The organism is Arthrobacter sp. SAFR-044 (assembly GCF_059414985.1).
Window position 1 is genome coordinate 1 of record NZ_JBPFDN010000001.1, and the last position, 56690, is coordinate 56690.

Genomic DNA, 56690 nt, shown 5'->3' on the forward strand with positions numbered 1-56690 from the left:
GGCCGGATGTGGAAGCGAGGACTAACGACTCGTGAAGCTGACCGGTACTAATAGGCCAACAACTTACACCACACAGAAACATACAAAATTCTGCTTGCGTCCACTATGTGGTTCCCAACCAACAACCCCCAACACGGGTTGATTGGCACACGGAACCAACACAATTGAATACAACACCACAAAGCTGTCCCCAGGGGCAGCGAGTTGTAACCACAGTTTTCCCAACCCTGCGGGGTGCGGGTGAAAGGGTTACGGCGGTCATAGCGTGGGGGAAACGCCCGGTCCCATTCCGAACCCGGAAGCTAAGACCCACAGCGCCGATGGTACTGCACCCGGGAGGGTGTGGGAGAGTAGGTCACCGCCGGAACAATCATTGAGGTCGAGGCCCCAACCACACGGTTGGGGCCTCCCACATTTAACAAACAAAACACCACACTCCGCAGCGAGCGGAACCCCGTCCCAGGGAAACCCTCAGGCCAGTGCCCCAACGCGCCATCACATCCTGCCCGGATTCCTCGGACCCGCCATCACTTCCCGCCCCGTACCGGACAGCATGTGATGCAGTTCGGGGAGAAGGGGCAGGATGTGATAGCGGGTAGGGGGAGAAGGGGCAGGACATGATGCCGCGTCGCGGAGAGGTTCGTAACGAGGATGATGGATTGTTGAACAATCCTGATTTTTAGGGCATTCTTGAAGGACACCAATCCGAGACGGAGATCACAATGCCCACCATCGACCTGAACAGCGACGTCGGCGAGTCCTTTGGGAACTGGTCCTTCGGCGATGACGCCGCCATTTTCGAGAGTGTATCCAGTGCCAACGTAGCCTGCGGCTTCCACGCCGGCGATCCCGTGGGCATCATGGCCACCTGCCAGGCCGCAGTGAAGGCCGGCGTCACTGTGGGTGCACACCCCGGGTACCGGGACCTGGCCGGATTTGGCCGCCGCTTCGTGGACATGACCCCGGAAGAGTTGACCGCTGACGTCGTCTACCAGATCGGCGCCGTCCAGGCAGTGGCCCTCGCTGCCGGAACTGCCGTCCGCTACGTCAAGCCCCACGGCGCCCTCTACAACACCATCGTGAACCACCCCAAGCAGGCCGGTGCAGTGGTCGCAGCGATCCTTGCCGTGGACCCCACGCTGCCCCTCATGGTGCTCCCGAACTCGGAGATCCAGCGCCAGGCCGAAGCTGGCGGACTGCGGACCGTGGCCGAGGCATTCGCTGACCGCGCCTACAACCCCGACGGCACCCTGGTGTCCCGCCGTGAACCCGGCGCCGTGCTGCACGAGGTGGCGGACGTCGTCGAGCATGTCCTGCGCCTGGCCACTGACGGGGTGGTCCGTGCCATTGACGGCTCCCTTGTCCCTGTCAAGGCAGAGAGCATTTGCCTGCACGGTGACACCCCCGGGTCCGTGGCCATGGCCGCTGCCGTCCGCGCCGCACTGGTGGACGCCGGCATCCGGATCCAGAGCTTCGCCTAGCCATGACCGCGCAACAGCATGAAGCCCGTACAGCATCACATGCGGTCCTGACCGGGATCCGCCCCGCCGGTGACAGGGCCATCCTGGTGGAGCTGCCGTCCCTGGACGCTGTCCTCAGCCTCCAGGCGCAGCTCACCGCCCATCCGCAGCCGGGCCAGGTCGACGTCATCGCCGCCGCCGGAACAGTGCTCATCACGGCGGACTCGCCCCAGGCAGCGCAGGCACTGGCCGCGTACGTCCGCAGCCTGGACCTGGATGCCCCCGCCGAAACCGAGAGCACGCTGGTCACTATTGACGTGGTGTACGACGGCGAGGACCTGGATGAGGTGGCAGCCCTCACCGGGCTGGACCGCGCCGGAGTGGTGGCAGCCCACACAGGCCAGCTGTGGACTGCTGCCTTCGCCGGCTTCGCTCCGGGCTTCGCCTACCTCACCGGCCAGGATTCCAGCCTGGAGGTCCCCCGCCGCCGCTCGCCGCGAACGGCTGTCCCCGCCGGAGCTGTTGCCCTGGGCGGCGCCTACTCGGCCGTCTACCCCCGGCAGTCGCCGGGCGGCTGGCAGCTGATCGGCCGGACCGGTGCGACCATGTGGGACCTGGACCGGCAAAGCCCCGCGCTGATCCGTCCCGGTGACACCGTCCGGTTCAATGCCGTCCGTGCCCAGGCCACGGTGACCGGCCACCAGCAGTCCAGTGCCGGCGAGACTCCAAACGAAGAGCCGGCCACCGAAGGGCTCGCCGTCCGCAAGCCCGGACTGCAGTCCACCATCCAGGACCTGGGCCGCCCGGGCTACGCATCGCTCGGCGTCAGCAGCGCCGGCGCCATGGACCGCGGAGCACTCCGCCGCGCCAACCGACTGGTAGGCAACGGCGAAGGCGACGCCGGCATTGAACTCCTCTTCGGCGGCCTCGAACTTGTTGCCCTCAGCGACCAGGTCCTGGCCGTCACCGGAGCAGCCGTTCCGCTCGAGATCACGCCCCCGGAAGGGCAGCGGGCTGGGGATGAGCAGGCCGCCATCGAAGCAGAACAGCGGACGACGGCGGTACGCCACCCTGCGTGCGACGCCCCCTTCGCCCTCCTGGCGGGGGAGCGGCTGACCGTGGGCACTCCCACCGCGGGCCTGAGATCCTATGTGGGTGTCCGCGGCGGACTCGGCGGACCCGAATCCCTGGGCAGCCGTTCCACGGACACCATGTCCGGCATCGGCCCCGAACCACTCCAAGCCGGCACCATCCTGCCCGTGCGGAATCCCAAACCCGGGAGCATCGTGGGGCACCCCGAGGTCTCGCCCCTCCCGGACCGGAACGAAGCCACCGTGCTGCGCGTGGTCCCCGGACCCCGGCAGGACTGGTTCAGCGAGGAAACCCTGCAGGACTTCCTCAATCAGGAGTGGACCGTCACACCCCAGTCGAACCGGATCGGACTCAGGCTGAACGGCCACGCGCTCACCCGAAACCGGGACGGCGAACTGGCCAGCGAGGGAACCGTCCGCGGCGCCGTGCAGGTACCTCCTGAAGGCCAGCCCGTCCTGTTCCTCTCCGACCATCCGGTGACCGGCGGATATCCGGTGGTTGCCGTCGTCGTCCACGCAGACCTGGACAAAGCCGCCCAACTTCCCCCGGGCACCACCGTGCGGTTCGCCGCCGCCACGCTCCCGGCAGAACTGCCCGAAACACCTAAGGAAAGCCCCCATGCGTAAAGTCCTCATTGCCAACCGAGGCGAGATTGCCGTCCGGATCGCCCGGGCCTGCGACGATGCAGGCCTGGAGAGCGTGGCCGTCTACGCGGATCCGGACTCGGACGCACTGCACGTCCAAGCCGCCACGGAGGCGTACGCGCTGCCCGGCTCCAGGCCCCAGGACACCTACCTGGACATCGAGAAAATCCTTGCCATCGCGGTGAAAAGCGGCGCCGACGCCGTCCACCCCGGCTACGGCTTCCTGTCCGAAAACGCAGGCTTCGCCCAGGCAGTCATCGATGCCGGGCTGACCTGGATCGGCCCCTCCCCGGAAACCATCCGGCTCCTGGGCGACAAGGTCAGCGCCCGCGAGGTGGCCGTCCGCGCCGGCGCTCCGCTGGCCCCGGGCAGCGACGGCCCGGTGGCCAGCGCCGCCGAGGTCCGGGCATTCGCCGAGCAGGTGGGACTCCCCGTCGCCATCAAAGCCGCCTTTGGCGGCGGCGGCCGCGGCCTGAAGGTGGTCCGGAACCAGGCCGATATCGAGGAGAGCTTCGACTCGGCGGTGCGCGAATCCCTGGCCGCCTTCGGCCGCAGCGAGTGCTATGTGGAGAAATTCCTTGACCGGCCCCGCCACGTCGAGGCCCAGGTCATCGCCGACACGCACGGCAACGTGGTGGTGGTGGGCACCCGCGACTGCTCGCTGCAGCGCCGCCACCAGAAACTCGTGGAGGAGGCTCCCGCGCCTTTCCTCACCCCCGACCAGCGGGCAGCTATCCATGCCTCGGCCAAGGCCATCTGCCGCGAGGCCGGCTACGTTGGCGCCGGTACGGTGGAGTACCTGCTGGACGGCAGCGGCTTCCTGAGCTTCCTGGAGGTGAACACCCGGCTGCAGGTGGAGCACCCCATCACGGAGGAGACCTCGGGCGTGGACCTGGTGGCCGCCCAGCTGGCCATCGCGGCGGGGGAGGAGCTGCCCATCCTGGAGGACCCGGAACCGCGCGGCCATGCGTTTGAGTTCCGGATCAACGCCGAGGACCCGGGCCGCGGCTTCCTGCCGTCCCCGGGCGCCGTCACGCAGTTCGATGTTCCCACCGGGCCCGGGATCCGCGTGGATACCGGTGTCCGCGCCGGTTCCGTGGTGCCGGGGCAGTTCGACTCCCTGCTCGCCAAGCTGGTGGTCACCGGCGCGGACCGGCAGCAGGCCCTTCGCCGCGCCCGCCGCGCTCTGCGCGAGCTCCGCATCGGCGGCCTGGCCACCGTGCTGCCGTTCCACCGGGCCGTGGTGGAGGCCCCCGCCTTCACCCGGGCCGACGGACTGGACATCTACACCACCTGGATCGAGAGCGAGTTCGCCACAGCCTTGGAGGCGGACCCGGCCTTCAGCCCCGCCGCCCCGGAGGAGCCCCGCCGGACTATCGGCATCGAGGTGGACGGCAAGCGGATGGAGCTGGGGCTGCCCAAGGCCCTGCTGGATTCACTGCTCGACGGCGGCGGCCGCCGGGGTGCAGCTGGCCGGGACGGTGCGGACGGTCCGCAGCAGACGGCAGGGGAAGAGGCGGAAAAGAACGACGGCGACCTGCTGGCCACCATGGCCGGTACCGTGGTCAAGTGGCTGGCCCAGCCCGGGTCCAGCGTCGAGGAGGGTGAGACGGTCCTGGTGCTCGAAGCCATGAAGATGGAGACCGCCGTCGCCGCCCACCGCGCCGGCACCTTGGGTGAGCAGTTCGCAGCGGCAGGGGACCCCGTCGCGCCCGGCCAGGTGCTCACCAGCATCGGGTGAGCGGGACGCCGGCGCGCCGGCACAGACCCGGGCCGATATCGTGGTGCCATGACGTTTGACGAGGTGCTGGCTGATCTCCAGGCCCAGGCCAGGACCACAAAGCACGCCGAAACGGGACTCTGGGTGGCCGCGCAGCTGCGCAGCCGCATCGAGGCCGGCAAGCTCAAGCCCGGCTCCAAGCTCGCGGAGGAAGCCCTCCGCGAGGCCCTTGGCGTGTCCCGCAACACCCTCCGGGAGGCGTTCACGGCGCTTCACGCCGAGCACATCGTTACCCGGATCCCCAACCGGGGTGTGTTCGTCGCCCACCCCACGGCCGATGACATCCGCGAGATCTACCGCGTCCGCCGCTTCCTGGAACCCGCGGCGGTGCTGTGGTCCGGAGAGACCTCGATGGAGCCCCTGGCGGCCATCATCAAGGCAGCGAGGGCCGCCGCCGTGGAGGGGGACATTCCCGGGATGGCGGGCGCCAACCAGGACTTCCACCGTGCCCTCGTTGACCGCGCCGGCAGTGAGCGGCTCAACCGCCTCATGGACCAGGTCCTGGCCGAGATGCGCCTGGTGTTCCACTCCATGGCCGCCAACCCTGCCTTCCATGAGCCGTACGTGGAGGACAACGCAAAAATAGTGGACCTCATGGAAGCCGGGAACCGGGCCGCGGCAGCGGACTTCCTCTCCGCCTACCTGGACCGCGCCGAAGCACAGCTGCTCGCCGCCGTCGAACGCTGACCGAGGCCCTTCCCGGGGAGGGGTTGCAGGATTGTTGAACAAAACGGTATGCTGTGGATCACACCGTTGTTCTGCAGCTCACTACATCCTGCAGCTCTGACGTAACCGGGGCTCCCGCCCCTCGGCGCCGCCCAACCATTCAACCGGGGCACGGACGCGCCGGCCCCCACTTTTCGCAGACCCGTCACGGGTCCCCTGGGAAGGGATAATCATGCTTGTACTCATCGGGGTGCTGCTGGTGATCGTTGGCTTCGCCATCCGCCTGAACCCCCTGATCGTCGTCACCGTCGCCGGCATCGTCACCGCGCTGCTGGGCGGGATGAACCCCGCACAGATCCTCGACTCGTTCGGCACCGGCTTCGCCAGCAGCCGTTCGGTCACCATCTTCGTGGCGGTGCTGCCGGTGGTGGGCATCATCGAGTACTTCGGGCTGCAGGAGCAGGCCAAGGTCCTCATCGGCCGCCTGGCCAAACTGACGGCCGGCCGCGTCCTGATCGGCTACCTTGCCGTCCGCCAGATCACCGCCGCCGTGGGCTTGAACAGCATCGGCGGCCATGCGCAGACTGTCCGCCCGCTGGTGTTCCCCATGGCCGAGGGTGCCGCGCTGCGCCGCTACGGGCACGTGCCGGAAAAGATCAGCGAGAAGATCAAGGGCCACTCCGCCGGTGCCGACAATGTTGGCGTGTTCTTCGGTGAAGACGTGTTCGTGGCCGTCGGCTCCATCCTGCTGATCACCACCTTCGTGGACACCACCTACCACCTGCACCTGGAACCGCTCCAGCTGGCCCTCTGGGCCATCCCCACCGCCATCGCCGCCTTCCTCATCCACGGCTTCCGGCTCCTGCGCCTGGACAAGCAGCTGGACAAGGAATACCGCGAGTACGAGCTCACCGCCCAGAAGGAAACCGCAGGAGAAGCCAAATGATCAACGTTGAAGCCGTCTACTGGCTGATCGGCCTGCTGTTCGTTGCCTGGGCATCACTGATTGCTGCCGATACCAACCATCCCCGCCGCTGGGGCAGCTCCGCTTTCTGGGGCCTGCTGGGCCTGTGCTTCTTCTACAGCACCTGGGTCCAGGCCGGCACCGCACCCGGGTGGATCCTGGGCGTCGCGGTCCTGGTCCTGGTGGTCTTGGCGTCCACCGGCCTGCTGGGGCACGGAAAGCACCGCACCTCCACCGGCCCCGAGCGCGAGGCCTTCGCGAAGCGCTTCGGCAACAAGCTCTTCATCCCGGCACTGACGCTGCCGCTGGTCACCGTCATCCTGGTCCTTGCAGCGCCCGTGCTGAACATCGGCGGCACCCCGCTGCTGGACCCCAAGAACACCACGCTGGTAGCCCTGGCCATCGGCGCCGTGGCCGCCGTCGTCGTCGCACTCCTCATCCTCAAGCCGAAGAACCCGGCGACGCCCATTTTCGAAAGCCGCCGCATCCTCGAGTCCATCGGCTGGGCCGCGCTGCTGCCGCAGATGCTCACCACGCTGGGCATCCTCTTCACCAAGGCAGGCGTGGGCACCGCCGTGGGCAACCTGGCCTCCGGTCTGCTGCCCAAGGGCTCGCTGATCGCCGGCGTGCTGGTCTACTGCATCGGCATGTTCCTCTTCACCGTGCTGATGGGCAACGGCTTCGCCGCCTTCCCGATCATGACCGCGGCGATCGGCTGGCCGGTGCTGGTGCAGACGTTCCACGGCGACCCCGCCATCGTCTTCGCCATCGGCATGCTGGCAGGTTTCTGCGGCACGCTCTGCACCCCCATGGCCGCCAACTTCAACCTGGTGCCGTCCGCGCTGCTGGAAATGAAGAACAAGTACGGCGTCATCACGGCGCAGGTGGGCACGGCCATCCCGCTGCTGGCCGTCAACATCGCGCTGATGTACTTCCTGGCCTTCCACTAAACCCCTTCGCAAAGGAGCACCATGGACAACGATCTTCGCGCACAGGCGGCACCGGATTACGCGGCCGTGGTGCTGGGTAACCTCGCCGAGCCCTTCCCGCACTCGGCGCACCACACCCAGGTTTCCGCCGAGGACCGGCCCACGCCGGAGCAAATCCACCCCGCGTTCTACACCTCCTTCGACTGGCACTCCTGCGTGCACATGCACTGGCTGGGAGCCAGCCTGCTGGGCGGCACCCCCCGGTCGCCTTCTGCCGGGGCTGCTCCGGAAGGAGCGTCCGACGTCGGCACGGCGGCCTGGGTGGACAGCTCCACCGAAGCGTCGCTCCGGGCAGCGCTGGGCGCTAACCTGACGCCGGCCAAGCTGACAGTGGAGCGGGACTACCTGGTAGCCAACCCGTCCTGGGAGCGGCCCTACGGCTGGGCCTGGCTGATGCGGCTGGCCGCCACGTGCTCTGCGTCCTCTGACTCGCAGCTCCGTGAATGGGGCACTGCCCTGGAGCCGCTGGTGGATGCCGTGGCGGAACTCAGTGTGGCGTGGATGGCCAAGGCCCAGTACCCGGTGCGGCACGGGCTGCACACGAACGCCGCGTTCGGCGTGGGCTACATGCTGGATGCCTTCCGGTCGCTCGGCCGGGCGGATGCTGCCGCGGCGTGCGAGGAAGCGGCCCGCACCTGGTTCGCGAATGACCGCGGCTGGCCGGGCGACTGGGAGCTCAGCGGCCAGGACTTCCTCTCCGCCGGCCTGAGCGAGGCGGACCTGATGCGCCGCGTCCTGTCCGCCGATGAGTTCGCCGCCTGGTTCGCGGCGTTCCTCCCCGGCCTTTCCTCGGAGTCGCGGATCCTGCAGCCTGTCAGCGTGACGGACGAGACCGACGGCTACCTGGTGCACCTCCACGGGCTGAACCTGACCCGCGCCGGACAGGTGGCCAGGATCATCGCCACCCTCCGCGAATCCTCCACGTCCGGGGCGTCCGCCGCGGCGGCTGTGCTCAACGAGGCCTTGGATCCGCTGTTGAAGGCCGGGCTTCGCGGGCTGGAGAGCGGCGACTTCATGTCCACGCACTGGCTGGCCAGCTTCGCCTGGGATGCGCTGGGCTCCGTGGCGGCGCTGGACTGAGCTGGCTGGGCGGCAGCCGTTCGCATCACGGAACGCGCAGGATGATCGGGGGAGTTGTCACAGGTCCGCCGCACTGTTCGGAACCGCCCACCCTGGTCCACACCAGGTCAGTCTCCTGCTCTGCAAGCACGGCGCGGTCGGTACTGAGGGCCCGCAGTGTCACGTGCTGCGGGAGCGGCGCCGACGAGACCGTGAAAGCCCACGTGTCAGGAGCCGTCCTGGTGCCGAGGAACGGGGCAGGGGTATGGGCGGAACCGGGAAGAGTTTCCGCGGGAGCCGCGGCACCCGGCACCACGGTTTTTATGGGCGCCGGCGGTCCGTAGTCCGGCTGCCTTTCTGAACACCCCAGGTCGCTGCACAGTTGGACCTCGTCCACGGCGGAATTCTCCCCGGCAAGCGTGACGGTAATGATGCTGGCGTATCCCACGGCCGGGCAGACTGTGCTGCATCCCGCTGCTGGCACCGCCGCCACCAGCAGCACCGCGATGTTCAGGATTCCCCACCCCCGCTTCATGCCTTGAGTGTAGGCTCCTGCGGACAGTCACACTTCGTGCCGCAGGCTCCCGTGGTGCCACCGGCCGCACCCCCGCGGTAGTCTTGGCCCACCACGCGTGGAGCGTGACCTGGGAGCAGCGGGCAGGGTTGTAATGAGCTGGCCACCGCCCGCGAGCCCGAGGAAAGCCGATGCCCCAGCACATCACGACCTGCCCGTCAGACCAAGCCGCAGCAGGGCAAGCCACCACGCCCAAGCCTCGGAGGAAGCGGACCAGGCATCCCCGGATCGCCGCGGGGGACAGAGTGCGCTTCGCCGAGGGAACCGTCTCCGGCACCGGGGTGGTGGACGCCGTGACGTCCGACTACTCCGTTATCTGGGTGTGGACCGACGAAGGCCAGGGCCGGCGGATGTTCCTGCAGGGGTACGGAAGCATCGTGTCCGCCGTCTAAACCGGCCAGTACTGCTGAACGGACGCCGCTGCCCGACGCAACGCCCCGCCGTCGAGCATCAATGACGTTTCCTCCAGGCCGAAATCCGTCCACTGGCACACCAGCCGGAGTTCCCCGGCAGGCGGGAGCGGCCAGAGCCAGAGCGTGCCGGTGCCGGAGAACTCGTCGTCGCCGCCGCTGCCTCCGCCGTTGTTGAGAACCAGGACGGGAGGCTCGGGCTGATGATCACGTTCCATGAAGACATGGGGACCCATTGCTCCGGAACTGGCTTTGGCGCCGTCCGGAAATTCGACGCCGAACATCAGGCCGGTCTGCTTCCCGCTGCCGCGGCGGATCCCCATGCCCGGCTGGAAGAACAGGTGCTGCAGGTCGGCCCAGTCCTCGTCGGACTGATCTGCGCGGCGGAAAAGCCAGGACAAACTGAATGCGCAGCCGGTGGAAAAGACGTCGGCGCTCTTGACCGCCACCACCATTTCAGGGGTCCGGCTCACGAACTCGCCCAGGTGGACAACGGCGGGCAGTTCATACAAGGGGGCGCCCGCCCACGGGGGCGGCACGAACCGTGCCGACCGCGACCGCAGCGGCAGGGGAGGGGTGGGGAAGTCCTTGAAGAAGGTCATGGTGGTCCTTGAAATCCGCTGGCTGCGACCGACCAGCGGAACGGCGGCAGCGCCGCCCTGGATCCCCCAATCCGTCCTTACCCCGCCAGTCTAGCGTCGGCCGATACGCTGCCACCCGCCGTCGGGCGCTAAAGTCGTGCCATGACCACTGCTGCTCTACGGCCTGTCTACTTCCTGTCGGACAGTACCGGCATCACCGCGGAAACCTTGGGGAATACGCTGCTGACGCAGTTCCCGGTGGACAATTTTGACCGCGTGACCATCCCCTTCATCACCACGGCGGAACAGGCCCGGTCCGTAGTGCGGACCATCGACGGCCTGGCTGCTACCGGGCCCCAGCCGCTGGTCTTTTCCACCGCCGTCAGCAGCGAAATCAGGCAGATCCTGGCCGGCTGCAAGGGCGTCATCGTGGACCTGATCGGAACGCATGTGGGGGTCCTGGAACAGGCGCTCGGGGCACCGGCCAGCGGCGAACCGGGCAGGGCGCACGGGTTGGGGAACGCCGCCCGCTACCAGTCCCGGATGGCCGCGGTGGAGTACGCGATGGAGCACGACGACGGCCAGAGCCTGCGTGCGCTGGAGAAGGCCCAGGTGATCCTGGTGGCCCCGTCCCGGTGCGGCAAGACGCCCACCACCATGTACCTGGCCCTGCAGCACGGGATCTTCGCCGCAAACTTTCCGCTGGTGGATGAAGACTTCCAGCGTGACGGGCTGCCCAAGCCGCTGCGGCCTTTCGTGTCGAAGTGTTTCGGCCTCTCCTCCAACCCGTTAAGGCTCAGCCAGATCCGCACCGAGCGGCGGCCCAGCTCGGCGTATGCGTCGCTGCGGCAGTGCGGTTTTGAGCTGCGCAGTGCCGAGCAACTGTACGTTTCGCACCGGATTCCATACCTTAACTCGGCCACCGTGTCCGTGGAGGAAATGGCAGCCACCATCCTGCAGCGGATGAACCTCAAGCACTAGCAAAAAAATTCACAAACGTGGTGTGGCGCACATCATGTGGAAACTGTGCGGCAGACCTGAAACTGTGGACAGGATCTTTTCTTCCGGCCGGCACTACCGTGTCCGGGCGGCCACGCCTACGCCACCCCACTGCAAAGGAGCAGCAATCATGACGACAGACGTTCTGTGGTTCTCTGAACTTGGACTCAAGGACCTGGACAAGGTGGGCGGCAAGAACGCCTCCCTGGGCGAGATGGTGCAGAACCTGACTTCTGCCGGCGTCCAGGTTCCGGACGGGTTCGCCACCACGGCGGACGCATACCGCAGGTTCCTGTCCGATTCAGGCCTGGACCAGAAGATTGCCGACCGGTTGGTGGGGCTGGACACCGATGACGTGACGGCCCTGGCCGCGGCCGGCCAGGAAATCCGCTCCCTGGTGCGCGACACGCCTTTCCTGCCGGACTTCGAGGCGCAGGTCCGCGAGGCGTACCAGCAGCTGGTGGACAAGCACGCCGGCTCCGCCGACCTGTCCTGGGCTGTCCGGTCCAGCGCCACGGCCGAGGACCTTCCCGACGCCTCGTTCGCCGGGCAGCAGGAAACCTTCCTGAACGTCCGCGGGATCGAGAACATCCTGCAGGCCATCAAGGACGTCTTCGCCTCGCTCTACAACGACCGTGCCATCGCCTACCGCGTGCACCACAAGTTCGAGCACGCCGAGGTGGCACTCTCCGCCGGCATCCAGCGCATGGTGCGCTCCGACGTCGGCGCTTCCGGCGTCATGTTCACCATGGACACCGAGTCCGGCTTCCAGGACGCCGTGTTCGTCACCTCCTCCTACGGGCTGGGCGAAGCCGTGGTGCAGGGTGCCGTGAACCCGGATGAGTTCTACGTGTACAAGCCCGCCCTGGCCGCCGGCCGTCCCGCAATCCTCAAGCGCGGCCTGGGCGAGAAGGCCCTGCAGATGACCTACACCGACAGCAGCGAGATCGGCCGCACCATCGATTTCGTGCCGGTGGAGGAGTCCCTGCGCTCGCGCTTCAGCCTGACGGACGACGACGTGGAGCAGCTTGCGCGGCACGCCGTCGCCATTGAGAAGCACTACGGCCGCCCCATGGACATTGAGTGGGGCAAGGACGGGACCGACGGCGGCCTGTACATCCTGCAGGCGCGCCCGGAAACCGTGCAGTCCCGCCGCGCCCCCGGCAGCATGAGCCGGTTCCGCCTGAACGGCACCGGCCCCGTCCTGGTCGAAGGCCGCGCCATCGGCCAGCGCATCGGCGCAGGCAAGGTCCGGATCCTCACCGCCATCGACCAGATGGCTTCCTTCCAGACCGGCGACGTCCTGGTGGCCGACATGACCGATCCCGACTGGGAACCGATCATGAAGCGAGCCTCCGCGATCGTCACCAACCGCGGCGGACGCACCTGCCACGCCGCGATCATCGCCCGCGAACTGGGGATCCCCGCCGTCGTCGGCACCGGCAACGCAACTGACGCCCTGTCCGACGGCCAGGAAGTCACCGTGTCCTGCGCCGACGGCGAGACCGGCGCCATCTACGAGGGCCTGCTGGACTTCAGCGTCGAGGAAACCGGCATCACCCAGATGCCCGAGGCCCCGGTAAAGGTCATGATGAACGTGGGCACGCCGGAACAGGCGTTCACGTTCGCGCAGCTGCCCAACCACGGCGTGGGCCTGGCCCGGCTGGAGTTCATCATCAACCGGCAGATCGGCATCCACCCCAAGGCCCTGCTGAACCTTGACAGCCAGCCGGAGGACGTGGCCGCCCAGATCCGGGAGCGGATCAGCGCCTACGACAGCCCCCGCGACTACTACATCAAGCGGCTGGCCGAGGGCGTGGCCACCATCGCCGCGGCGTTCGCGCCGGAACCGGTGATCGTGCGCATGTCCGACTTCAAGTCCAACGAGTACGCCAACCTGATCGGCGGTCCGGCCTACGAGCCGCACGAAGAGAACCCGATGATCGGCTTCCGCGGAGCGTCCCGCTACCTGGAACCGTCCTTCCGGGACTGCTTCGATCTCGAGTGCGAGGCGCTGTCCTTCGTCCGCAACGAGATGGGCCTGACCCACGTCAAGCTGATGATCCCGTTCGTGCGCACGCTTGACGAGGCGCAGGGCGTCATCGAGCTGCTCGCCGAGAACGGCCTGCGCCGCGGCGAAAACGGCCTTGAGGTCATCATGATGTGCGAGCTGCCGTCCAACGCGCTGCTGGCCGACGAGTTCCTGGAGTACTTCGACGGCTTCTCCATCGGCTCCAACGACATGACCCAGCTGACCCTGGGCCTGGACCGCGACTCGGCCATCGTGGCCAACAGCTTCGACGAGCGGGACGCTGCCGTGAAGAAGCTGCTCAGCATGGCCATCAAGGCCTGCCGGGCCCGCGAAAAGTACGTCGGCATCTGCGGCCAGGGCCCCAGCGACCACGCGGACTTCGCCGAGTGGCTGGTGCAGGAAGGCGTCAACTCCGTTTCGCTGAACCCGGACACCGTGGTGGACACCTGGATCCGGCTCGCCGGGGCGGCGGAGCCGGCCTCGGACGTTTCCGCGGCCGCCGGCGTTTAGCCGGTAGCCCCCTTACCCCTGGGCCGGCTCGGGCAGCAGCCCGAGCTGGCCCAGGAGTTCCATCTGGTCGAAGTACGCGTGGTGTTCCGTGATCACGCCTGCCTCCACTCTGGCAACGTCGCAGCTTCGCACCCTGACCTGCCTGCCGGCGGGCGGCAGCGTACCGCCGGCAGGGAGCCTCAGCTGCCCGGTGTTCGTGCCAACAACAAAGCCTTCCACGACGGCCACGGCACCAGCCTCATGCGTGGCCAGCCGTTCGTACGTGACGTCCGGCATGGCTTCCCAGAAGTGGAAGAAATAGTCCGCGATTGCCTCCCTGCCGCTGATCCCGGCCTGGTCCGGAGTCCGGATTACGGCGTCGACGGCGTAGCAGTTCTCCAGCGTTTCCTTGTCCTTTGCGTCCATGGCCGCCATCAGCCGGTCCATGACGTCGCGTGCCTGTCCCATTACAGCCTCCATTGATGCTTCGGCGCCCGGCACGGCGCCGGCGTCATGAAGGAAAAGTACGACGGCGGCGGGCAGCCCGGCGATCCCCTCACCGGGCGTTTCGGGGGAAGCCGGAAACCCCCAAATTGGGGGATTGCCGCACCGCCGGCCGGGACGATACTGGAGGTATGTGGGAGGAACGCGCGGAGCGTGCCCGGCGGGACGTCGCCGCAATGGCCGCCGGCGGGATGGACCTGGCCGACCTCTACACCTCGGCACTCGCCGTCGTGCAGCGGGAGGTGCCGTTCGAGCAGGGATGCTGGGCCGCCGTCGACCCCGACTCCATGGTGATGACGTCCATCATCAACTGGCAGCCGTGGCCGGTCAGCGGGCACCAGTTTGAGGAGTACTTCCTGCGCTTTGCCCAGTCCGAATACACGGGCCGGGAGCCGAACACTTTCGTGGAACTGCTGCGGCGTCCCCGCCCCATCGCCAGGATTTCTGACGCGCTGCACCGGGACGTGGTCAGCAGCGTCCGGATCAACGACCTGCTCAAGCCCCTGGGCCTGGAACATGAGCTGCGGGCCGCGTTCCGGGTGGACGAGGCGTGCTGGGGGGTGGGCAGTATCTTCCGGGAGGGCGGCCGCGACTTCACCGACCGGGAGGTGGAATTCCTGGCTGCGGTGTCCGCCACCCTGGCTGCGGCGACCAGGGCGGCTGTCCGCGTGGTGCACCCAACGGGACCCGCCGGCGTCGGGCCTGTCATTGTCCTTGCCGGGCTGCACGGCGACCTGCGGGCAGCGACGCCCGCCGCCGCCTCCTGGCTGGCCGCGGTGGAGGACGTAGCACCCGGCCGCTTCAGCCAGATCCTCTATTCCGTCGTGGCACAGGCGCATGCCGCGGTGTCCGGAACTGCCCGGGCGAGGATGCGGGACGCCGGGAACAACTGGGTAGTGCTGCAGGCCAGCCGGCTGATCACCGGCGATGACCCGGAGCAGATGGTGGTCACCGTGGAACCTGCCACCACCCATGAACTCGCGGGCCTGCTGCTGATGGCGTACGGCGTTACGGCCCGGGAGCGGGACGTCTGCCTGGAGGTGCTGTCCGGTGGTTCGACAGCGGAGATTGCCGGGCGCCTGTTCATCTCCCCGCATACGGTGCACGACCACCTGAAGTCGGTCTTCGAGAAGGTGGGCGTTGGGAGCCGGGGGGAGCTGGTGGCGCGGCTGGTGGCCTGAATCGCGGGAGGTTCCGATGCATGCCCTGACGACATCGGTGCGAACCCACCCGCTGCCGTGGTTCTTCGGCGTGACCTTCCTCCTGTCCTGGGGCGCCATCGTGACGGCCGTGTGGGTGGTCACCGGGGGCCTCTCGCCCACACCGGAACAGTTCCAGCGCACCATCCCCGCCACCGTGCCGGCCATGCTGCTGGGACCCGCGGTGGCGAGCCTGGTCCTGACCGGGTTCGTGTCGGGCAGGGAAGGGTACCGGGAGCTCTGGGCACGTCTGCTCACTTGGCGGGTCGACCGGCGCTGGTACCTCTTCGCCCTGCTGGTCGCTCCCGTGACGCTGGCCGCCCCCGTGCTGGTGCTCTGGATATCCTCCCTGGATTATGCGCCTCGGATCGCCACGGAACCGGACAGGGCCGGGACACTCGTCACCGGCGTTGTGCTGGGGCTGGTGGTCGGGCTTCTCGAGGAGATCGGCTGGACCGGGTTCGCCGTTCCCAGGGCCAGGCAGCATTACAGCGTTCTCTGGACCGGCGTCCTGGTGGGGGTGGTGTGGGGCGCCTGGCACTTCTTCGTAAACTACTGGGGCGGCGGCGGGACGAACGGGGGCGTGCCCCTGGCAATCTTCATGTCGCTGTGGGTTGCCGCTGTCTTGGCCGGCCAGCTTACGGCCTACCGGGTGCTCATGGTTTGGGTCTATGACCATACGGGGAGCCTGCTCGTGGCGGCGTTGATGCACGCCAGCCTGTCGGCATTCCAGTTCATCCTCAACCCGCTGGCACCGGGAGTTCCCCAGCAGGTCTACCCGTGGGGGCAGGCGGCCATCATGTGGCTGCTGGTTGCCGCCGCGGCACTGACCAGCCGGGGTGAAATGACAGGTCCGCGGCGGTTCCGGCCGATCCACGTCCGGTCCCGGCACCGGCCACCGCGAAGGCGGAGGTAGCCTACAACGACTTGCGGGCGGTCGCCGCGAGATGCTGCGCGGGATCGAACCGGTCGAAGGATGAGGAGCCAATCACGAAGATGCCGCGCTGGGGGATCCAGAAGTCACCCAGCCGGGTCTGTGTCTGCAGGGCCTGCGGAGCGCCCAGGTCTTCGCCGCCGAGGGTTGCGGTGCTGCGGGAGATGAACCACATGCGCCGGGGTTTGGCCCGGAACCCCTGTTTGTTGGGTACCCGGCCCGTGAGCCCGAGGCGTCCCGCACTGAGCATGGGGCCGGCGGCGGAACCCATGGTTTTCAGGAACGCCTTGTTGGACAGGAGCCTGTTGGGCAGCGCCGTCATCACTGCGCTCATGGCGGCAGTAATGGGCGTTGATTCGAGTTCCACATTCCAGGTGAGGTCTACGTCCTGGCCAACGGCCACGGTGAAGGATGTGTCGCCGGTCCAATCGACGCTGACGTCGCACTGGAAAGCCTCCTCGAGGTCCGCACTGAAATAGCGGGCGCAGGAGACGTCGGGTGCAGCGCTCGCATAGATGGTCCAGGAGCCGGAGGGGCGGCGGAGCCACACCGAGGTGTAGCCCGGCCCCACGCTGGTCACCGGGAAACGCCGCATGGCCAGGACGTGGCCCGTGCTGAAGGTCAGGCCCATCACGCCGTATCCGGAGAACCGCTCGTCGTCTCCGGGGGTGAGCGTGGCGTGGTGTTCCGCCTCGAGGGCCTGCGTCCGGATGGTCTTCATGGCTTCCCGCCTCCGCATGAATGGTGGGCTGAGTTTACGCCCGGCCCCGCACAGCTACAACGGCCTGGAGTGCTCGCTTGGTCTTACGTGCAGGCTTCCTTTGCCGTGCGGCAGGCCTACTTCATCGCGCCCGTGAGCATGCCTCCCACATAGTACTTCTGGAGCAGGACGTAGATAACGATGCAGGGAACGATGGTCACCGCGACGCCGGCCTGCAGCGCCCCCCAGTCCAACGTCCCAAAGGTGCCGCTGGAGAGCACGTTCAAGGCAACGGGAAGGGTGTACTTGGACTGGTCCGTCATCAGGATCAGCGCTGCGAAGAACTCGTTCCACGAGGCGAAGAAAGTGAACAGCGCCGTGCTGATGACGCCCGGGATGGCCACCGGAAGCAGCACCCGGACCATCGCCCGCAGCACCCCGCACCCATCCACCAGAGCGGCTTCCTCGATGCTCGACGGCAGGGCGGCAAAAGAGTTCCGCATCAGGAAGATGCCAAAGGGCAGGTTGAAGGTGGTGTACACGAGCATCAGGCCCACGAGGTTGTTGGTCAGGCCGATCTGGTGCAGCACCAGGTACAGCGGAGTGATGACCGCCTGGAAGGGAATCATGAAAGTGGCAAGCGTGGCAAAGAACAGCAGGTTGCTGCCCCGGAACCGGAGCCTGGCGAACCCGTAGCCGGCGAGTGTGCTCAGCACGATGGTCAGGAGGGTGGCACCAATGGAGACCAGGACGCTGTTGCCCAGCTGCTGGATGAAGCCCGCGCCGCCGTTCTCGTTGGTGAAAAGCTTGGCGAAGTTCCCCCACGAGAAAGTACCGGGGAACAGCGTCGGCGGCGCGGCAGCGGCCTCGGCGGGGGACTTGATGGACTGGGAGACCACCACCCAGAACGGATAGAGGAACAGTGCCGCGAGGCTGATGTTGATGATCCACCAGGCTGCGCGGGGCACCGGGCGGAGACTGGACTGCAGTGAAGTCATGGAGGGGTCCGTTTCCGATGTGGTGGACTAGTTGTGATCCGAGTTGCGAAGGATGAGCATCTGGACGGCGCTGACGAGGGCGAGCACGATCATCAGCAGAGCCGAAAGCGCGGCGCCGTAGCCGAGCTGGAAACCCTGGAAGGAAACCCGGTAGATGTGGTACACCGCGGTAATGGTCTGGTTTGCCGGACCGCCGCTGGTCATAATGTAGAACTGGTCGAAGGCAAGCAGGGAGCCGGCCACTGAGAAGACGAGCACCAGGGCGAGGGTGGGCCGCAGCAGCGGCAGGATGATGTACCGGAACACCTGCGTCCGGCTGGCACCGTCGATCCTGGCCGCCTCTTCGAGTTCAACGGGAATGGACTGCAGCCCCGAGTTCAGCAGCAGCATCTGCATGCCGGCAACCTTCCAGACCACCATCGCGCACACGATGCCCAATGCGGTGGCGAAGGTACCAAACCAGTTGTCCGAGTGGGAGGCCAGGCCGCCGCGGGTGAGCAGGTCCAGCATGGGCCCGATGTTGGGCTGGGCCATGAAGAGCCACAGGTAGCCGGCGGCGGCGAAGCCGACCACTACCGGCAGGAAGTAGATGGACTGGAAGACCCTGGATGCTTTTCCGGGGCGCCGGATCAGCAGTGCCAGCGCGATTCCGATCACCAGCAGCAGGGGAGTCATGATCAGCGTATAGAGCAGGGTGAACCCGGCCGCCCGCAGGAAGTCCTGGTCCTGGAATGCGGCCGCGTAGTTGCCGAGTCCGATGAAGCTGATCTTTCCAAGCAAAGGCCAGCGGTTCAGGGACATCCACAGCATCAGGACCACGGGTAGGAAGAAGAAGACGGTGAGGAGGATCAGCGCGGGGCTGACCACCGCGGCGCCGAGCCTGCTGCGCGAGGTGGAAAGGGTCCGGCGGCGCCGTTGGGGGCGCGGGGGCACCGACGGGCGTCCGGATTTTCCGGGCCGCGCCGTCATGAGGGTGTTGTGTGCCAAGGTAGTTCTCCTTTAGGACAAGACGGGTGCTGCCGCGGCCCGCGGCAGCACCCGTGGAATGTCAGGGTCCGGTCTGGATGATCTGCTGGGCAGCCTGCTGCGCCTTCTGCTGCGCGGCCTGGACGTCGCCGCCGAAAACGGCCTCGTTGATCATGGTGGCCCATGGCCCGTTGTTGTCGTTGAACAACTTGTTTTCCACGACGCTGTACGGGGTCTTTCCGGTCTCCAGGGCCTTGCTGAAGATCTCGTTGCGGGGATCCGCCGAGGCATACACGCTCTTCACGAGGTCGGTCCGGACCGGAACGATGGAGTTCTTGGCCAGCAGGGTCTGGGCCTCGTCGCCGGTGGCCCACTTCACGAAGTCCCATGCTGCAGGCTTGTTCTTCGACCCTGTGGTGACCGCGATGTTGTCACCGCCCGCGAAGGAAGCGGACCCCCCGTTCTCGCCAGGGATGGGGGCGATGCCGTAGTCGATCTTCTTGTCCGTGTTCAGGGTCTGCGTGAAAAAGGCGCCGAGCACCACCATGCCCACTTTTCCGGCCTGGAACAGGGCTGGCTGGGCTGTGCCGGAATCGGTCTTCGCCGCCTCAGGCATCACGCCGGCGTCGTGCATCTGCTTGTAGAACGTCAACGCCTTGGTTACCTCTGGGGAATCCAGCTTGGCAGTCTTGCCGTCGGCGGAGAGCACGTCGCCGCCGCTGGCCCAAACGCTGGGCGTGAACTCGAAGATGTTGCAGCCGCCGCATTGTCCGGCCATGGTAAAGCCATAGGTGTCGGGGCCCAGCGCGCGGATCTTCTTTGCTGCGTTGAGGATCTCCTCGTAATTCGCCGGCGGCTTGGCCGGATCCAGGCCTGCCTTTTGGAAGAGTTCCTTGTTGTAGAACAGCACGGACGCTTCCGCCGTGAAGGGCAGGGCATAGGTCTTGTCCTCCCAGGTGGAGAGGCGCGCGTGGGAGGGGCTGAGCTTGTCCTTGTATGGCAGCTTGGATGCCTCGTCCGTGATGTCCTGCAGGACGCCGGTGGAGGCGAAGTAGGGAAGGTAGACCAGGTCGATCGATGCCACATCCGGTCCCGACCCGCCGGCGCTGGCGGTGCCGAATTTCTGTACGAAATTCCCGCTGGGAACGATGGTCACCTGGACCTGCGCCTTGTGTGACTTGTTGTACGCATCCGCAAGGATGTCCATGAACCCTTTCTGCGAATCGCGTGCCCAGAGCGTGATGGTACCGCTGGCCTCCTCGCCGGAGGAGGCCTGCAGCGAGTCTGAGCTGGAGGATCCGCCGCAGCCTGTGGCTGTGAGGGTGAGGGATGCCGCCAGCGCCAGTGCTGCGGCGAGTTTTGTCCGTTTCATTTGCCGTTCCTCTTCATAGGGATGGGGTGGAGGTGCAACTAGGCGACGGGGATCCAGACCCGCATGGCGGCAGGGCCGCGGTTGGCCCAGCGGAAATACGGAATGGCAGTCAGCGGAACGGGACTCTGCTCCGTGGTACCAGCTCCGCTGCTGTAGAGCGGCCGCTGCCCGGCTTGGCGGGCTATACCTGCGGCCTTGAGGGCGGTGCGCACCCCCGGGATGCCCTCCGCCGGGACGATTTCCACCGGAGCGGACGTGTCGATGGCGAGGTCTTCGAGTACCACGCCATCTGGCTGGTCATGCTGCTCCAGGCAGTAGACCACCGGCCCGCGCACCAGGGCGACGGTTCCGCGCACGGCGTCCACGTGGGGGTGAGCGCTAACAATACGGACCGGCATGGGCAGGGTGAGCAGAACTGTGGTGCTGCCTTCCCAGTTCCGGCGCAAACGGACGTAGCCTGACGCGTCCGGCACTGCTTCCACCGCTGTGCCGTCGATGGCCACCTGCGGGTCCTCGCACCAAGCAGGGACGCGTACAGAAAGTGTCCACTCGCCGGCAGGGGCCGTAACCTCAATGCTGGCTTTTTCGTCCCACGGGTATTCAGTTGAGGTGGCAACCGTTACTTCTCCGCCGAAGGGTTCGCCTGACGCCCGCACCTCGCCGTCGTGCAGCAGTTGAAGCTGCAACCCGGATTCATCCTGCGTGGCCACGTAGTGGTGCAGGGATGCCACCAGGCGCGCCAGGTTCGGCGGGCAGCAGGCGCATGCGTACCAGGACAGGCGTTCCGACGGCGCGTCCTCGGTGGATCCGTCATGGCCTGTACGCAGCTGCAGGGGATTGGAATAGAAGAAGCTGTTGCCCTCAACGGAGGTCGAAGCGGCGATCCCGTTGTAGAGTGCACGCTCCATCTCATCGGCGTATTTGCCGTTGCCGGTAGCGAGCAGGAGCCGCCAGCTGAAGTGCAGGCTCGCGATGGAGGCGCACGTCTCGGCATAGGCGCGGTCCGGCGGCAGCTCAAAGGCGTCGCCGAATGCCTCGTCCCGGTGGCGCGATCCCAGGGCACCTGTCAGGTAGGCCTTTTGGGTGAATATGTTCTCCCAGAGCGACTCGGCGGCCTCCAGCAGGGACGCATCGCCGCTTTCGAGGTAGGCATCGGCTACTCCCGTGGAGAGGTAGACCTGGCGCACCGCGTGCCCTGTTGCCTCGTGGGCGGCCTTGCGGATGGGAAGGTGGTCCTGGAAATACTGGCGGCCGAACCGGTCGTCGGGAAGGATGCCGTGGCCGCGCAGGTCCAGCTGGCGGACTGCGGTATCGAGGTAGCGCTTGTCTCCGGTCACCCGGTAGAGCTCCACCAGCGCCGTTTCCACTTCCGGGTGTCCGTCAATCTTTTCGACGCCGCCCGGGCCGAAGGTCTCCACGATGCAGTCAGCCACCCGGCGGGCGACCTCCACAACGGTTCCGTTTCCGGTGGTGCGGGCCACTGCCACAGCGGCTTGCAGCAGGTGGCCGGCCGTGTACAGTTCATGGCTCCATTGCAGCTTGTCCCAGCGCTGGCCGGGCTCAACACCTTGGACCCACGTGTTCAGGTAGCCGTCCGGCTCCTGCACTTTGGCGAGCAGTGCACCCATCGATTCCAGGTACTCTTCCCAGCGCGGGTCCGCCTGGCGGCCGGCCTCCCACCCCACCGCTTCCAGCGTCTTGTACAGGTCTGTGTCCTGGAACCAGAAACCACGGAACGACGCGTCGCTCTCTCCCGCCAGTCGCCGGAAGTTGTCCAGCGCGCCGCTGGATTCCACATTCGCTATGCAGTGGGGAATGGTGGCAGTCCGGTTTAGCTCCTGCCAACTGCCCAGGTGTCCCTCCGGGCGCAGCCGCGCCGAGTGGAAGGCCAGCGGGCGAACCGCATAATGTCCGGACGCCGTCGCCCCGACTGGCCCCGCTGCCGTCCCGTTGCCGGCTCCCCGGCCTGCAGCCGGTGCCGGAATATCGTGAACAGATGTCATCAATGACCTCTTTCATAATCTGAATCGAAGGGTGATGCGACAGAATCGCGAAAGCCAACTAGGAAAATCAGGAAATCGTCTTCCGAGCCCCGACTCTAAGTGACCTGCGTCTCACCTGTCAATGGTTTCTGGTAGGCTTTACAAGGGTTACGGGCAGTTCGTGCAGTCGGGGGAGCTTGTATTCCGCGTCAGGAGAGGGAGGCATGTCGGAAAATAGTTTCCGCAATTCCGGCATAGCGGCAGTAGCCGCGCTCGCGGGAGTTTCGACCGGGACGGTGTCAAAGGCCCTGAACGGCACGGGCCAGCTGCGGGAATCGACCCGGCTGCGAGTCCGGGCTGCCGCTGAAGAGGTTGGCTGGCTGCCCAACGGCGCGGCACGGAGCATCCGCAGCGGCAGGACCTACACCGTGGGGGTGATCACCACGGACAGCTACGGACGTTTCAGCATCCCGATTCTTCGTGGCGTCGAGGATGCACTTGGCTTCGGAGAGATGCTCTGCTTCCTTTGCGACAGCAGGGACGACCCCATCCGGGAGCAGCACTACGTTCGGACACTCCTGGCACGGCAGGTTGACGGGATCATTGCCGTCGGGCGCAAAGTGGATCCACGGACGCCGCTCGGGGAGAACCTGCCAGTGCCCGTCATCTATGCCTTCGCCCCATCCACCGACCCGCAGGACTGCTCAGTCACCGCGGACGAGCGTGGTGGCGCACGCCGGGCCGTTGACCACCTGGTGAAGACCGGCAGGCGCCGGATCGCCCACATCACCGGCCTGGAAAACCATGCGTCCGCTGCACTGCGCGCGGAAGGATTCCTTGCCGCCATGGCCGAGCAGGGACTGGAGCCAGTGGGGGATGTCTGGTACGGAAGCTGGAGTGAGGAATGGGGACACAACGGGGTACGCGCGCTGCTGGCCAACCATCCGGACGTAGACGCCATCTTCTGCGGCAGCGACCAGATTGCGCGGGGCGCCGCCTATGAACTCGAGCGGCATGGCCGGTCGATCCCCGGCGATGTAGCGCTGATAGGCGTTGACAACTGGTCCCCGTTCACCGACGGGTACCGGCCGCATCTTTCCAGCGTGGACCTGAATCTGTCCACCATCGGCCGCCGCGCCGGCGAGGCCCTGCTGTCAGCGCTGGACGGCGTGCCGCGCCCGGGCATTCAGATCGTGGACTGCGACCTCATTGTGCGGGAGTCCTCCGGTCTCCGGGGCTGACAGGCCGTCCGCAGCGGCGTCCAACTGCAGCCTGCCGGCATCCCGCAGGCCAACCTTCACGGTTCCGGGGGCCGCCGGTGCCGGTGGTGGAGCTCGTAGTGGTCGAACACGTCGGAGGACGTGTCTCCCACATGGCCGAACTTTCCGCGCAGCACTTCCGCCAGGTCATCCAGCGCCGCGTAGAGCATCCGCCCGGCGAACTGGAGTTCGGCGTTGCCGCTGCCCTGGGCCTCTGAAGCCAGCTGATCGGCATAGGCAAGAGTGGCCGGAAGCGATCCCCGTTGCTCCACCTCGTGGAAGTAGTAGGTCTCGTTGAAGGACAGAAGGTCGATGCTCACGGCCGCCACGTTCTCAGCCATCGACTCCAGCATCCCTGCGGCATGGCGGGCTTCCAGCGAAGCGATGCCTGCCGGTCCCGCTGCTTCCCGGAACAGGTTCAGCTGGTGGGCCAGCGCCCGCCGCCTGCTCAGCGCCGGGTAGGTCTGCAGGATCCACGAGACCGTGGCGGTCAGCAGGCCAAAACCGGCCACGGCCTGGAAAGCCATCACCAGCCGAAGGACCGGATGGACGGCCACGATTTCGCCGAACCCTGCGGTGGAGAGTGCCACCAGCGAAATGTAGAGCGCCTCGGCGAAGTCGGCCTGGCGCGGGATGTCGCTTGAGTAGGAGAAGCCGCCCGGCAAATGGGGGAGGTACAGCAGTGCCCAGCCCACGGCGGCAAAAGTGGCCCAGGCGGCAATGACGGCCGCCATGGCCAGCGGCGCCGCGATGGAGGAGGCCCCGCCCCTGACTTTTTTCGAGACCAGCCAAAACGCCCGCATGATGGTCCGGCCCACCGGGCCCGAGCCATGCGGGTACAGCAGCGTCAGGAAGACATCGGCGATCATCAGCACAATCAGCGCTGCGCCAACCGCCGTCAAAAGCGCGCCCTCGAAGTCCATGCCTCATCTTAAGTGCCGGGGAGTGCCGGTCCGCTGGCTAGGCTGGCGCCATGGACTTTCATCTTTGCCAAGCCACGCCGGAGGACGCCGAAACGGTGGTGTTCATGCAGACGCAGGCCCACGAGGAGTGCTACCCCCACCTGCTGTCACCGGAGTTCTTCCGCAGGCGCAGGGCAAGCATCCCCGAACGGGTGGAGCGGCGGCGGGCCTTCCTTGCCGTGAAGGATCCGCGGATCCTCGCCTTCGACGCCGGCAACCAGCTGGTGGGCTACGCGGACGCCGGCCCCGGCCGGGAGGAAGATGCCCCGGAAGCCCTGGAACTGTATTCCATCTACACTCTCCGGCGCACGTATGGGACGGGTCTGGGGGCAGCGTTGGTGGACGCCGCCGTCGGCTCCGGCCCCGCCTACCTCTGGGTACTGGAGAACAATCCGCGCGCCCTGGCCTTTTACCTGAAGCAGGGGTTCCGGCCGGACGGCAGGCGCAACACCCTGCCGCCCGAATGGGACGCCCTGCCCGAATTCCGGCTGGTCCGGCGCGCTAAGGAGGCAACGGGCCGTTGAGGCGCACCTACGCCTACTTCGCCACGCTGGTGGGCATGGTCTGCGTGGCGTTCATCCTCGCCATGCTCTTCCTTCCGCTGACGCGCACCGTCCGCAGCGACGTGCTGCAGGGCTTCCTGATCGGCTTTGGCCTGGCTTTCGTTACTGCCCAGGTGTACGCCCGGATCAAAGCCGTCCGGGCGAACGGGTGGATCACCATGCCCGGCCTGGGCGATCCGGGCAACGGCGTGCTGATGCGCGCTGCCTGCGCCCAGTTGTTCCCGGGCCCTGTGAATACAGCGGAAGAGGCGGTTTACTGGTGGGCCAACTCAGACGCCTCAGGCGCCCAACTGACCGGCCAGCACCAGTACGTCCTCCGGTTCCCGCCCGGCGGACTGCCGCCCACCAACGCCTTTTGGTCACTGACGATGGGTGACGCCCGGAACCGCTTCGTCCCCAACCCCCTCCGGCGGTACAGCGTGAGCGACAGGTCCGGACTGGTCCCCGGCCCGGACGGCTCCGTTGAGGTCTACATCCAGGCCACCCCTCCGGCAGGCCGCGAACCTAACTGGCTGCCCGCCCCGGCTGGAAAGTTCATTCTCTGGCTGCGGGTCTACGAGCCCGGCCCGGCGGTCATGGACGGAATTTATGTGGTACCCCCAGTGGCCAGGGCGGAAACGTGACGTCATGAGGCTGGAACACCTGCTCATCTTCGGCACGGTCATGGCGGCCACGTGGGTTGCTGCCACGTACTTTTGGCCGCGCATGCTCCTGTCCGTGTTCAAGCGGGCCATCCTGGTCAAAGGCTTCGGCGACGGTCCCGTTCCCGTCAACACCCTCTACACCCAGTCGGAAGCACTCTTCGCTGATCCACTCGATATGCCCGCGGGCACGTCCAAAGTGGCAGCTGCCGGCGTCAACCGTGACACCCTCCTGACGTTGGGTTGGCTGGACCTCTCGAAAGGTCCACTGGTGCTGCACGTGCCTGACATGGGAGGGCGCTACTACAGCGTGCAGTTCACCAACCCGCACACCAACACCAACTTCGCCTACGTCGGCAAGCGCACCACCGGCACAGGGGCAGGGGACTTCCTCATCACCGGGCCGGGCTCGAGCGGCGCCATCCCCGAGGGGGTGCGGCACATCTCCTCGCCCACCCGTTCCGTGCTCCTCATCGGCCGGGTACTGGTCTACAACGATGCCGACCTGCCAACCGCGCACGGGCTCGCATCGCAGCTGCGGTTGTCGCCGCTTCGGTGACGGTGGAGGAGAGGCAGCGTTCGACGGCGGCGCGGGGCTGAGTGGGCGCCTCGGGCTTGGGTGCCGCGCAGCATTACAGGGCCCGGGTGAGGGTCCGGCCCACAGTGAGTCCGGTGAAGATGCACCCGCCGAGGAAGGTGCCTTCGAGCGCGTTGTACCCGTGGGCGCCGCCGCCGCCGAATCCGGCAGCCTCGCCGGCGGCGTACAGGCCCTGGATGGGAAGGCCGTCGTGTCCCAGTGCCTGGCCGGACAGGTTGGTCTGGATCCCGCCCAGTGTTTTGCGCGTGACCACATGCAGCCGCACGGCAATCAGCGGACCGGCTTTCGGGTCCAGGATCCGGTGCGGCTTGACGGTGCGGAACAGCCTGTCGCCCAAATAGCGCCGGCTGTTGCGGATGCCCGCTACCTGGGTGTCCTTGGAGTAGGGGTTCCGGATCTCGGCGTCGCGCTCCTCGATCTGCCGCCTGAGCTGCCCGTGGTCCAGCAGCGGCTGGTCTGTCAGTCCGTTCATCCCGTGGACCAGGTCCGCCAGGTTGTCCGCCACCACAAAATCAGCGCCGTGCTCCTTGAACGCCTCGATGGGACCGGACGCGCCGCGGCCCAGCCGGGCCTTCAGCAGCAGCTTGAGGTCCCGGTTGGTGATGTCCGGGTTCTGCTCCGAGCCGGAGAGGGCGAACTCCTTCTCGATGATGCGCTGGTTGAGGATGAACCAGGAATGGTCGTACTGCTGGATGTCCGGGGTTGTCCGCAGGAGGCGGAGGGTTCCCAGGGTGTCGTAGCCGGGCAGGCCGGGGGAGGGGAGCCGCCGGCCCAGGGCGTCGAACCAGAGCGACGACGGGCCGGGCAGGATCCGGATGGCGTGGCCCGGCCAAATGGGGTTCCAGTTCTGGATGCCCTCCGTGTAGTGCCACATGCGGTCCCGGTTCACCAGCCGGACGCCTGACTCGTCGGCAATGTCCAGCATCCGGCCGTCCACGTGCTCCGGCACCCCGGTGACCAGCTTCGACGGCGCCGTCCCCAGCCGGTCGGGCCACCAGCGCCGCACCTGGTCATGGCTGCCGCCGATCCCGCCGGATGCGACCACAACGGCCTGGGCCCGCAGTTCGAACCCGCCCACAACGTCCCGGTTGGAGGATACGCCGCGCGGGGACGCGTCCGGCGCCAGCACAGCGCCGCGCACCCCGGTGACCGTGCCGCCGTCGTACGTTAGACCGTCCACCCGGTGCCGGAAGTAAAACCGGACGCTGCCCGCCGACGCCGCCTCCCGGGCCTTGTCCGCGAACGGTTCCGAGACCCCGGTGCCGGTGCCCCACGGGACGTGGAAGCGGGGGACCGAGTTGCCGTGTCCGCCTGCCCTGCCGTCGCCGCGCTCGGCCCAGCCCACCAGCGGCGTGAACCGGATGCCCTGCTCCTGCAGCCAGGCGCGTTTCTCCCCGGCGGCGAACTCCACGTACGCGCGGCCCCACTGCTGCGCCCACTCGTCCTCAGGGTGCGGGCCGGACAGCCGGTCCCACTGCGCCGAGCCCTGCCAGTCCTGCCACGCCAGCCCGAAGGAGTCCTTCACGCCCAGCCGGCGCTGCATCGGGGTGTCCACCAGGAAGAGGCCGCCCAGCGACCAGAACGCCTGGCCACCCAGGTTGGCCTGGTTCTCCTGGTCCACGATTGCCACGCGCTTGCCGGCCCGGACCAGCTCATTGCTGGCAACCAGCCCGGCCAGGCCGGCGCCGATGATGATGACGTCCGCGTCCATGCGATCCCCGCCCTGCCTGAAGATAAGTGAGAGTCCTGCATCAACCTACAGCAGCAGGGCCGGCGGCAGTTCCGGGTTCGCGGGACTCCAAGGGTTTCCCCCACCCCTTTGGTGGGACAATGGAGCCAGGATTCCTGTCACGGTACCGGCCCCGGCACCGGCACGTTCCGCTCATAAACCAGGAGGGGATCCTGATGGACCCCACCACTGTCATTGTGATTGTTGTTGTCATCCTGCTGCTCATCGTTGCGAAGATGTCCATTCGAATCGTGCGCCAATACGAGAAGGGTGTGCTCTTCCGGCTCGGCAGGGTTATCGGTGTCAGGGACCCGGGGCTGCGGCTGATCGTCCCGGTCATCGACCGATTGCCGCTGGTCAGCCTTCGGATCGTGACCATGCCCATCCAGTCCCAGGGCATCATCACCCAGGACAACGTGAGCGTGGACGTCTCAGCGGTGGCCTACTACCGGGTGGTGGACGCCGTGAAGTCCATTGTCGCCATCGAAAACGTTGCCGCGGCCATCGACCAGATCGCCCAGACCACCCTGCGGAAGGTCGTGGGCCAGCACACCCTGGACCAGACCCTGTCCGAGACCGCGCGGATCAACGCTGACATCCGGCAGATCCTCGATGTGCTCAGCGTCGAGTGGGGCGTGGAAGTCACGTTGGTAGAACTGAAGGACATCCAGCTGCCCGAAAGCATGAAGCGCGCTATGGCCCGCCAAGCTGAAGCTGAACGGGAAAAGAGGGCGAAGATCATCGCCGCCGAAGGTGAAGCTATTGCCGCAACAGCCCTCGGTGACGCCTCCGACACCATGATGGCCCATCCGCTGGCCCTGCAGCTTCGAAACCTCCAGTCCCTCGTGGAAATCGGCGTCGACAAGAACACCACCGTGGTTTTCCCGGCACCGCTCATGAGCACCATCGGCGAACTTTCGGCGTTCCTGGCCCGGGAGGGCCAGGCGGCGTCGTCCGGCAAACCACCCATCAAGGCCGCCTGACCGCCGCTCGCCGTAAAATCCGCGCCGCTCAGCGCGCCAACAGTACGTTTGCTGATCAATTGCATGATGATTGCCCAAGGCAAGAGGCTTGGCTCAACAAGGTCTTTAGCCTCTGGATCGATCAGACATCGACGTCATCGAAAGCAAAGGGAATCAACCATGGGCTTCCTGGACCGTGACCACTCCATCGCCCCGCCGGGCTTCAACCGCTGGCTGGTCCCGCCGGCGGCGCTCGCCGTCCACTTGTGCATTGGCCAGGCCTACGCCACCAGCGTGTACAAGACGGCGTTGGTCAAGCACTTCGGGGCCAGCCTGACCGAGGTCGGCGTGGTCTTCTCCATCGCCATCGTCATGCTGGGACTTTCCGCCGCGGTCATGGGCACCTGGGTGGACACCAACGGCCCGCGCAAGGCGATGTTCACGTCCGCGATGTTCTGGGCGGGCGGCTTCCTCATCGGCTCGGCGGGCATCTTCACCCGGCAGCTCTGGCTGGTCTACCTGGGCTACGGCGTGGTGGGCGGCATCGGACTGGGCATCGGCTACATCTCGCCGGTGTCCACCCTGATCAAGTGGTTCCCGGACCGGCCGGGCCTGGCCACTGGCATGGCGATCATGGGTTTCGGCGGCGGCGCGCTGATCGCCAGCCCTGTGTCCCAGGCCCTGCTCAAGGCGTACGACCCCAACTCCGGTGCGCAGGGCTGGGTTGCCAGCGGTGACGCCGTGGGCAAGCTCTTCCTGACCCTCGCCGTCGTCTATCTCGCCTACATGCTGTTCGGTGCGTTCACCGTCCGGGTGCCTGCCGACGGGTGGCGTCCCGCCGGGTTCGACCCCGCCAAGGTCAAGGCGGCCAAACTGGTGACCACCGAAAACGTCTCGGCGAAGAACGCCATCAAGACCCGGCAGTTCTGGCTGGTGTGGGTGGCCCTGTTCTGCAACGTCACGGCGGGCATCGGCATCCTGGAGCAGGCGGCGCCCATGATCCAGGACTTCTTCAGGCAGTCCGACGGCAAATCCCTGGTGAGCGCCGGCGTGGCCGCGGGCTTCGTGGGGCTGCTGTCCATCGGCAACATGTCCGGCCGGTTCGCCTGGTCCGCCACCTCCGACGTCACGGGCCGCAAGCGGATCTACATGGTGTACCTGGGCGTGGGTGCCGTGCTGTACACGGTGCTGGCGCTTGCCGGGTCCAGCGCCACGGCCCTCTACGTGGTGCTCGCCTTCGTCATCATCTCGTTCTATGGAGGCGGCTTTGCCACCGTCCCGGCCTACCTGCGGGACCTGTTCGGGACGTACCAGGTGGGCGCCATCCACGGCCGGCTGTTGACCGCCTGGTCCGCCGCCGGAGTGGCGGGGCCGCTGATCGTCAACAGCATCCTGGACGCGCAGGGCAAGCCGGGCCAGCTGAATGCCGCTTCCTACCAGCCCGCCCTGCTGACCATGGTTGCGCTGCTGGTGATCGGTTTTGTAGCCAACCTGCTGGTCAAACCCGTCGACGCACGGTTCCACGAATCCCGCCCCGAGCGGCATGTATCCACCAGGGAGGCCTGACATGAGCAGCACCGCACACACCCACGGCGCACACGAGCCGGTCAACAAGTCCACCGGAAGGCTGGTCCTGGCGTGGGTCCTGGTAGGGATCCCGCTGGCTTATGGCGTCTTCCAGACGCTGACCCAGGTGGTCGCCCTGTTCGGTTAGTCTCCGCCTGGCGTCAGACTGGCCCGGTTTTGACGGCCGAACGGCGGTGGTTGCCCGTTGTTTCCCTCGCTGTGCGCTGAAAACTGGGCCAGTCTGTGCGCCCGGAAAGCATGCTCGGCGTGACGCCGGTGACCCAGCCTCAGGCCGCGGCGGGCTTCCTGAGCCGCCGGCGCAGGACGGTTGAGGCCACCCATGTCACCAGGCTGCACGCTGCGGCGCCCCAGAGGATGTCCGTCACGGCCACCAGCGCGGTGAAATCCTTCAGCACGGCGAACCCGGTCAGCGCCCATGTGGCGTAGGTGAAGAACCCGAACAGCGCTGCCCCGGTGACCCGCTGCCGCACCGAGGCGTCCGGGTCATTGGGCCGGACGCCGTAGTGCACCATGCCCGCCACAAAGACGACGTAGAACAGCACAGCGCCCGGCAGGTTGGCCTTGGGCGCGAGCAAGTGGCCGATCTGGCCTTGGTAGAGCGGGTTGGCCACCAGCAGGATCCAGATCAGGTCCAGCACGGCGAAAATCACGGCGCTGGCAACGTAGGCGGTCAGCCAGTTCTTGGTGCGGGGGCTCACGGTGGGCTCCTTGGCTCGGGTGCGGTTCAGGGGTGGTTCGCAGCCAGTGCCGGGGCTGGACTGCCGGGAAAGCGGATTGTTCCGGGAAGGGCGGGCCCCGCACACCTGCCAGGTCCACCCATACCACCCCGCTTCTGCTCCGAAGACTAAGTGGACAAGGCCACCAGGGCTGCGTTGTTGTTGGATCCAACCGTGCCCGGAGGGGTGCGGACGGGGACTGCCGTGCAGCAGCGCGCGGCGGACCAGGGGAAAGGAATCTGTCCGTGAACGAAAAGAGCCGCAAGGCCCTCATCAGCACCATCATTGCCGTAGTGGTGGCGGTGCTCATCGCCCTCGCCGGAAACCAGGGCGGCTCGAGGATCGGCGGGTTTCCCGTGTTTGCGCTGGGGGTTTCCATAGCCTTCGTGATCCAGTGGCTGGTGTTCATCCCTTCCTACAAGGCGCAGACAGAAAAGTTTTACGACCTCACCGGTGCCCTGACCTACATCTCCATCACGGTGCTCCTGGTGCTGGCGTCCCCCGGCGTGGACGCCCGCGGCATGCTGCTTGCGGCCATGGTGGTGCTGTGGGCCGCGCGGCTGGGCAGCTTCCTGTTCCTGCGGATCAGCAAGCACGGCAAGGACGACCGCTTTGATGAGCTCAAGCCGGACTTTTTCCGCTTCCTGAACACGTGGACCATCCAGGGCCTGTGGGTGGTCCTCACTGCGGCGCTCGCGTGGGTTGCCATCACCTCGGACAAGAAGGTGGGCCTGGACGGGTTCTTCTGGGTGGGCCTCTTGGTGTGGCTCGGCGGCATCACCATCGAGACCGCGGCGGACCTCCAGAAGAACCGCTTCAAGGACGACCCCGCCAACAAGGGACGCTTCATCAGCACCGGCCTGTGGTCCAGGTCCCGCCACCCCAACTACTTTGGCGAGATCACCCTGTGGGTGGGCGTGGCCATCATCGCCCTGCCGGTGCTGCAGGGCTGGCAGTGGGCGGCCCTGATTTCGCCGGTGTTCGTGGCGCTGCTGCTGATCAAAGGCAGTGGCGTGCCGCCTTTGGAGAAGAAGGCGGACAAGAAGTGGGGCGGCCAGGCGGACTACGAGGAGTACAAGAAGAACACTCCGGTGCTGGTGCCCAGGTTCAGGTAGGACTTCTTCGCCCAAGACGTACGACGGCGGCACACGGGTTGGGTGCCGCGGTGCTGCCGGCCACTGGGGACAGGAGGGATATCCAAGATGGTTGCCTTGGGTAAGTACGGTGCATGCACGGAAGCAGGTAGCTGTTACTCGTGACTTCCCCTTGCCCCGGCTCCTAGTCTCAAACGACAGTGCGGCCAGGAGACTGGCCGTCTGCCATGTAAATGCTGCTGGGGCAGGGAATTCAACTCTGGGGAGCAACGATGCGGGACCGTGGATTGGGTCGCCTTGGCGGCCGGGGCAGCAACGGCAGGATTTCCTGGCTTGGCTTACCGCGGGGAGGCCATCCCTTCACGGGCCATCATCCACCCGGTTCCAGGGATCTCCGGCCTCCGGCCATTCTGACAGCGCTCCTGCTGGCAGTTGAAGGTGGCATGGTGCTCCTGCCGGTTGCCGCGACAGCCGCAGGGCCGGAGCTGCCGCCTGCCACGAACTGTTCGGTGCGGCTGTTCCCAGGCCTGGGCGGCAGGGGCAGCAATGTGACCGCAGCTGCCGGTAACGGCCTCGCGGTCGGCCTCGCCGACAACGCTGCCGGTGACTCCGCGCCCGTGCTCTGGCGTGACGGTCAGCCGACTCCTATCAACGTCCCACTTGATGCGGCGGCGCCTGCGTCGGTAAACGCGGCTGGAATCGTCGTCGGCACCGGGTACGACGCCGCCAACCAGGCCCTCGTGGGCTGGTGGTGGCAGGACGGGCAGTACCATCTCCTTCCCGTTAGCCCCGGTGATATCGCCCTCCCTTCGGTGATTTCTGACAACGGCGTTGTGGCCGGGGCGTTGGTCGCCGACGAGGAGCACTCCGACGGACCTGGCGCCGATGAGGACGAGCGACCCGCCGTCTGGTCCAGCGTGACCTCGGCCCCGCGGGAACTCACGCTGCCCTCCGGTGCGCGCGGCGGTCATGCGTTCGCGGTCGGCCCCGACGGCACGGCCGGCGGAGTGGCGCTGGGCGACGACGCAACTCCGGTCCTGTGGTCGCCGGCTGGCGACCCCCGGGCCTTGCCAACCGTCGCCGGGCGGGGCGGCGTAGTGCTCGCGATCGACTCTGCCGGTCAGGCGCTCGGCCAGAGCGCCGTGCCGCAAGGAACCCACGCTGCCGCGTGGGACGCTTCCGGTGTCACGGACGTAGGCACAGCGGCCGCCGGTCCCACTTCAAGCGCACAGGCAGGCACTGCGGGGATCGCCGTGGGTACGGGCAGCACGCCGTCCTTCCGCGGATCCCGGCCCCAAGCGGTGATGTGGATGGGCAAGAGCGCGCGGATCCTGGCTCCGGGAACCGACGGCCAGTTCGCTGGAGTGTCCGGGGCGGCGACCTCCGTTTCACGCCAGGGTGACACCACCGTGGTCGTCGGTTACTCAGCGGCAGTTGACGGGCTTCGCCGCGCGACCGAATGGAGCTGCAAGTGAACGGCCACGGGCGCATGCGCCATCCACTGCGCAGAGTGCTGGCAGTCCTGCTGGGCACCACCCTTGTCCTTGCAAATGTCTACTTCCTCGCCACCTCACGGGAGTCGCAGGCTACCGCCGCGACTTCGGTGAGCCTGGGATTCGCCGGCGACACCGGTGGCAACACGGTGACCGGCAAAGTGATCGACGCCGCGCGCAACGCCGGGGTCGGGGCAATGATGAACCTCGGTGACCTGTCCTACTCCCAGATCACCCCGGAGTCTGCCTGGTGCTCGTTCGTCTCACAGCATGCCGGAACCATGCCGTATGAATTCATCACCGGCAACCACGAGGACGACGGACCCGACGGACTGTGGTCCAAGTTCGCTTCCTGCCTCCCGGACAAGCTCGGCTCAGTCGGCAACTATGCCCAGCAGTTCTATACCGACTACCCGGCCAGCAGCCCGTTGGTCCGGATGATCATGGTCTCCCCGAAGCTGACATACAGCGGTTCGGGCCTTGACTGGTCGTACAAGTCCGGCACCCAGGGCTACAAGTTCGTGACGTCGGCAATTGACTCGGCGCGCGCTGCCGGGATCCCGTTCATCGTCGTGGGGATGCACATGTACTGCCTGTCCATGGTCAATTACCCCTGCGCCGCCAGCCCTGACCTGATGAACATGCTTGTTTCCAAGAAGGTGGATCTGTACCTTCAGGCACACGACCACGCGTACGCGCGCAGCTATCCGCTAGCACTCAAGGGCAGTTGCACGGCCATCCCAGTCAGCAGCTTCAACCCTGACTGCGTGGCTGATACCAACCCCAACGGGCAATTCGCCGCCGGCACCGGGACTATCCTGGCCACGGTGGGTTCGGGCGGCAGATCGATCAACAGCGAGAGCAACACGACGACGGCGCCGTACTTCCAGAGTTTCATGGGCAGCAACAACAACCCAACCTATGGCTTCCTGAAGGTTTCCGTGACCAGCACTACATTGACGGGTTCATTCGTCCGCGCCTCCGGCGGGACCTATACGGACAGTTTCACGGTCACCAGGTCGGCACCTGCGCCGAGCCCGACGCCCACGCCCACGCCCACGCCGACGCCGACGCCGACGCCGACGCCGACACCCACCACGACGACGACACCCACGCCGACTCCGACGACGACCTCGCCGACGCCCACTCCAACGCCGACGACGACCTCGCCGACGCCGGGAGCGGTCTCGGTCCGGTCGACGGCAACCGGAGCCGGCGAGCTGACCGCATCGGGCTCGTACACTGCCACCCTGCCGGCAGGCTGGCAGCCAGGGGACACAGTGTTCCTGTTCTCGCAGGTGACTGTTTCAAGCTCGGCGAACACCACTGCCCCAGCGGGATGGACGCGGGCAGTGGGCGACTTCACCAGTGCCGGGTCCACCTCGGCACACCAGGCGGTCTGGTACCGGGTGATGCAGGCCGGGGACAGTGCGCCGAACGTGCCTGAACCCGCCTCCCGGTATGCGTGGTCGACGGTTGCGGTGCAGGGCGCAAACACCACCACGCCACTGGACGTCACACCTGCCACTGACACCAACAGTGGGGTGGCCTACCCGGCAGTCCGGGCTCCATCAATCACCCCGGTAACCCCGGGAGCGTTGTTGCTGACGGCACACGGGGCGCGGAACGGCACCAACTCGGCCACCACGTCATTCGCGCCACCGGCGGGGATGTCCGAGGTCAGCGACGCAACGTCCGGCATTGCATCCAAGTCGAACGCGGCCATCGAGGTCGATTCGCTCCCGCTGACCGATACGTCCGCCACGGGCACCAAGACGGCCACCGCAGCGTCAAGCTCCGGCACGACCATCAACCAGTGCGGCTCGGCCATCGTGGTTCGGCCCGCGGGGTAGCCCGGAGACGTTAGAAGAACGACGGCGGCATCCGGAACCGGGTGCCGCCGTCGCCCGTTCATCAGATACCATTTAACCCATCAAGGGGAGTACTCCCGTCTGTGAGTGGCCCGTCAATACGGATGCAGCGATGTATCCCGGGCCACCGGCTCCGGTTCCACCGGGCGGAGGAGACCTTGGCGTCCATGCCACGCCTACCCCTTGGAGTACCCGCCATGCAGGTAACACCCCTCGTCTGGATCATCACCATTGCCGTGACAATCCTGTTCTTCGTTTACGAGTTCTTTGCCCACGTCCGCAAACCGCACGAACCGTCCATCGGCGAATCGGCGCGCTGGTCCGCGTTCTACATAGGACTCGCGCTCCTGTTCGGCGTCGGGATCGGTGTGGTCTCGGGCTGGACCTTCGGTGGCGAGTACTTCGCCGGCTACCTCACCGAAAAGGCCCTGTCCGTGGACAACCTGTTCGTCTTCCTTATCGTGATGACGGGGTTCGCCGTTCCCAGGAAGTACCAGCAGAAGGTGCTGATGGTGGGCATCATCATCGCCCTCATCCTCCGCGGCGGCTTCATCGCCATCGGGGCCACGCTGATCGCGAACTTCTCCTGGGTGTTCTACATCTTCGGTGCGCTGCTGCTGTTCCTCGCATACCGGCAGGCGTTCGGCGGCCACGATGCCAATCCGGCCGACGGCAGGTTCATGAAGCTGGTGCACCGCGTCCTGCCGGTCACCCCGGACTACCACCGGGACCGGCTCACGGTGAAGCTGGACGGCAAGCGCTTCGTCACACCCATGCTGCTCACCATCATCGCCATCGGCTTCGTGGACCTGATCTTCGCCGTCGACTCGATCCCCGCGATCTACGGCCTGACCAGCGAGGCGTACATCGTCTTCACCGCCAACGCCTTCGCCCTCATGGGACTGCGGCAGCTGTTCTTCCTCATCGGCGGCCTGCTGGAACGCCTGGTGTACCTGGCCCAGGGCCTGGCCGTCATCCTCGCGTTCATCGGGGTGAAGCTCGTCTTCCACGCCCTGCACGTCAACGAGCTTTCCTTCATCAACGGCGGCCAGCCGCTCCTGTGGGTGCCGCAGGTCCCCATCTGGTTCTCGCTGCTCTTCATCGGCGCCACCATCCTGGTGGCCACCGTGGCCAGCCTGGTCAAGACCCGCAGGGGGATTGGCGGCGGCGGGCACGCCGCCCAGGGTGATGCGGACACTCCGTCGGTCGAGGGTGCGGACTCCGCTGCCGGTACCCACCGATAGCTGCTGGCCGGCATGCAGGAAGACGGACGACGGCGGCACCCACCTTGGGTGCCGCCGTCGCCGCGTGTGTAGGAGAAGACACGGCGCTTCCATCCGCACAGCGCCATACGAGGCTGAGGGCGCAGGGAGAGGGTACGCCGCAGGATTTGCACAGGAGTCGGAGAGGATTGACCGAGTTCCGGTGAAACCAGCCATTCGGCGGATGTGCCGCCGTTAGGCTTTTCGGTGGCGTCAGCAGGTATGGGGGGCTGACGCCGCTAACTCTTCGCACATTAACCTGGGGGCTGCATTGTCTGGTTACACGGCCTTGCCCAACATCACGCCTGCGTCCGGCACCCGCTGGGCTGCCGCCGTCGTCCTTTCCGCCGTGCTGGCCCTCTGTAGCGCAAACCTGCCGGCGGTTGCTGCCGACAGCACCACCACGACGCAAGCCGTGCAGGCGGCCGACCTGCTTGAGGCCCTGCCGATAAAGGGCCGGGCGCCCAAAACCGGGTACGAGCGCTCGCTGTTCGGGGCAACGTGGGCGGACGTGGACCAGAACGGCTGCGACACCCGGAATGACATCCTCAACCGGGACCTGACCGGGATCACCTACGTCAACAGCGTCCCGTGCACCGTCAAGACCGGTGTGCTCGCAGACCCCTACACTGGCACCGCCATCGACTTCGTCCGCGGCACCACCACCAGCAGCGCCGTGCAGATCAACCATGTGGTGGCACTCAGCGACGCGTGGCAGAAGGGTGCGCAGCAGCTGACCACGGAGCAGCGGACGGCCTTCGCCAACGATCCGCTGAACCTGCAGGCCACGGACGGGCCCACCAACCAGCAAAAGGGCGACGGCGACGCCGCCACCTGGCTGCCGCCGGCCAAGGGCTTCCGGTGTGAGTACGTGGCCCGGCAGGTTTCGGTGAAGGCGCGCTACAGCCTGTGGGTGACGCAGGCGGAGCACGACGCGATCGCCGGGATCCTGGCCGCCTGCCCCGGCCAGCCGGCCCCGACCACTGTGGCGCCTGCAGGCGCCAGCACTGTCGTCTACTACGCCAACTGCGCGGAGGTGGTGGCTGCCGATGCGGCCCCGCTGTATGCGGGAACCGCCGGCTACCGGTCAGGGCTGGACGGCGACGGCGACGGGGTGGCCTGCGAGGGCTGAGCACCTCCGGTTGCTCCCCAAGGGTGCCGGCCCGTGGGTGGCCGGTCAGCAGTCCTCGCCAGGGAGGGCGGCCTGGGGGACGGATGCGGCCGGTTTGGATCGGAGGTTAACGCGGTGTGCCCGGTCGCGCTTGCGGAGGGGCGTCATGCTGCACCGACACACCTGTGATGATCGCGAAGGCCAAGAGTAGTACCAACGGTGTTTGGAGAATCGGGCCCAAAAGCGCGAACCCCGAGTCCGCAACAGGTTTTGCCGCGGCGATGAGGCACGCGATGTCCATTGCCAGGGCCACCACGTACCCGGCGATGAAGACGACAGTAAGTGCCGCCGGCCTGTAGTCCTTTGTGATGGTCCGTACTGCCGAGTCGTAAGCCAGGAACTTGAGCCCGATGAAGATCGGAGTGAAGGTCAGAACATCCCAGATGCTCACATCCTCCGGGAACCTGCGCAGCGGGACGCTCGTGTTGCCCTGGTAAACGCCCTCGGAAAAGAACCAAAAGCTGCCCACGTGGATCGCGATCAGCAGGGCTGAGACCAGCCCGAACCTCAACCATGTTCCATGCGGTGTCATCCCCATCGCCCAGTATGGCCCTGTTCGTCACGTGGTTTTCAAGGCAGTTGCGGCAAACTTGAGGTGTGGCGGCGGTGCTGGCCGTTCATGCCTTCCCCGGACGCGCCGCCGATGGCAGATTATCTCTTGGTACCGCGACATTCGGACACGTAAAGACACGCTTAAGGGGCAACCATGGCTCACGCCGAGAACCAGATCACCATCAGCCGTTCGCCCGCCGAGGTATACATGTTCCTGGCCGACGGGTTGAACAATACGGCTTGGCGTACAGGCGTTCAGTCCATCTCCCTGAAGAGCGGCACTCCCGGAACGCTTGGCGCGGTATACAGGCAAACACTAAGCGGACCGGGCGGCCGGGCCATCGACGGCGACTATGAGATCACCGCCGCGGAACCCGGCACGCTCCTCGGTTTCCAGGTGGTGGCCGGTCCCGCACGCCCATCCGGTGCCTACCACCTCGGGCCATCCAACGGCGGGACGAAGGTCCGTTTCACCCTGGATTTGCAGCCCAAGGGGCTGATGAAACTCATGGGGCCGGTGGTCCAGCGCACCATGGACCAGGAGGTCGCCCAGCTGGCAAAGCTCAAAACAGTCCTCGAGGCGCGCTAGGAACGAGCCCCATCACTGACCCAGGCATCACGACGGCGGCACCCGGGTTGCGTGCCGCCGTTCGGCTTTGGCCACCCGAGGCTTGACAGGCGAATACGGCGCCGTGCCCAGCGAGGGGTGGCTTAAATTGAACATTAGAGCCCGGACGAAGTGGGCACGAGTCCGGGTAAAGCTGGTGCGGGGAAGCAATCCGCCGCCCAGTACCAGCCCTAATCCAGTTCTACTTCTGCCAGGTGTTCCCAGAGCAGGAAGCGTGCGCGCCGGTGCCACTGCCCGTGTTCTTTCCTGCACTCTTTCCGTCGACCAGGATCTCGCAAGAGACTGCACCCGAAGCGTCGGAGTAGCTCCCCGTCACAGAGATGCTCGTGACATTGAATTCCTTCGACGTGATGGATTTCTTCCATTCAGCAGTGATGTCTTCTGTCGAAGTTCCGCCAGGAGTCCAGTAGGAAATGTGTGCGGGACCGGACGTAGTTACCACGTACTCTACGGTGTGCTCGGCATTGATCTTGTCATCGATTGACTTTGCGGCGGCGCTAACACCCGCAGTCACCGCGCCGGCGACGATCAGGCTGACGACACCGAGGATGACTCCGGTGATGGCCATGCCCTTTTTTCGGTTCTTAAGGAACAGGGCGATGATACCGAGAATGATTGCCACGGGACCGAGAAAGAAGGAAATCATTCCTACTAGCGGGATCATGCTGAAAACGGCGGCAACAATGCCGACGACCAGTGCTGCAACACCGAGGCCATTCTGGCGTTTTTCTCCTAGGATGCGGACGTGGTGAACAGGCTGCTCCGGCATTTTAGGATACGCGGTGTTGTTCTTGATATCGGACATGATTTTCCCCTTTTATGGTGCAAGTGAGACCTTGCGAATTGCTTCTGTAAAGTGCAGCCAGCTAGAACAGCTTACGAACGGCGGAAGATGGCATCGCCTGGGCAGGCAATTGTCTTTGTGAGGTGGAACCAGCAGCACAGGTCCAGGCGGGAAGTTCTCCCGATGCGCACTGTGAGGCGGGCACCAGGGAAGACACTAATGACCGAAGTTCCATTTACCACGAAGTACATCCCCCATAGACAAGCAACGTCGGTGGATCCAGAGAGGAACTTCCGACGAGGCTGGCGTTACGTTGTCGGTTTAGCATTTATGCCGACACTACGGCCATGGCTATTTGACACACTTATTGTCCGCCAAGAATTCGCCTGAGAACGTAAAGTTTCATATTCTTTAGTGAATGCTTCGAAAACGTTGAGCGAGACCTGAGTGAGGATGAACGACACCTGGGTCCGGCCCCGGCGCCCACGGAGTCCAGCAACCGTCAGGCCATTTGAATCTTTCCGTCCGCGCTCCGGCCGCGATAGGCCACTATGGCATGGGGCACGATGCCGCTTCAGTAAAGCTGCGGCAAACTTGAGTCTGCTCCCAAACGAAAGCAGGACTGCGTGATCACTCTCCAGCAGGACGCCGAGGGCTTCATCCGTATGAATCGGCATTACCCGGCCAGCGTCCGCATCCGGATTGACTTCAACGACGGCAGCACCGGGGAGTTCTCCGGTCGGACGCTCAACAACGCCTACGACGCTGCGCTCGCCGAGTTCCGCGCCAGGAATGGCCTCGACGCGAAGGGATTCAACCGAACCCCCGCAAGCCGGGCCAACTCCGGCAATAAAGTGGACTTTGTTCCCGTGCACCCGGGCATGGGGGAGTAGCCGGAGCGGCCTCGAGGAAGCGGAGGCCACGAGGTGATCAGACTGCAAGGGCATCGGCGTGCCGGTGGGCCACCCGCCACTGGCCGTCCTCGCGCCGGTAAACCTGGGTTGCCCGGAGCGTGAGGTTGGTGGGCTCCCCGTCCCTGCGGAAGGAGATGCGCTCGATGCCTGCGGTGTATGCCATGTCCCCGGTAACGTCGCACGCATGCAACTCCAACTCCCATGACGTGCAGTGGGAAAAGCTGTCCTCCAGGAACCTGAAGATTTGCTCCACTTCTTCCAGCCCGTAAGCGTTGCGGAAGGCTCCCAAGATGCTCACGGGCTCGTTGCGCGACCAGATGGCCCGCCGCGGGTCTGCGTCGCCGTTGTGCAGGGCGACTTCCGCGTCATGAAGAGTCGTATTGATCCACTGGACGAAATCATCGCGGTCACTCATGGCGTCAAGGTACTCGCGCCAGATGGGCCCGGCAAGGGCGGAAAGTCCGCGATGCGGTGGCCCCGTTTACGGCTCGCCGACGCTGTCCTGGTGCGCTTCGACGACGAAATGTTCCACCCGCCGGTCAGGAACCAGCCAGACCAGCGCGACGATGGTGAAGACGGCGACTCCCAGCAGCGGCTGCACCAGGGTGAGGCCGATCCCCGTGAGGTAGATCAGCGGAGACGACTTGCCCTTCCAGTCCCGACCGACAGCCTTGGCCAGCGCCCCATCCTTCCCTTGGACTGCGATCAGCCGCCGCTCCAGGATGAAGTAGGCAATTGCGGCGCACAGCAGGTTGATCCCGTACAGCAGCACGGGGACCTGCTGGAAGCCGGACTCATCCATCCACCGTGTGGTGAAGGGGAACAGCGACAGCCAGAACAGCAAATGAAGGTTGGCCCAGAGGATACCGCCGGTCACCCGGCTGGCGAGGTGGATCATGTGGTGGTGGTTGTTCCAGTAGATCCCCACGTACACGAAGCTCAGGAGGTAGGTGAAGAGTGTGGGCAGGACGGCGGCGACGCCCGCCCACGTTGGTTCTTCCGGGGTGTGCAGTTCGAGCACCATGATGGTGATGATGATCGCCAGTACGCCGTCGCTGAAGGCCTCGAGCCGGTTTTTGTTCACCCGAATATTCTGCCCGCAAAGTCCTTCGGCCGGGGCATCAAACGAGGGTGGCGAGCCGCTTGAGGTTCGAGAATTGACGGGTCTGCATGACCCAGTGTGAGGGTTCCAGGATGGCTACGCTCATGATGGGTTTGAGCCATTTGGGCCGCAGCGCCCAGTAGCCGCTGACCACCAGCCGGGTCCGTCCGTCCGGCAGGCTGCGCACGTCGAATCCCCAGATTGAGTCGGTGTAATAGCGCGGCGGTGTCCCTGCCGGATCGAAGGGACGCCCGCGCAGATCCAGGGACATGCGGAGGCCCAAGAACCGCTCGGGTTCAAGGGCCGCGACTTCCCACCACTCGCTGCCATCCGGCTTGGCGGCCAAATGCTGGTGGAGGGCGATGTCCTGCCACTCGGGATGAAGGCTTTCAGCGCTGCGCCGGCCGAAGTTGTCGAGACGGTCCCAGCTGTACCAGCCGGCTCGGTCTGTGCCCATCTGCACCAGCCAGGGCCACACGCGGGAAGGGGGCGCATCGATATTCACGGCCATGGTCGCGCTTCGGGAGCTGTCCGGAATCAGGTTTGCGCCCGGGTAGGGCCCCTGGACTTCGCCGGGGGTCGCACCCCAGCGGAGCAGGCGGGGCCGCACAATTGACAGGTAAGCGGCTGCACAACAGGCCCCCGCACACCCTGCCAGCAATGCGCCCCTGCTCGTGTGATGTGTCATTGCACCTTCCCCTCGTACCCAGGATTCAGGTCGTCTGCGGATGAAGGCGCCCTGGAACCCGCAGGCTGCCCGGCGGCACCGGCGCTGGCCTCGATGGTGACCGTCCCGGCGTCGCCGTCCACGCTCACGTTCTGTCCGCCCGCCAGCCGCTGGGTCGCCACGCCCGTTCCGAGGACCGCCGGAATGCCGTACTCGCGGGCCACGATGGAGCTGTGGCTCAGGGGACCGCCCACATCGGTCACTACAGCGGAGGCCATTGCGAACAATGGGGTCCAGGCGGGAGTGGTCATGCGGGCCACCAGCACTTCGCCGGGCTGCATCCGGCCGAAGTCCTCGGGACCGCGCAGGACGCGGGCGGGCGCCGTCACGCGGCCGGAGCTGGCGCCCGCACCCTGGATCACGTCGCCCGCCTGGTGCTGCGGCCCGGCCGGCATCATTGAGCCGAAGGCCTTTTCCATCCATGCCTTCTGCGGCAGCATCTGCGGGGCTTCGGCCTTCGCCTGGCCGCGCCACAGCATCCTGCGTTCCTCGACGGCGGCGGCACGGACCGGCCGGGATGCACCGGCCAGGGCCACATTGGCATCCGCTTCCGCCAGCCCAAACTCCACGGCACTCTGAAGTTCCTGGAAGCGCAGCCAGAACACATCGTCCGGGGAAGTGATGACACCCGACAGCACCAGCCGCCGTCCGAGCTCGAGCAGCATGCGCCGCAGCAGCGGCCAGGCGAGTCCGACGTCGGCCAGGGCGTCCTCGCGGACCGGAGCCGTCTCCTGCGCCCACTTCAGCACCCGGAGAAACAGTGCCCGGCGCCGCGGGCCCAGGCGTGATGCCATTTCCCGGGTCAGGTCCTCCCGTCGTTCGGTCAGCAGCCGCTGCCGCTCATGCGGGTCGGTGCCCTGCCCGCGAAGGTAGAACTTCACCGTTTCCAGCTGGGCGGAGGGGTTGTCGGCGGGCACCGGGGTGGCGAAGTCCAGGTTGTAGACGGCGTGGCCGTAGAGGGCCAGATGCTCCTGGAAGGTGAAGCACCATTCCTGCCACAGGACGTCATCCACCCCGGCCGGCGCGGAACCCGTGCGCTGGCACTCGGCGAGTTCCGGCGTCGGCCGCTCCAGCAACGCCTTCACCAGCGAGGGATCGCTGCGCGCCCAGCCTGCGAGGTCGTACAGCGACTTTTCAGCGCGGATGGGCTCACTGTCGAAGCCGAGGAGGAACTCCTGGGCGGGGGGATCGCCCTCCCGCCGGACGGCCTTGTAGCAGGCCCGGAAGGAGAGTTCGCTCATGTCGGCCATCGGGATGATGGACTGCACGGCGGTGTAGTACACGGTTCCGGCGTCCAGCAGGGCCTGCACGCCCGCAAGCAGCTCGTCTCCGGCAAGCTCTGTTGGCGGTTTCGCCGACCAGTCCTTGATGATGCGTTCGTAACGTGGATGCGAGTAGTCGCGCCAGCCGGCGATGCCCATGTGCGCCGTGCCTGTGAACAGCGCCCGCATCGCAGGCACCGTCCTGCCCGTCATCCGCAGCATGGGCCAGGTGCGGTAGTAGTAATAGGCGTAGCCGTTGACGGTAGGGAAGCGGACGTCGCCGTCGCGGAGGGAGCCGGGGCCCAGCGCCTGGTTCATCAGGGCGGACAGCGAGCGGGACACGGAGCCGTCGATGAGGTCGGTGAAGAGCGGGGAGAGCGGCTCCGGCATCTGCTCCACAATGCTCGCCCTGAAGTAGAGGCCCTTGGGATAGGGCACGGGCCATTCGGTGGGGACGTCGGCTGCGGGTTCGGGCAGCGCGGTGATGGGCCGGGACTGGAGCAGGAAGAACTTGCCGTCCGCCCTGGCCCACTCGATGTCCTGCGGCGCCCCGAAATGGTCAGAGATCCGCTGTCCGTAGGTGGCGAGCCGTGCTGCCGCCGCATCGTCTAGGACCGGCGCACGACGGCGCGCTTCCGCCACCTGTTCTTCCGCCGTTCCGTTCTCCGAGGGTACGGTCATGAGTTCCTTGTCGGCTGTCTGCCGTGTAAGGACTTTGCCCGTGTGGGTGTCCACAGTGAGATCGTCGGTGGTGACCTGCCCGCTGACCACGGCCTCGCCCAGGCCCCACGCGGCGCTGATCACCGTCTGGTCGCGCCGGCCGTTCGAGGGGTTGGCAGTGAACATCACGCCCGCTGCGTCGGCCTCAACCATCTGCTGGATCACGACGGCGAGGCGCACCTGGCCGGGCAGCACGCCTTCGCGGGCACGGTAGGCCATGGCGCGCGCCGTCCAGAGGGACGCCCAGCAGTTGATGACGGCTTTGGCCAGGGCGTCCAGGCCGCGGATGTTCAGGTAGCTCTCCTGCTGCCCGGCGAAGCTGGCGGAGGCGAGGTCCTCGGCGGTGGCGGAGGAGCGGACCGACACGGCGGTGTCCCCGCCGCCAAGGCGTTCATAGGCGGACTCGAGTTCGGCCTGGATGGCGGCAGGGATCGAGCCTTTGTGGAACAGGGTCCGGATCAGCGCGGACGCATGCTCATACTCCTGGGGCGACGCATCAGGCGGCAGCGAGGCCAACTCCTGGATGGCTGCTTCCAGGTTGTTCCCGGCCATGAAATCCGCGTACGCGGCGGTGGTGAGGACCACCCCCGGCGGGACCGGCAGTCCGGCCCGGATGAGGCCGCCGAGGCCCACGGCCTTGCCGCCGGCTCCCGCGATGTCACCGCGGCCAACGTCCCCCAAGTCCATGACGTAAGTCATGACGGTGCCCCCTCACTGCCCATCTCCGTCGGCCGTTTCCACAGCACTGCCGCCAGGACCGCAACCCACAGCAGGAACGCCCCGATGCTGATGCGCTCACCAATGCCCAATACGAGGTTCGGTCCCGGGGCTGCCATGAACGCGACCATACCCATGAGCGCTGACATTGCGAGCGAAACGATCGAGTAGGCGCGCATCCGGCCGTGGAACCCTGCTGCCACAAAACACATGGCTGCGACCATGAGGGCGAGTTGAACGTTGGTGGCAACGATGTGCATGGGGATGGATGAGTCGTCGCCAAGGCGCAGCGGGAAGAGTGCGCCCATGATGTTCCAGAGCCCGTACGCGGTGAGCAGCCCGGCGCCGATGCGCAAGGCCCGGCTGCCGCGGACGGAGGTCCAGACGCCAACCCCGAACGCGGTGAACAGCACCGTGTAAAACCAGGTGAAAGGGGCCACGACCTGGTAGCCGGGGGAGCCGACGGCGAACAGCTCGCTCACCATCTGTTCGGTGCGGCGGTAGCCGGCCCATTGGGAGGCCGCGATGCCGTCGGTGAACACCACGTAAAGCAGCGACGACAGTGGTCCGGCGGCGAGGAGTGTGATGCGCAGGGCGTCACTGCGGCGGCCTTCGAACGGCAGAGCCCGTCTGTGTCCGGGGAGACGTCCTCCTGCAACTGACATGGTGGGATGTCCTCAGAACCCGCGTTCCAGCAAGCGGTCCGGCGCCGAGCACGCGGGCGTTGACCCTGGCGCCTACCTGTTCCAGCCTGTGCCGGCCGCGTGGGCACCGGTAGGGCCGAACGGCCTTGGGCTGCGGCAGGCAGCTTTTTCCGAGAGTCGGGCCTCCGTTCCCAGTGCCCTTTTCCCTAGTCCTGTTAATGGGTGTCCCTGCATCTTGACTGCTGCTATTCGGGGGAATACGTTCCGCCTTATCGGCGTCCAACCCCCGCAGTCACGAAATGAGGCGCCGCATTGAACATGCCAGGAGGAAAGACCATGCCGAAGTATTTGTTTGAAGCAACGTACGTGGGCCAGGGCATCAAGGGGCTCATGCAGGAAGGTGGTACCGCGCGGCGCGACGCCCTGACCGAGGCCCTGAAATCGGTGGGTGGAACACTGGAAAGCTTCTACTACGCCTTTGGTTACTACGACGTCCTGGGCGTTTTCGAAGTGCCTGACGATGCGAGCGCCGCAGCGCTGTCGCTGCTGATCAATTCGTCGGGAAACGTCAACGTCCGGCTGAAGCCGCTCCTGACGGTCGAGGACATCGACGAGGCCGCCAAGAAGACCCCGTCCTACCGTGCCCCGGGACGGTAGGGGAGTAACGCGCCTGGCCAGCGGGCCGGCGTCGGACATTACGACGGCGGCCTGCCGGCTTTGGGCGGATAGCTCCGCAGAAACGGAGCCAGACCGCGTTGGTGCAATTACTCGACGGGAAAGGAGCGCCGTGATGGATCGGTACTTGATGCGTCCGCCGATGCTGGAGGGCATGTTGTCTTCCGAATTATGAGCCGCGGCGGCACCAGAATGTGCTGGGATTCTTGGCGGCCTTCGATTCTTGAGAGGAGAAGTTCGGCGGCCTGTCGGCCCATCTGCACACCCGACTGATCAACTGTGGTCAGGCCGATGGGCGGAAGTGACGCGGCCGGGACATTGTCGTACCCGACCAGTGAGATGTCCTTCGGAATATCGATTCCGGAGTCAAATAAGCTCGTGAAGGCTCCCAGGGCTGCCACGTCTGCACCTCCGTGCAGGGCCGTCGGACGTTTGCCACTCGGCCGCTTGGCCAGTGAACGCCCAGCTTCCAGGCCACTCTCATATCCCCACCTTCCCGGTACATGGTCAATCCATTCGTCAAGGCCGTGCTTTCTCATCGCGATGTCGTACCCCTCGAGGCGGACGGTTTGGGGCATTCCAGGCTCGCTGGACGGTTGGGTGTTGGCAAGCATCGAAATCCGCTGATGCCCCAACGCGACCAGGTGGTCCACGATCAGCGCGCTCCCGGCGATATCATCGCTGGCCACCGTGTCGAAATGCATGGCGGGTCCATGCCGTCCCAAAACCACGACCGGAATGGTGCGGCCCAGTTTCTCCAGTTCTTCGTTGGGCCCGAAAGGGGCGATCAGCAGCAGGCCGTCCATCCGGCGGTCCACCATGGCTTCGATGAGCTTTTGCTGTGCATCGAGCCCTTGGCGCGCCTGTCCGATAAGCACTTGGTATCCCAGTTCTTCAGCGACATCGCGCACACCTTCCACAAGGACGGAGAAGAAGGTATTGGAGAGGTCGACGAGGAAGACACCCAAGGTATAGCTGCTGCCGCGCATGCCCCGGGCCGAGGCCAGGGGACGGTAGTTGAGGAGAGCCATGGAGTCCTCCACCTTGGTCCGCATGGCGGGGCTAACCCCGTAGGCGTTGCGAAGGACTTTGGAGACGGCGGCCCGGGAGACGCCGGCGTGTTCGGCAACATCACTGATAGTGGCCCGTTTCAGCTGCTCCGTCATGGCGTTCCCTTCGGTTACGAGTCCTATGCGTAATTGTAGATTGATCTACAAAAAGTCTTGGCAAGAGCTGTGACATGACTTACAGTGGACAAACGTAGACCGATCTACACAAAATACACGGGCCTGTTCGACAGCGGCAGGTTCTCTTTTGAAACGTTCCACGGCCGTTGGGTCCGTGGCTTTACGAGGAGGTAAAGATGGCCGTAAGGAGCAAGCAGCACCGGGCCGCGTTGGCCGGGGGAGTAACAGTGCTGGGCCCTGACGGGTTGCAGCGGGGGCAACAGCGGTGGCGGCGGAAACGAAAAGACCATCACCTGGCTGGTGGACAACGCGGAAAACACTGTGACGGCGGCTGAAAAGGTCGCCGAAGAGTTCACCGCGGCGAACCCGGGCATCAAAGTCGACATCGAGACCCGTCCCCAGGGCGGCGACGGTGACAACATCGTGAAGACCCGCCTGTCCACCGGTGACATGGCCGACGTATTCAACTACAACACCGGATCACTGTTGCAGCAGATTAATCCGGAACAGAACCTGCAGCCCATCACCAATGAGTCGTACCTGGGCAACGTGGCGGATTCGTTCAAGCCCGTAGTGACTTCCGGCAGCGACGTTTACGGGGTGCCTTTCAGCACCGGCATGGCCGGAGCCGTCCTCTACAACAAAAAGGTCTACGAGAAGCTCGGACTGTCTGTGCCCAAGACCTGGGACGAGTTTATGGCGAACAGCCGGAAGATCAAGGACGCGGGCATCGCGCCGATAATCCAGTCCTACCAAACCACATGGACGTCCCAGCTCTTTGTCTTGGGCGACTTCGCCAACGTCATCACCGCTGACCCGAACTTTGCCTCTGACTACACCGCAAACAAGGCCAAGTACGCTACGAACCCGGCCGCGGTTAAGGGGTTCGAGCACCTGGAGCAGGCAGCGAAGGCCGGTCTGTTCAACGAGGACTTTGCATCCACCACCTACCAGCAGGCGCAGGACAAGCTGGTCGACGGTGAGGGTGCGCAGTACCCCATCCTTACCTTCGCCTTGAACAACATTAAGGTGACGCACCCGGACAAGCTGAACGATCTGGGGCTGTTCCCGCTCCCGGGGGACGACGCTGCCAAGAACAAGTTGACGGTCTGGATGCCGGGTGGCACGTACATTCCCAAGTCCACGAAGAACCTCGAGGAAGCCAAGAAATTCCAGGCCTTCATCGCCAGCAAGGCAGGGTGCGATGCGCAGACGGCGGCAGTGGGTGCGGCAGGACCGTACCTGGTGAAGGACTGCGAGCTGCCCTCTGACGTGCCGGACGCCGTCAAGGACATGCTTCCGTTCTTCGAAGACCCGGCCAAGAACAGCCCTGCGCTGGAATTCCTGTCCCCGGTCAAGGGCCCCGCCCTTGAACAGATCACCGTAGAAGTCGGTTCGGGTATCCGTTCCGGCAAGGACGGCGCCGCCCTCTATGACGAGGACGTCAAGAAGCAGGCCAAGCAGCTGAACCTGCCTGGCTGGAACTAACCTCCCAAACCCCACAAGCCGTCCGGGCCCCGTGGCCCGGACGGTCCTTGGAGAGATTTTCATGACACTGAACACCGCACCAACGCAGCCCGCAGTACGCCACCTGGCGCCCGCCGCGCCCGCCAAGCGCCGCAAGGGCAGCTCGCCCTACCCCTACTGGTTCTACCTGCCGGCCGCGGTTATTTACACCGCCTTGTTCCTGGTTCCCACATTTGCCTCGTTCTTCTTCAGCTTCACGCGCTGGAATCTCACGGACTTCACGTTTATCGGCCTGGACAACTTCGTCCAGTTCTTCCAAGAGCCGGCGTTGCTCAAAGGCCTCACCAACACCTTCATTTACGGGCTGGTCACCTCCGGCCTCAAAGTGGTCCTCGGCATGCTCCTTGCAGTACTGCTGACATCGCAGATCATTGCCCGGGGCTACCTTCGCTCGGTGATCTTCTTCCCTGTCCTGCTGAGCAGCATTGGGGTCGGCATCGTCTTCACGGTGCTGATGGATCCTCGCAACGGCATGATCAATGAGGCGCTCGCCGCCGTCGGAATCCAGGGACCGGCCTGGCTGACCGATCCGGCCTGGGCACTGCTCTCCGTCGCCCTGGTGGACGTCTGGAAAGGCGTCGGCCTCGCCACGGTCATCTACATCGCCGGCATCGTGTCCATTCCCCAGGAATACTTCGAAGCAGCCAAAATGGACGGCGCCAGCTCCATCAAGAGCTTTTTCAACATCACCCTGCCCCTTGCCCGCCCAGCCACTGCAACGGTGATCATCCTCTCCCTGATCGGCGGACTGCGCTCCTTTGACCTGATTTGGGCCATGACCAAGGGCGGCCCCGGATTCACGTCGGACGTCATCGCGTCGGTCATCTACAAGCAATACCAGGCAGGTTTCTACGGCCTCTCCACAGCCGGGAACGTTGTCTTGTTCCTGATCGTGACGGCCATCATCCTTCCCCTGTCCATGTTCCTGAACCGCAAGGAGGTGGAACAGTGATCACCGCCGTCAGAAGGTACGCCGTTGGCATCCTGGCCATCGCAGTCACCGTCGTCGTCTTCATCATCCCCCTGCTCTTCATGGTCCTGCAGGCGGTAAAGGACCGTAAGGAAGCAGCGAAGCTCGAATTCACCTGGCCCACCAACTTCCAGTTCGTGGAGAACTTCACCCAGGTACTTTCTGCCCGGAAGTTCATGCTGGTGACAGCCTTCATCAACAGCACCATCCTCACCGTGGCGAGCGTGGCCATCCTGGTGGTCCTGGCGGCCATGGTCGCCTGGGTGCTGCAGCGCCGGAAATCCCGCTGGAACGGCGTAGCAAACTTCCTGATCCTCTCCGGACTGATCATCCCGCCGGCGATTGTTCCCACCATCTGGGTCCTTCAAGGCATCGGTTTGTTCAAGACCCTGCCAGGCCTGATCCTCATTGAGGTCGCCTTCGGCCTGTCCTTCTGCGTCATGCTCTTCAGGGCCTTCATCGCCTCCATCCCGCAGGAACTCGACGAAGCAGCCGTGATCGACGGATGCGGGCCCGTCCGGCTGTTCTTCCGGGTCATCTTTCCGCTGCTGCGCTCAGTCATCGTCACCGTCATCGTGGTGCAATCCGTGGCCATCTTCAACGACTTCCAACACCCGCTCTACTTCCTTCCGGGCGACGCGAACGCCACCGTGCAGTTGACGCTGTTCAACTTCCAGAGCCAATTCACCACGAACTACAACCTGCTCTTCATGAACATCCTGCTCATCACCATCCCGCCGTTCGTCATGTACCTGTTCTTCAACCGCCAGATCGTCGCAGGCATGACGGCCGGCGCCGTCAAGGGCTAAACGACCACAAACTGTCCAGGCCGAAGCCGGCCAAACACACCAAGGAGATTTCCCATGCCCGCCATCGTGCACCCGGCAACGTTTGAACACCTGCCCGCCACCCCTGGTGCCGGCACGCTCGGCATCGGCCTGGCAGCCCCGCGCATCTCGTGGAAGACCACGGCGGAGCCAGGCTGGAGCCAGGCCGCGTACCAGCTCGCCGTGACCACCAACGGCCGGACGTGGACCAGCGAGCGGATCGAGTCCACGGAGTCGGTCCTCGTGCCGTGGGAAGGGACTCCGCTGGATTCCGCGCAATGCGCCGAAGTAAGTGTCCGCGTCTGGGGGAGCGGGGACGAGGCGGCCAGCGCATGGAGCCGGCCATCCGCCGTCGAAACCGGTCTCCTGCGGCCTGCTGACTGGACCGCCACTGCCATCACGCCGGGTTGGGACGAAGATCCCGCAGCAGACCGGCGGCCGCCGCTGCTGCGGCGGGCGTTCACGCTTGACCGGCCGGTGTCATCCGCACGGCTGTACGTGACGGCCCACGGCCTCTACGAAATGGAGATCAACGGAACGCGGGTCGGCGATGACGCGTTGTCGCCGGGCTGGACGGTGTACGGTGAGCGGCTGCGCTACTACACCTACGATGTCACCGCCCACCTGACCGCCGGCGACAACGCCATGGGAGCGCTGCTTGCCGACGGCTGGTACCGGGGCAGGATCGGCTTCCGGGGCGGCCACGCGAACCTCTACGGAGACAAAGTCGCGCTGCTGGCCCAACTCCATGTCACCCACGACGACGGCTCCGTTACGGTGATCGGAACGGACGAGACCTGGAAGGCATCCTTCGGGCCCATCCTGCTGACGAGTCTGTACAAAGGCGAGACGTACGACGCACGGCAGCTGCCCAGCGGCTGGAGCACCGCGGCCTTCGACGGCTCCGGCTGGAAGCCTGTCGCAGGGGTCGAGCGCGATCCCCGGACACTGGTGGCTCCGGAAGGTCCGCCCGTCCGCTGCACCGGTGAGATACGCCCTGTCAGTGTGTGGACCTCCCCCTCGGGCAAAACTTTGATCGACTTCGGCCAGAACCTCGTCGGACGCCTGCGCATCACCGTCAGCGGTGATGCCGGTGCCACCGTTACGCTCCGCCACGCTGAGGTTCTGCAGGACGGCGAACTGTGCACGCGGCCCCTCCGGGAGGCCGACGCCACGGACCGGTACACCCTCTCCGGCGCCGGCCAGGAAACCTGGGAACCCCGGTTCACCATCCACGGCTTCCGGTATGCAGAGGTCACGGGCTGGACCGGCGGCGACATTGCGGCAGATGTGGTCGCCCGGGTCTACCACACCGACATGGAGCGCACGGGATGGTTCGAATGCTCGAATCCGGACCTCAACCGCCTTCACGACAATGTGCTGTGGAGCATGAAGGGCAATTTCGTGGACATCCCCACGGACTGCCCGCAGCGCGATGAGCGGCTGGGATGGACCGGGGACATCCAGGTCTTCGCCCCGACGGCCAGCTTCCTCTATGACTGTTCCGGCATGCTGTCCTCCTGGCTGAGGGATGTGGCGGCCGAACAGCTTCCGGACGGCACCGTGCCTTGGTATGTACCTGTTATCCCCGGTGGCAACTACTGGACTCCCATCCGTCCGGGAGCGGTGTGGGGCGACGTTGCAGTGCTGACCCCGTGGATCCTTTATGAGCGCTTCAACGATCTCGGGATCCTCGCGGCGCAGTATGAGAGCGCAAAGGGCTGGGTTGACCTGCTGGACCGGCTCTCCGGTGACAGCCACCTCTGGAACGGCAGCTTCCAGCTCGGCGACTGGCTCGATCCGACCGCCCCGCCCGAGGACCCGACCCAGGCAATGACGGACGCGCACCTGGTGGCCACGGCATATTTCGCGTGGTCGGCACGGAACCTCGCCAAGGCAGCTGCCGTGCTGGGCAAGTCCGCCGACGAACTGCGCTACCTCACGTTGTCGCGGGCTGTGGCGGATGCCTTTGCACGCGAGTACATCCACCCTGACGGGATCATGACCAGCGACGCCCAGACCGCGTACGCCCTCGCCATCGTCTTCGACCTGTTTCCGGATGCCGGCTCGAAAGCCCGCGCGGGCAGTCGGCTTGCCGAACTTGTGCGCGGGAACGGCAACCGCATCGGCACCGGGTTTGCGGGCACGCCGGTGGTCTCCGACGCGCTTACGCTGTCAGGTGAGATTGACACCGCCTACGATCTCCTGCTCGAAAAGGAGTGCCCGTCCTGGCTGTACGCCGTAGGCCAGGGAGGCACCACCATCTGGGAGCGCTGGGATTCCATGCTTCCGGACGGATCCGTCAACCCAGGCGAAATGACGTCCTTCAACCATTACGCCCTGGGCGCGGTGGCTGACTGGATGCACCGTGTGGTTGCCGGTTTGGCCCCCCTCGAGCCTGGCTACCGCAGGATCCTCATCAAGCCGCAGCCTGGCGGTGGCCTCAGCTGGGCCTCGGCCAGGCACGAAACGCCGTACGGTACGGCCGCCGTGCAGTGGCGGATCGACGACGGCGACCTGTCCGTCGTCGTCGAAATTCCCACCGGCACCAGCGCCTCAGTTGTGCTCCCCGGGCAGGAGCCGGTGGAAGTCGGCTCAGGACGCCACAGTTTCGGGGCTGCAGACGTCCTTTCAAACGTCGGCGGTCAAACACCTGCCTGACCGATTAGGAGATATCGCTGCGGGCAAACGCAGGCCGGTTCGACCAGACCACTGCAGTGGCAGCACCTTGGCCAGCGGGCCGCCGTCGGAAATTACGACGGCGGCCCGCCGGCTTTGGGCGGATTACTGCGGACACTGCCTGGCGGCCAGAAGGGCGAGGTCGTAGATCAGTTGCTGGACTTCGCGCTCGCGGCCGCTGACCCTGGGGACCGGTGCTTGGGAGGCTGCGGGTCCGTTCCGGGGAGGAGCGGGAACGGGCCGATGGACCGCGGGCGGCTCACTTGGGCTCGGGCGCTCCACAGCGCTGGCCCTATCAGCGATATTGCCTTCAGATGCGTCCGTGATGAGCAAGATGTTCCCCCTGGTCGAGCCTGTGAACACCATAGGAAGCGGCATCGGCATTCGGAAGGGCTTTTGTCCATTGAGGGGATTTATTGTCCCAATCTTGAGGGGAAACTGATCCTGGGCCTCACCACGCCACAGTTCCGGCGGCCCCGTCCACGGTGATGCTCTGGCCATCGCGCAGACGCACGGTGGCCTCCGCAACACCCACTACGGCGGGGATGCCGTACTCGCGGGCCACCACTGCGCCGTGCGAAATGACCCCGCCCATCTCCATCACCAGGGCACCTGCCGTCATGAACAGCGGAGTCCAGCCGGGATCGGTGGAAGGGGCCACCAGGATTTCCCCCGGCTCAATATGGGCGCCCACAGGATCCAGGACCACCCTGACTTTTCCAGTGGCGGTGCCTGCGGAGGCAGGAGTTCCGGTGAGGCGGTCCGCAGCGGCGCGGCCGGGCTGCGCGGCGGAGGCTGCCATCATGGCAGCCTCGACGTCCGTGCCGTCGGAGAGCAAAAGGCGGGGAATGCGCCGGCGCCGCAGTTCGACGTCGTACGTCCGGCGGCGGCCGGCCACCACATCCTTCAGGTCAGCGCCGCGAAGGGCCACGCGGAGTTCATCGAAGTCCAGGAAGAAGACGTCCCCGGGCGCCGCAATGGACCCTGTCCTGGCCAGTGCGTCCCCGACGGCGGTGAGCTGCCGGTGCATCTCGGCGAGGACCAGCACGATGTAGAACTTGGGCAGTTCCCGCAGCCCGGAGAGCTGGCGTGCCCGGCGCAGGCACAGGGCTACGAACCGTCCCCGGAGCCGGCTCCTGGCCGCCGCCCGTTCCACGAGTTCGCTGACCCGGGCGTCGGCGTGGCTGGCGGCACGGGCAAACTGGCGGTCAGGGGCCTGCTCCGGATCCTCGACGCGGAGATAGTTGGAGATGATCCCGAGCAGGTGGTCCGGTTCCTCGGCCCACCGCGGCATGCCCAGGTCAATTTCTGCCACGGCACGGTGGCCGTACTTGGCAAGGAATGCCTGCAGTTCGGCCTGGGCGGCGCGGGGCAGGGTGCCTGCCTTGTAGCGGGCCGCCAGCTGGTCCGGCCGCAGCTCCGCGAACACCGTGCGGGAGTCCTGGTCCCGGCCAAGGGAGACTGCCAGGTCCCACAGTTCCAGGTCCATTTCGGTGGTCACGTTGTGGGGAAGCCCCCGCAGGACCGCTTCCAGCTCGCGCGGCCTGGCAATCCCGCGCAGCAGCCGGCGCGCGGCGGCCAGCATCAGGTATCCGGCAGAGGGGCCCGGCAAGGTGTACTGGATGATCCCGTTGACCGTGCCCGCCAGGATGTCCTCCGCGTGCTGCAGCCGCTGCGCCGGAGTGGCGGGCAGGGGGAGTTGAAGCTGGGCTTCCAGCCGGTCCTGGTAGCGTCGTGCCCTGCGCAGTTCGGCGTCCGGCCTCAGGACCGCCCTGGCCATGGCCGGGAGGAGGCCCGCGATCAGGGCGAGGCTTCGGCTTGCTTCGGTGCCCTGTGCCTTTGCCCCGGCGGAAGGCTGCCGGCGCTTCCGGCCCGGTATACGGAGAGCTGTCAGGCGGGCGGGGCGGACAATGCTGAACCGGGGATCGTCCAGCAGCGCTGGAAGGACCGCGGCGGACCTCCCGTCCGCCAGGGGCAGCATCTTCACCAGCCATCTGCGGCCGGATTTGTTGCGGACCACGGCCGTCAGGTCGACGTACATGCGCAGTCCCGGGTTCACGTACTTCCACGGTCCCTTGCTGTTCCTCATCAGGCCCAGCACGGACAAGCCCATGGGCGTGATGGGGCGGGTCAGTCCCTGCAGCAGGGTGCCGCAGAGATAGACACGGGTTGCTTTGCGGTCTCCGCTGGACGGTTCGTCCTCCGGGAGCGGATACAGCGTGGTGATGGGCCGCGACTGGGTCAGCCACGCCGTGCCGCCGGGGTCGATCACCCATTCCACATCCTGGGGCCCACCCAACAGCCGCTGGGCAGCGTCACCCAGTGAGGTCAGTTCCCGAAGCTGTGCGTCCGTCAGGCCGGACGCACGGTCCTGCGGCGCCTGGAGGACCGTGCCCCGCGCGGTCTCCACCCGGAAATGGTCGGGATTCACCGAGCCGGACACCACCGCCTGGCCCGGCCCCTGGCTGGCATC

At 65.9% G+C, this 56690-nt stretch carries 51 protein-coding genes and 1 rRNA gene (1 of these 52 running past the window's edge); 32 read left to right on the plus strand and 20 right to left on the minus strand.

The window, feature by feature from the left end; translation table 11 throughout:
- Positions 1 to 250 precede the first annotated feature (250 nt).
- The 8 genes from rrf to ACR65J_RS00040 all read left to right on the plus strand — a co-directional run bounded on the left by rrf (position 251) and on the right by ACR65J_RS00040 (position 8675).
- Positions 251 to 367, plus strand: a 5S ribosomal RNA gene (rrf, locus tag ACR65J_RS00005).
- A gap of 355 nt (positions 368 to 722) precedes the next feature.
- The gene (locus ACR65J_RS00010) at positions 723 to 1481 is read left to right on the plus strand and encodes a LamB/YcsF family protein (protein ID WP_440164935.1); all 759 of its coding nucleotides are present in this window, start codon (positions 723 to 725) and stop codon (positions 1479 to 1481) included.
- Between the two features lie 2 nt (positions 1482 to 1483).
- A complete protein-coding gene (locus ACR65J_RS00015; RefSeq protein WP_440164937.1) occupies positions 1484 to 3178 on the plus strand; it encodes a 5-oxoprolinase subunit B/C family protein in 1695 nt (564 codons plus the stop codon).
- The gene (locus ACR65J_RS00020; protein ID WP_440164939.1) at positions 3171 to 4937 is read left to right on the plus strand and encodes an acetyl/propionyl/methylcrotonyl-CoA carboxylase subunit alpha; all 1767 of its coding nucleotides are present in this window, start codon (positions 3171 to 3173) and stop codon (positions 4935 to 4937) included. The genes ACR65J_RS00015 and ACR65J_RS00020 overlap by 8 nt, the downstream gene beginning before the upstream one ends.
- A gap of 48 nt (positions 4938 to 4985) precedes the next feature.
- Positions 4986 to 5663 carry a GntR family transcriptional regulator gene (locus tag ACR65J_RS00025; protein WP_440164941.1) on the plus strand — a complete coding sequence of 226 codons (678 nt, stop codon included), beginning with the start codon at positions 4986 to 4988 and terminating at the stop codon, positions 5661 to 5663.
- A gap of 211 nt (positions 5664 to 5874) precedes the next feature.
- Positions 5875 to 6588: a DUF969 domain-containing protein gene (locus ACR65J_RS00030; RefSeq protein ID WP_159632746.1), complete on the plus strand. Its 714-nt coding sequence runs from the start codon at positions 5875 to 5877 to the stop codon at positions 6586 to 6588.
- On the plus strand, positions 6585 to 7556 hold the full coding sequence (locus ACR65J_RS00035) for a DUF979 domain-containing protein (protein ID WP_440164943.1): 972 nt from the start codon (positions 6585 to 6587) through the stop codon (positions 7554 to 7556). Before ACR65J_RS00030 ends, ACR65J_RS00035 begins: the two co-directional genes overlap by 4 nt.
- Before the next feature lie 21 nt (positions 7557 to 7577).
- A complete protein-coding gene (locus ACR65J_RS00040; protein WP_440164946.1) occupies positions 7578 to 8675 on the plus strand; it encodes a DUF2891 family protein in 1098 nt (365 codons plus the stop codon).
- Positions 8676 to 8700: 25 nt separating this feature from the next.
- Here ACR65J_RS00040 and ACR65J_RS00045 read toward each other — a convergent pair whose 3' ends face one another.
- Positions 8701 to 9189, minus strand: coding sequence for a hypothetical protein (locus ACR65J_RS00045; protein WP_440164948.1), 489 nt, complete (start codon positions 9187 to 9189; stop codon positions 8701 to 8703).
- Positions 9190 to 9359: 170 nt separating this feature from the next.
- Here ACR65J_RS00045 and ACR65J_RS00050 point away from each other — a divergent pair, with 170 nt between their 5' ends.
- Positions 9360 to 9620 (plus strand): hypothetical protein, encoded by a 261-nt coding sequence (locus ACR65J_RS00050; protein ID WP_440164950.1) that lies wholly within the window; start codon positions 9360 to 9362, stop codon positions 9618 to 9620.
- Here the strand turns inward: ACR65J_RS00050 and ACR65J_RS00055 are convergent.
- Positions 9617 to 10240: a hypothetical protein gene (locus ACR65J_RS00055; protein WP_440164951.1), complete on the minus strand. Its 624-nt coding sequence runs from the start codon at positions 10238 to 10240 to the stop codon at positions 9617 to 9619. The genes ACR65J_RS00050 and ACR65J_RS00055 overlap by 4 nt on opposite strands.
- A gap of 141 nt (positions 10241 to 10381) precedes the next feature.
- On the opposite strand from ACR65J_RS00055, the gene ACR65J_RS00060 reads away from it, so the two are divergent.
- Both ACR65J_RS00060 and ppsA read left to right on the plus strand, forming a co-directional pair.
- Positions 10382 to 11200 (plus strand): pyruvate, water dikinase regulatory protein, encoded by an 819-nt coding sequence (locus ACR65J_RS00060; RefSeq protein WP_440164953.1) that lies wholly within the window; start codon positions 10382 to 10384, stop codon positions 11198 to 11200.
- A 148-nt stretch (positions 11201 to 11348) separates the two neighbouring features.
- The gene (gene ppsA / locus ACR65J_RS00065; protein WP_440164954.1) at positions 11349 to 13760 is read left to right on the plus strand and encodes a phosphoenolpyruvate synthase; all 2412 of its coding nucleotides are present in this window, start codon (positions 11349 to 11351) and stop codon (positions 13758 to 13760) included.
- A 12-nt stretch (positions 13761 to 13772) separates the two neighbouring features.
- On the opposite strand, the gene ACR65J_RS00070 is transcribed toward ppsA, so the two are convergent.
- Positions 13773 to 14207: an ester cyclase gene (locus ACR65J_RS00070; RefSeq protein ID WP_440164956.1), complete on the minus strand. Its 435-nt coding sequence runs from the start codon at positions 14205 to 14207 to the stop codon at positions 13773 to 13775.
- A 167-nt stretch (positions 14208 to 14374) separates the two neighbouring features.
- Between ACR65J_RS00070 and ACR65J_RS00075 the strand changes: the two genes are divergently transcribed.
- Both ACR65J_RS00075 and ACR65J_RS00080 read left to right on the plus strand, forming a co-directional pair.
- Positions 14375 to 15424, plus strand: coding sequence for a helix-turn-helix transcriptional regulator (locus ACR65J_RS00075; protein ID WP_440164958.1), 1050 nt, complete (start codon positions 14375 to 14377; stop codon positions 15422 to 15424).
- A 16-nt stretch (positions 15425 to 15440) separates the two neighbouring features.
- Entirely contained in the window at positions 15441 to 16358 is a 918-nt protein-coding gene (locus ACR65J_RS00080; protein ID WP_440164959.1) for a CPBP family glutamic-type intramembrane protease, read from the plus strand.
- A 1-nt stretch (position 16359) separates the two neighbouring features.
- Here ACR65J_RS00080 and ACR65J_RS00085 read toward each other — a convergent pair whose 3' ends face one another.
- The 5 genes from ACR65J_RS00085 to ACR65J_RS00105 form a co-directional block, all read right to left on the minus strand.
- Entirely contained in the window at positions 16360 to 17097 is a 738-nt protein-coding gene (locus ACR65J_RS00085; RefSeq protein ID WP_440164961.1) for a hypothetical protein, read from the minus strand.
- A 116-nt stretch (positions 17098 to 17213) separates the two neighbouring features.
- A complete protein-coding gene (locus tag ACR65J_RS00090) occupies positions 17214 to 18074 on the minus strand; it encodes a carbohydrate ABC transporter permease (RefSeq protein ID WP_440164963.1) in 861 nt (286 codons plus the stop codon).
- Positions 18075 to 18101: 27 nt separating this feature from the next.
- Positions 18102 to 19061, minus strand: coding sequence for a carbohydrate ABC transporter permease (locus ACR65J_RS00095; protein WP_440164965.1), 960 nt, complete (start codon positions 19059 to 19061; stop codon positions 18102 to 18104).
- Positions 19062 to 19122: 61 nt separating this feature from the next.
- Positions 19123 to 20412 (minus strand): ABC transporter substrate-binding protein, encoded by a 1290-nt coding sequence (locus ACR65J_RS00100; RefSeq protein WP_440164967.1) that lies wholly within the window; start codon positions 20410 to 20412, stop codon positions 19123 to 19125.
- Positions 20413 to 20450: 38 nt separating this feature from the next.
- Positions 20451 to 22415, minus strand: a complete 1965-nt coding sequence (locus ACR65J_RS00105; protein WP_440164969.1) for a glycoside hydrolase family 127 protein — start codon at positions 22413 to 22415, stop codon at positions 20451 to 20453.
- A gap of 203 nt (positions 22416 to 22618) precedes the next feature.
- On the opposite strand from ACR65J_RS00105, the gene ACR65J_RS00110 reads away from it, so the two are divergent.
- Positions 22619 to 23635, plus strand: coding sequence for a LacI family DNA-binding transcriptional regulator (locus ACR65J_RS00110; protein WP_440164971.1), 1017 nt, complete (start codon positions 22619 to 22621; stop codon positions 23633 to 23635).
- Positions 23636 to 23691: 56 nt separating this feature from the next.
- Here ACR65J_RS00110 and ACR65J_RS00115 read toward each other — a convergent pair whose 3' ends face one another.
- Positions 23692 to 24576 carry a potassium channel family protein gene (locus ACR65J_RS00115; RefSeq protein WP_440164973.1) on the minus strand — a complete coding sequence of 295 codons (885 nt, stop codon included), beginning with the start codon at positions 24574 to 24576 and terminating at the stop codon, positions 23692 to 23694.
- Positions 24577 to 24626: 50 nt separating this feature from the next.
- Here ACR65J_RS00115 and ACR65J_RS00120 point away from each other — a divergent pair, with 50 nt between their 5' ends.
- The 3 genes from ACR65J_RS00120 to ACR65J_RS00130 are packed head-to-tail and all read left to right on the plus strand — an operon-like array spanning position 24627 to position 26378.
- Entirely contained in the window at positions 24627 to 25139 is a 513-nt protein-coding gene (locus ACR65J_RS00120; RefSeq protein ID WP_440164975.1) for a GNAT family N-acetyltransferase, read from the plus strand.
- Complete coding sequence (locus ACR65J_RS00125) at positions 25136 to 25801, plus strand: DUF1214 domain-containing protein (RefSeq protein WP_440164976.1); 666 nt, start codon at positions 25136 to 25138, stop codon at positions 25799 to 25801. The genes ACR65J_RS00120 and ACR65J_RS00125 overlap by 4 nt, the downstream gene beginning before the upstream one ends.
- A gap of 4 nt (positions 25802 to 25805) precedes the next feature.
- Positions 25806 to 26378 carry a DUF1254 domain-containing protein gene (locus ACR65J_RS00130; RefSeq protein WP_440164978.1) on the plus strand — a complete coding sequence of 191 codons (573 nt, stop codon included), beginning with the start codon at positions 25806 to 25808 and terminating at the stop codon, positions 26376 to 26378.
- 73 nt (positions 26379 to 26451) lie between these two features.
- On the opposite strand, the gene ACR65J_RS00135 is transcribed toward ACR65J_RS00130, so the two are convergent.
- On the minus strand, positions 26452 to 28128 hold the full coding sequence (locus tag ACR65J_RS00135; RefSeq protein ID WP_440164980.1) for an FAD-binding dehydrogenase: 1677 nt from the start codon (positions 28126 to 28128) through the stop codon (positions 26452 to 26454).
- Between the two features lie 194 nt (positions 28129 to 28322).
- Between ACR65J_RS00135 and ACR65J_RS00140 the strand changes: the two genes are divergently transcribed.
- The 3 genes from ACR65J_RS00140 to ACR65J_RS00150 all read left to right on the plus strand — a co-directional run bounded on the left by ACR65J_RS00140 (position 28323) and on the right by ACR65J_RS00150 (position 30822).
- Positions 28323 to 29129, plus strand: a complete 807-nt coding sequence (locus tag ACR65J_RS00140; protein WP_440164981.1) for a slipin family protein — start codon at positions 28323 to 28325, stop codon at positions 29127 to 29129.
- A 159-nt stretch (positions 29130 to 29288) separates the two neighbouring features.
- The gene (locus tag ACR65J_RS00145) at positions 29289 to 30674 is read left to right on the plus strand and encodes an OFA family MFS transporter (RefSeq protein WP_440164982.1); all 1386 of its coding nucleotides are present in this window, start codon (positions 29289 to 29291) and stop codon (positions 30672 to 30674) included.
- A gap of 1 nt (position 30675) precedes the next feature.
- The gene (locus ACR65J_RS00150) at positions 30676 to 30822 is read left to right on the plus strand and encodes an MFS transporter small subunit (RefSeq protein WP_440164983.1); all 147 of its coding nucleotides are present in this window, start codon (positions 30676 to 30678) and stop codon (positions 30820 to 30822) included.
- A 139-nt stretch (positions 30823 to 30961) separates the two neighbouring features.
- Here the strand turns inward: ACR65J_RS00150 and ACR65J_RS00155 are convergent, their stop codons facing one another.
- Positions 30962 to 31393, minus strand: coding sequence for a DUF2177 family protein (locus ACR65J_RS00155; RefSeq protein WP_440164984.1), 432 nt, complete (start codon positions 31391 to 31393; stop codon positions 30962 to 30964).
- A gap of 263 nt (positions 31394 to 31656) precedes the next feature.
- On the opposite strand from ACR65J_RS00155, the gene ACR65J_RS00160 reads away from it, so the two are divergent.
- The 5 genes from ACR65J_RS00160 (at position 31657) to ACR65J_RS00180 (ending at position 38263) form a co-directional block, all read left to right on the plus strand.
- On the plus strand, positions 31657 to 32526 hold the full coding sequence (locus ACR65J_RS00160; protein ID WP_440164986.1) for a DUF1295 domain-containing protein: 870 nt from the start codon (positions 31657 to 31659) through the stop codon (positions 32524 to 32526).
- A 422-nt stretch (positions 32527 to 32948) separates the two neighbouring features.
- The gene (locus tag ACR65J_RS00165; RefSeq protein WP_440164987.1) at positions 32949 to 33980 is read left to right on the plus strand and encodes a hypothetical protein; all 1032 of its coding nucleotides are present in this window, start codon (positions 32949 to 32951) and stop codon (positions 33978 to 33980) included.
- Positions 33977 to 35851, plus strand: a complete 1875-nt coding sequence (locus ACR65J_RS00170; protein WP_440164988.1) for a metallophosphoesterase family protein — start codon at positions 33977 to 33979, stop codon at positions 35849 to 35851. Before ACR65J_RS00165 ends, ACR65J_RS00170 begins: the two co-directional genes overlap by 4 nt.
- Positions 35852 to 36066: 215 nt before the next feature.
- Entirely contained in the window at positions 36067 to 37113 is a 1047-nt protein-coding gene (locus ACR65J_RS00175; RefSeq protein WP_440164990.1) for a TerC family protein, read from the plus strand.
- Positions 37114 to 37402: 289 nt separating this feature from the next.
- Positions 37403 to 38263 carry a GmrSD restriction endonuclease domain-containing protein gene (locus ACR65J_RS00180; RefSeq protein ID WP_440164991.1) on the plus strand — a complete coding sequence of 287 codons (861 nt, stop codon included), beginning with the start codon at positions 37403 to 37405 and terminating at the stop codon, positions 38261 to 38263.
- A gap of 106 nt (positions 38264 to 38369) precedes the next feature.
- On the opposite strand, the gene ACR65J_RS00185 is transcribed toward ACR65J_RS00180, so the two are convergent.
- The gene (locus tag ACR65J_RS00185) at positions 38370 to 38813 is read right to left on the minus strand and encodes a hypothetical protein (protein ID WP_440164993.1); all 444 of its coding nucleotides are present in this window, start codon (positions 38811 to 38813) and stop codon (positions 38370 to 38372) included.
- A gap of 195 nt (positions 38814 to 39008) precedes the next feature.
- Here ACR65J_RS00185 and ACR65J_RS00190 point away from each other — a divergent pair, with 195 nt between their 5' ends.
- Positions 39009 to 39443 (plus strand): SRPBCC family protein, encoded by a 435-nt coding sequence (locus ACR65J_RS00190; RefSeq protein WP_440164995.1) that lies wholly within the window; start codon positions 39009 to 39011, stop codon positions 39441 to 39443.
- A 220-nt stretch (positions 39444 to 39663) separates the two neighbouring features.
- Here ACR65J_RS00190 and ACR65J_RS00195 read toward each other — a convergent pair whose 3' ends face one another.
- Positions 39664 to 40287, minus strand: coding sequence for a DUF4190 domain-containing protein (locus ACR65J_RS00195; protein WP_440164997.1), 624 nt, complete (start codon positions 40285 to 40287; stop codon positions 39664 to 39666).
- Positions 40288 to 40892: 605 nt separating this feature from the next.
- On the opposite strand from ACR65J_RS00195, the gene ACR65J_RS00200 reads away from it, so the two are divergent.
- Positions 40893 to 41159 carry a hypothetical protein gene (locus ACR65J_RS00200; protein WP_440164998.1) on the plus strand — a complete coding sequence of 89 codons (267 nt, stop codon included), beginning with the start codon at positions 40893 to 40895 and terminating at the stop codon, positions 41157 to 41159.
- A 37-nt stretch (positions 41160 to 41196) separates the two neighbouring features.
- Here ACR65J_RS00200 and ACR65J_RS00205 read toward each other — a convergent pair whose 3' ends face one another.
- The 5 genes from ACR65J_RS00205 to ACR65J_RS00225 form a co-directional block, all read right to left on the minus strand.
- On the minus strand, positions 41197 to 41595 hold the full coding sequence (locus tag ACR65J_RS00205) for a nuclear transport factor 2 family protein (RefSeq protein ID WP_440164999.1): 399 nt from the start codon (positions 41593 to 41595) through the stop codon (positions 41197 to 41199).
- Between the two features lie 66 nt (positions 41596 to 41661).
- Positions 41662 to 42264 (minus strand): TMEM175 family protein, encoded by a 603-nt coding sequence (locus ACR65J_RS00210; RefSeq protein WP_440165000.1) that lies wholly within the window; start codon positions 42262 to 42264, stop codon positions 41662 to 41664.
- 37 nt (positions 42265 to 42301) lie between these two features.
- Positions 42302 to 42793, minus strand: a complete 492-nt coding sequence (locus ACR65J_RS00215; protein ID WP_440165002.1) for a hypothetical protein — start codon at positions 42791 to 42793, stop codon at positions 42302 to 42304.
- A 173-nt stretch (positions 42794 to 42966) separates the two neighbouring features.
- A complete protein-coding gene (locus tag ACR65J_RS00220; RefSeq protein WP_440165004.1) occupies positions 42967 to 45690 on the minus strand; it encodes a PEP/pyruvate-binding domain-containing protein in 2724 nt (907 codons plus the stop codon).
- A complete protein-coding gene (locus tag ACR65J_RS00225; RefSeq protein WP_440165006.1) occupies positions 45687 to 46373 on the minus strand; it encodes a DUF998 domain-containing protein in 687 nt (228 codons plus the stop codon). The genes ACR65J_RS00220 and ACR65J_RS00225 overlap by 4 nt, the downstream gene beginning before the upstream one ends.
- A gap of 315 nt (positions 46374 to 46688) precedes the next feature.
- On the opposite strand from ACR65J_RS00225, the gene ACR65J_RS00230 reads away from it, so the two are divergent.
- Positions 46689 to 47009 (plus strand): GYD domain-containing protein, encoded by a 321-nt coding sequence (locus ACR65J_RS00230; RefSeq protein ID WP_440165008.1) that lies wholly within the window; start codon positions 46689 to 46691, stop codon positions 47007 to 47009.
- Between the two features lie 107 nt (positions 47010 to 47116).
- On the opposite strand, the gene ACR65J_RS00235 is transcribed toward ACR65J_RS00230, so the two are convergent.
- Positions 47117 to 48193: a LacI family DNA-binding transcriptional regulator gene (locus ACR65J_RS00235; RefSeq protein ID WP_440165010.1), complete on the minus strand. Its 1077-nt coding sequence runs from the start codon at positions 48191 to 48193 to the stop codon at positions 47117 to 47119.
- A gap of 321 nt (positions 48194 to 48514) precedes the next feature.
- On the opposite strand from ACR65J_RS00235, the gene ACR65J_RS00240 reads away from it, so the two are divergent.
- The 4 genes from ACR65J_RS00240 (at position 48515) to ACR65J_RS00255 (ending at position 54199) form a co-directional block, all read left to right on the plus strand.
- The gene (locus tag ACR65J_RS00240; protein ID WP_440165012.1) at positions 48515 to 49702 is read left to right on the plus strand and encodes an ABC transporter substrate-binding protein; all 1188 of its coding nucleotides are present in this window, start codon (positions 48515 to 48517) and stop codon (positions 49700 to 49702) included.
- Between the two features lie 61 nt (positions 49703 to 49763).
- On the plus strand, positions 49764 to 50693 hold the full coding sequence (locus ACR65J_RS00245) for a carbohydrate ABC transporter permease (RefSeq protein ID WP_440165013.1): 930 nt from the start codon (positions 49764 to 49766) through the stop codon (positions 50691 to 50693).
- Entirely contained in the window at positions 50690 to 51520 is an 831-nt protein-coding gene (locus ACR65J_RS00250; RefSeq protein WP_440165014.1) for a carbohydrate ABC transporter permease, read from the plus strand. Before ACR65J_RS00245 ends, ACR65J_RS00250 begins: the two co-directional genes overlap by 4 nt.
- 54 nt (positions 51521 to 51574) lie before the next feature.
- A complete protein-coding gene (locus ACR65J_RS00255; RefSeq protein ID WP_440165016.1) occupies positions 51575 to 54199 on the plus strand; it encodes a family 78 glycoside hydrolase catalytic domain in 2625 nt (874 codons plus the stop codon).
- Between the two features lie 469 nt (positions 54200 to 54668).
- Here the strand turns inward: ACR65J_RS00255 and ACR65J_RS00260 are convergent, their stop codons facing one another.
- Positions 54669 to 56690, minus strand: the 3' portion of a protein-coding gene (locus ACR65J_RS00260; RefSeq protein WP_440165018.1) for a PEP/pyruvate-binding domain-containing protein. Its footprint extends 687 nt past the window's final position; only the last 2022 of its 2709 coding nucleotides appear in the window; its start codon lies off the right edge, out of view — the gene reads right to left on this strand; its stop codon occupies positions 54669 to 54671.

Excerpts from the sequence above, each read along its gene's own strand:
- ACR65J_RS00010 (WP_440164935.1), top strand. The coding sequence starts at position 723 with ATGCCCACCATCGACCTGAACAGCGACGTCGGCGAGTCCTTTGGGAAC.
- ACR65J_RS00015 (WP_440164937.1), top strand. The coding sequence starts at position 1,484 with ATGACCGCGCAACAGCATGAAGCCCGTACAGCATCACATGCGGTCCTG.
- ACR65J_RS00020 (WP_440164939.1), top strand. The coding sequence starts at position 3,171 with ATGCGTAAAGTCCTCATTGCCAACCGAGGCGAGATTGCCGTCCGGATC.
- ACR65J_RS00025 (WP_440164941.1), top strand. The coding sequence starts at position 4,986 with ATGACGTTTGACGAGGTGCTGGCTGATCTCCAGGCCCAGGCCAGGACC.
- ACR65J_RS00030 (WP_159632746.1), top strand. The coding sequence starts at position 5,875 with ATGCTTGTACTCATCGGGGTGCTGCTGGTGATCGTTGGCTTCGCCATC.
- ACR65J_RS00035 (WP_440164943.1), top strand. The coding sequence starts at position 6,585 with ATGATCAACGTTGAAGCCGTCTACTGGCTGATCGGCCTGCTGTTCGTT.
- ACR65J_RS00040 (WP_440164946.1), top strand. The coding sequence starts at position 7,578 with ATGGACAACGATCTTCGCGCACAGGCGGCACCGGATTACGCGGCCGTG.
- ACR65J_RS00045 (WP_440164948.1), bottom strand. The coding sequence starts at position 9,189 with ATGAAGCGGGGGTGGGGAATCCTGAACATCGCGGTGCTGCTGGTGGCG.
- ACR65J_RS00050 (WP_440164950.1), top strand. The coding sequence starts at position 9,360 with ATGCCCCAGCACATCACGACCTGCCCGTCAGACCAAGCCGCAGCAGGG.
- ACR65J_RS00055 (WP_440164951.1), bottom strand. The coding sequence starts at position 10,240 with ATGACCTTCTTCAAGGACTTCCCCACCCCTCCCCTGCCGCTGCGGTCG.
- ACR65J_RS00060 (WP_440164953.1), top strand. The coding sequence starts at position 10,382 with ATGACCACTGCTGCTCTACGGCCTGTCTACTTCCTGTCGGACAGTACC.
- ppsA (WP_440164954.1), top strand. The coding sequence starts at position 11,349 with ATGACGACAGACGTTCTGTGGTTCTCTGAACTTGGACTCAAGGACCTG.
- ACR65J_RS00070 (WP_440164956.1), bottom strand. The coding sequence starts at position 14,207 with ATGGGACAGGCACGCGACGTCATGGACCGGCTGATGGCGGCCATGGAC.
- ACR65J_RS00075 (WP_440164958.1), top strand. The coding sequence starts at position 14,375 with ATGTGGGAGGAACGCGCGGAGCGTGCCCGGCGGGACGTCGCCGCAATG.
- ACR65J_RS00080 (WP_440164959.1), top strand. The coding sequence starts at position 15,441 with ATGCATGCCCTGACGACATCGGTGCGAACCCACCCGCTGCCGTGGTTC.
- ACR65J_RS00085 (WP_440164961.1), bottom strand. The coding sequence starts at position 17,097 with ATGAAGACCATCCGGACGCAGGCCCTCGAGGCGGAACACCACGCCACG.
- ACR65J_RS00090 (WP_440164963.1), bottom strand. The coding sequence starts at position 18,074 with ATGACTTCACTGCAGTCCAGTCTCCGCCCGGTGCCCCGCGCAGCCTGG.
- ACR65J_RS00100 (WP_440164967.1), bottom strand. The coding sequence starts at position 20,412 with ATGAAACGGACAAAACTCGCCGCAGCACTGGCGCTGGCGGCATCCCTC.
- ACR65J_RS00105 (WP_440164969.1), bottom strand. The coding sequence starts at position 22,415 with ATGACATCTGTTCACGATATTCCGGCACCGGCTGCAGGCCGGGGAGCC.
- ACR65J_RS00110 (WP_440164971.1), top strand. The coding sequence starts at position 22,619 with ATGTCGGAAAATAGTTTCCGCAATTCCGGCATAGCGGCAGTAGCCGCG.
- ACR65J_RS00115 (WP_440164973.1), bottom strand. The coding sequence starts at position 24,576 with ATGGACTTCGAGGGCGCGCTTTTGACGGCGGTTGGCGCAGCGCTGATT.
- ACR65J_RS00120 (WP_440164975.1), top strand. The coding sequence starts at position 24,627 with ATGGACTTTCATCTTTGCCAAGCCACGCCGGAGGACGCCGAAACGGTG.
- ACR65J_RS00130 (WP_440164978.1), top strand. The coding sequence starts at position 25,806 with ATGAGGCTGGAACACCTGCTCATCTTCGGCACGGTCATGGCGGCCACG.
- ACR65J_RS00135 (WP_440164980.1), bottom strand. The coding sequence starts at position 28,128 with ATGGACGCGGACGTCATCATCATCGGCGCCGGCCTGGCCGGGCTGGTT.
- ACR65J_RS00140 (WP_440164981.1), top strand. The coding sequence starts at position 28,323 with ATGGACCCCACCACTGTCATTGTGATTGTTGTTGTCATCCTGCTGCTC.
- ACR65J_RS00145 (WP_440164982.1), top strand. The coding sequence starts at position 29,289 with ATGGGCTTCCTGGACCGTGACCACTCCATCGCCCCGCCGGGCTTCAAC.
- ACR65J_RS00150 (WP_440164983.1), top strand. The coding sequence starts at position 30,676 with ATGAGCAGCACCGCACACACCCACGGCGCACACGAGCCGGTCAACAAG.
- ACR65J_RS00165 (WP_440164987.1), top strand. The coding sequence starts at position 32,949 with ATGGTGCTCCTGCCGGTTGCCGCGACAGCCGCAGGGCCGGAGCTGCCG.
- ACR65J_RS00175 (WP_440164990.1), top strand. The coding sequence starts at position 36,067 with ATGCAGGTAACACCCCTCGTCTGGATCATCACCATTGCCGTGACAATC.
- ACR65J_RS00190 (WP_440164995.1), top strand. The coding sequence starts at position 39,009 with ATGGCTCACGCCGAGAACCAGATCACCATCAGCCGTTCGCCCGCCGAG.
- ACR65J_RS00195 (WP_440164997.1), bottom strand. The coding sequence starts at position 40,287 with ATGTCCGATATCAAGAACAACACCGCGTATCCTAAAATGCCGGAGCAG.
- ACR65J_RS00205 (WP_440164999.1), bottom strand. The coding sequence starts at position 41,595 with ATGAGTGACCGCGATGATTTCGTCCAGTGGATCAATACGACTCTTCAT.
- ACR65J_RS00215 (WP_440165002.1), bottom strand. The coding sequence starts at position 42,793 with ATGGCCGTGAATATCGATGCGCCCCCTTCCCGCGTGTGGCCCTGGCTG.
- ACR65J_RS00220 (WP_440165004.1), bottom strand. The coding sequence starts at position 45,690 with ATGACTTACGTCATGGACTTGGGGGACGTTGGCCGCGGTGACATCGCG.
- ACR65J_RS00225 (WP_440165006.1), bottom strand. The coding sequence starts at position 46,373 with ATGTCAGTTGCAGGAGGACGTCTCCCCGGACACAGACGGGCTCTGCCG.
- ACR65J_RS00230 (WP_440165008.1), top strand. The coding sequence starts at position 46,689 with ATGCCGAAGTATTTGTTTGAAGCAACGTACGTGGGCCAGGGCATCAAG.
- ACR65J_RS00235 (WP_440165010.1), bottom strand. The coding sequence starts at position 48,193 with ATGACGGAGCAGCTGAAACGGGCCACTATCAGTGATGTTGCCGAACAC.
- ACR65J_RS00245 (WP_440165013.1), top strand. The coding sequence starts at position 49,764 with ATGACACTGAACACCGCACCAACGCAGCCCGCAGTACGCCACCTGGCG.
- ACR65J_RS00255 (WP_440165016.1), top strand. The coding sequence starts at position 51,575 with ATGCCCGCCATCGTGCACCCGGCAACGTTTGAACACCTGCCCGCCACC.